This window comes from Breoghania sp. JC706, assembly GCF_037026715.1.
GTDB lineage: Bacteria > Pseudomonadota > Alphaproteobacteria > Rhizobiales > Stappiaceae > Breoghania.
The window spans coordinates 288,358-342,032 of record NZ_JBANCG010000008.1 but is presented as its reverse complement, the minus strand read 5'-3'; the positions used below and the strand labels follow the sequence as shown (position 1 = coordinate 342,032).

General features: G+C 65.2%; 60 protein-coding genes (1 of these 60 running past the window's edge). 23 read left to right on the top strand and 37 right to left on the bottom strand.

Annotated features, from left to right (window positions below):
- Positions 1-379: 379 nt before the first annotated feature.
- Positions 380-1,438 (top strand): tRNA dihydrouridine(20/20a) synthase DusA, encoded by a 1,059-nt coding sequence (gene dusA, locus V2L18_RS18445; protein ID WP_336179769.1) that lies wholly within the window; start codon positions 380-382, stop codon positions 1,436-1,438.
- A gap of 54 nt (positions 1,439-1,492) precedes the next feature.
- Positions 1,493-2,323: a sulfite exporter TauE/SafE family protein gene (locus V2L18_RS18440; protein ID WP_336179768.1), complete on the top strand. Its 831-nt coding sequence runs from the start codon at positions 1,493-1,495 to the stop codon at positions 2,321-2,323.
- A 25-nt stretch (positions 2,324-2,348) separates the two neighbouring features.
- On the opposite strand, the gene V2L18_RS18435 is transcribed toward V2L18_RS18440, so the two are convergent.
- From V2L18_RS18435 to V2L18_RS18420, 4 genes are all read right to left on the bottom strand, one after another.
- The gene (locus V2L18_RS18435) at positions 2,349-3,071 is read right to left on the bottom strand and encodes a TIGR02281 family clan AA aspartic protease (protein WP_336179767.1); all 723 of its coding nucleotides are present in this window, start codon (positions 3,069-3,071) and stop codon (positions 2,349-2,351) included.
- Positions 3,068-3,262 carry a DUF1289 domain-containing protein gene (locus tag V2L18_RS18430; protein WP_336179766.1) on the bottom strand — a complete coding sequence of 65 codons (195 nt, stop codon included), beginning with the start codon at positions 3,260-3,262 and terminating at the stop codon, positions 3,068-3,070. Before V2L18_RS18430 ends, V2L18_RS18435 begins: the two co-directional genes overlap by 4 nt.
- Positions 3,263-3,361: 99 nt before the next feature.
- Positions 3,362-4,528 (bottom strand): alpha/beta fold hydrolase, encoded by a 1,167-nt coding sequence (locus V2L18_RS18425; protein WP_336179765.1) that lies wholly within the window; start codon positions 4,526-4,528, stop codon positions 3,362-3,364.
- Between the two features lie 160 nt (positions 4,529-4,688).
- The gene (locus V2L18_RS18420; protein WP_336179764.1) at positions 4,689-5,522 is read right to left on the bottom strand and encodes an adenosylcobinamide-GDP ribazoletransferase; all 834 of its coding nucleotides are present in this window, start codon (positions 5,520-5,522) and stop codon (positions 4,689-4,691) included.
- Positions 5,523-5,670: 148 nt separating this feature from the next.
- On the opposite strand from V2L18_RS18420, the gene cobT reads away from it, so the two are divergent.
- The gene (gene cobT, locus V2L18_RS18415; RefSeq protein WP_336179763.1) at positions 5,671-6,696 is read left to right on the top strand and encodes a nicotinate-nucleotide--dimethylbenzimidazole phosphoribosyltransferase; all 1,026 of its coding nucleotides are present in this window, start codon (positions 5,671-5,673) and stop codon (positions 6,694-6,696) included.
- A gap of 65 nt (positions 6,697-6,761) precedes the next feature.
- Here the strand turns inward: cobT and V2L18_RS18410 are convergent, their stop codons facing one another.
- Complete coding sequence (locus tag V2L18_RS18410) at positions 6,762-8,291, bottom strand: HAMP domain-containing sensor histidine kinase (protein ID WP_336179787.1); 1,530 nt, start codon at positions 8,289-8,291, stop codon at positions 6,762-6,764.
- 274 nt (positions 8,292-8,565) lie between these two features.
- Here V2L18_RS18410 and V2L18_RS18405 point away from each other — a divergent pair, with 274 nt between their 5' ends.
- Together V2L18_RS18405 and V2L18_RS18400 are read left to right on the top strand one after the other, a co-directional pair.
- Positions 8,566-9,177 (top strand): glutathione S-transferase, encoded by a 612-nt coding sequence (locus V2L18_RS18405; RefSeq protein WP_336179762.1) that lies wholly within the window; start codon positions 8,566-8,568, stop codon positions 9,175-9,177.
- An 86-nt stretch (positions 9,178-9,263) separates the two neighbouring features.
- Positions 9,264-9,914: a uracil-DNA glycosylase family protein gene (locus V2L18_RS18400; protein WP_336179761.1), complete on the top strand. Its 651-nt coding sequence runs from the start codon at positions 9,264-9,266 to the stop codon at positions 9,912-9,914.
- Here the strand turns inward: V2L18_RS18400 and V2L18_RS18395 are convergent.
- The 7 genes from V2L18_RS18395 to V2L18_RS18365 form a co-directional block, all read right to left on the bottom strand.
- Entirely contained in the window at positions 9,911-10,741 is an 831-nt protein-coding gene (locus tag V2L18_RS18395) for an ABC transporter permease (RefSeq protein ID WP_336179760.1), read from the bottom strand. The genes V2L18_RS18400 and V2L18_RS18395 overlap by 4 nt on opposite strands.
- Positions 10,738-11,448, bottom strand: coding sequence for an ABC transporter permease (locus tag V2L18_RS18390; protein ID WP_336179759.1), 711 nt, complete (start codon positions 11,446-11,448; stop codon positions 10,738-10,740). The genes V2L18_RS18395 and V2L18_RS18390 overlap by 4 nt, the downstream gene beginning before the upstream one ends.
- Before the next feature lie 133 nt (positions 11,449-11,581).
- Positions 11,582-12,352, bottom strand: coding sequence for an ABC transporter substrate-binding protein (locus V2L18_RS18385; protein WP_336179758.1), 771 nt, complete (start codon positions 12,350-12,352; stop codon positions 11,582-11,584).
- Positions 12,353-12,587: 235 nt separating this feature from the next.
- Positions 12,588-13,895: a gephyrin-like molybdotransferase Glp gene (glp, locus tag V2L18_RS18380; protein WP_336179757.1), complete on the bottom strand. Its 1,308-nt coding sequence runs from the start codon at positions 13,893-13,895 to the stop codon at positions 12,588-12,590.
- Positions 13,882-14,406: a molybdopterin-guanine dinucleotide biosynthesis protein B gene (gene mobB / locus V2L18_RS18375; RefSeq protein WP_336179756.1), complete on the bottom strand. Its 525-nt coding sequence runs from the start codon at positions 14,404-14,406 to the stop codon at positions 13,882-13,884. The genes glp and mobB overlap by 14 nt, the downstream gene beginning before the upstream one ends.
- Positions 14,403-15,089 carry a molybdenum cofactor guanylyltransferase MobA gene (mobA, locus tag V2L18_RS18370; protein WP_336179755.1) on the bottom strand — a complete coding sequence of 229 codons (687 nt, stop codon included), beginning with the start codon at positions 15,087-15,089 and terminating at the stop codon, positions 14,403-14,405. The genes mobB and mobA overlap by 4 nt, the downstream gene beginning before the upstream one ends.
- A 284-nt stretch (positions 15,090-15,373) precedes the next feature.
- Positions 15,374-15,832 carry a BLUF domain-containing protein gene (locus V2L18_RS18365; RefSeq protein WP_336179754.1) on the bottom strand — a complete coding sequence of 153 codons (459 nt, stop codon included), beginning with the start codon at positions 15,830-15,832 and terminating at the stop codon, positions 15,374-15,376.
- 369 nt (positions 15,833-16,201) lie between these two features.
- Here V2L18_RS18365 and V2L18_RS18360 point away from each other — a divergent pair, with 369 nt between their 5' ends.
- The 4 genes from V2L18_RS18360 (at position 16,202) to V2L18_RS18345 (ending at position 19,293) form a co-directional block, all read left to right on the top strand.
- On the top strand, positions 16,202-17,467 hold the full coding sequence (locus tag V2L18_RS18360; RefSeq protein ID WP_336179753.1) for a DUF3419 family protein: 1,266 nt from the start codon (positions 16,202-16,204) through the stop codon (positions 17,465-17,467).
- Positions 17,468-17,553: 86 nt separating this feature from the next.
- Positions 17,554-18,177 carry a class I SAM-dependent methyltransferase gene (locus V2L18_RS18355; protein ID WP_336179752.1) on the top strand — a complete coding sequence of 208 codons (624 nt, stop codon included), beginning with the start codon at positions 17,554-17,556 and terminating at the stop codon, positions 18,175-18,177.
- A 104-nt stretch (positions 18,178-18,281) separates the two neighbouring features.
- Positions 18,282-18,668, top strand: coding sequence for a hypothetical protein (locus tag V2L18_RS18350; protein ID WP_336179751.1), 387 nt, complete (start codon positions 18,282-18,284; stop codon positions 18,666-18,668).
- Between the two features lie 232 nt (positions 18,669-18,900).
- Positions 18,901-19,293: a hypothetical protein gene (locus V2L18_RS18345; RefSeq protein WP_336179750.1), complete on the top strand. Its 393-nt coding sequence runs from the start codon at positions 18,901-18,903 to the stop codon at positions 19,291-19,293.
- Positions 19,294-19,318: 25 nt separating this feature from the next.
- Here V2L18_RS18345 and V2L18_RS18340 read toward each other — a convergent pair whose 3' ends face one another.
- The 5 genes from V2L18_RS18340 to purC all read right to left on the bottom strand — a co-directional run bounded on the left by V2L18_RS18340 (position 19,319) and on the right by purC (position 22,612).
- Positions 19,319-20,524 (bottom strand): hypothetical protein, encoded by a 1,206-nt coding sequence (locus V2L18_RS18340; RefSeq protein ID WP_336179749.1) that lies wholly within the window; start codon positions 20,522-20,524, stop codon positions 19,319-19,321.
- Positions 20,525-20,528: 4 nt separating this feature from the next.
- Positions 20,529-21,203, bottom strand: a complete 675-nt coding sequence (purQ, locus tag V2L18_RS18335; RefSeq protein ID WP_336179748.1) for a phosphoribosylformylglycinamidine synthase subunit PurQ — start codon at positions 21,201-21,203, stop codon at positions 20,529-20,531.
- A 24-nt stretch (positions 21,204-21,227) separates the two neighbouring features.
- Positions 21,228-21,380: a phosphoribosylformylglycinamidine synthase-associated small membrane protein gene (locus tag V2L18_RS18330; protein WP_336179747.1), complete on the bottom strand. Its 153-nt coding sequence runs from the start codon at positions 21,378-21,380 to the stop codon at positions 21,228-21,230.
- Between the two features lie 61 nt (positions 21,381-21,441).
- Complete coding sequence (gene purS / locus V2L18_RS18325; RefSeq protein WP_336179746.1) at positions 21,442-21,681, bottom strand: phosphoribosylformylglycinamidine synthase subunit PurS; 240 nt, start codon at positions 21,679-21,681, stop codon at positions 21,442-21,444.
- Between the two features lie 133 nt (positions 21,682-21,814).
- On the bottom strand, positions 21,815-22,612 hold the full coding sequence (gene purC / locus V2L18_RS18320; RefSeq protein WP_336179745.1) for a phosphoribosylaminoimidazolesuccinocarboxamide synthase: 798 nt from the start codon (positions 22,610-22,612) through the stop codon (positions 21,815-21,817).
- Between the two features lie 379 nt (positions 22,613-22,991).
- On the opposite strand from purC, the gene V2L18_RS18315 reads away from it, so the two are divergent.
- The 4 genes from V2L18_RS18315 to V2L18_RS18300 all read left to right on the top strand — a co-directional run bounded on the left by V2L18_RS18315 (position 22,992) and on the right by V2L18_RS18300 (position 25,859).
- Positions 22,992-23,315, top strand: coding sequence for a DUF1476 domain-containing protein (locus V2L18_RS18315; RefSeq protein WP_336179744.1), 324 nt, complete (start codon positions 22,992-22,994; stop codon positions 23,313-23,315).
- Positions 23,316-23,631: 316 nt separating this feature from the next.
- Positions 23,632-24,411: an aldolase/citrate lyase family protein gene (locus V2L18_RS18310; protein ID WP_336179743.1), complete on the top strand. Its 780-nt coding sequence runs from the start codon at positions 23,632-23,634 to the stop codon at positions 24,409-24,411.
- 241 nt (positions 24,412-24,652) lie between these two features.
- Positions 24,653-24,871: a hypothetical protein gene (locus tag V2L18_RS18305; RefSeq protein ID WP_336179742.1), complete on the top strand. Its 219-nt coding sequence runs from the start codon at positions 24,653-24,655 to the stop codon at positions 24,869-24,871.
- Between the two features lie 115 nt (positions 24,872-24,986).
- Positions 24,987-25,859: an aldo/keto reductase family oxidoreductase gene (locus tag V2L18_RS18300; protein WP_336179741.1), complete on the top strand. Its 873-nt coding sequence runs from the start codon at positions 24,987-24,989 to the stop codon at positions 25,857-25,859.
- A gap of 74 nt (positions 25,860-25,933) precedes the next feature.
- Here V2L18_RS18300 and V2L18_RS18295 read toward each other — a convergent pair whose 3' ends face one another.
- From V2L18_RS18295 to V2L18_RS18230, 14 genes are all read right to left on the bottom strand, one after another.
- Positions 25,934-26,923 carry a hypothetical protein gene (locus tag V2L18_RS18295; protein ID WP_336179740.1) on the bottom strand — a complete coding sequence of 330 codons (990 nt, stop codon included), beginning with the start codon at positions 26,921-26,923 and terminating at the stop codon, positions 25,934-25,936.
- Positions 26,924-27,515: 592 nt separating this feature from the next.
- Positions 27,516-28,070 carry an alpha/beta hydrolase gene (locus tag V2L18_RS18290; RefSeq protein ID WP_336179739.1) on the bottom strand — a complete coding sequence of 185 codons (555 nt, stop codon included), beginning with the start codon at positions 28,068-28,070 and terminating at the stop codon, positions 27,516-27,518.
- Positions 28,071-28,112: 42 nt separating this feature from the next.
- Positions 28,113-29,441, bottom strand: a complete 1,329-nt coding sequence (gene purB / locus V2L18_RS18285) for an adenylosuccinate lyase (RefSeq protein ID WP_336179738.1) — start codon at positions 29,439-29,441, stop codon at positions 28,113-28,115.
- Between the two features lie 63 nt (positions 29,442-29,504).
- The gene (locus V2L18_RS18280) at positions 29,505-30,086 is read right to left on the bottom strand and encodes a hypothetical protein (RefSeq protein WP_336179737.1); all 582 of its coding nucleotides are present in this window, start codon (positions 30,084-30,086) and stop codon (positions 29,505-29,507) included.
- 403 nt (positions 30,087-30,489) lie between these two features.
- Entirely contained in the window at positions 30,490-31,137 is a 648-nt protein-coding gene (locus tag V2L18_RS18275) for a hypothetical protein (RefSeq protein ID WP_336179736.1), read from the bottom strand.
- A gap of 73 nt (positions 31,138-31,210) precedes the next feature.
- Entirely contained in the window at positions 31,211-32,425 is a 1,215-nt protein-coding gene (locus tag V2L18_RS18270) for a crosslink repair DNA glycosylase YcaQ family protein (protein WP_336179735.1), read from the bottom strand.
- 64 nt (positions 32,426-32,489) lie between these two features.
- Positions 32,490-33,122 carry a LysE family translocator gene (locus tag V2L18_RS18265; RefSeq protein ID WP_336179734.1) on the bottom strand — a complete coding sequence of 211 codons (633 nt, stop codon included), beginning with the start codon at positions 33,120-33,122 and terminating at the stop codon, positions 32,490-32,492.
- Between the two features lie 196 nt (positions 33,123-33,318).
- Positions 33,319-33,774, bottom strand: coding sequence for a DUF2852 domain-containing protein (locus V2L18_RS18260; protein ID WP_336179733.1), 456 nt, complete (start codon positions 33,772-33,774; stop codon positions 33,319-33,321).
- A 493-nt stretch (positions 33,775-34,267) separates the two neighbouring features.
- Positions 34,268-34,525, bottom strand: coding sequence for a DUF1344 domain-containing protein (locus tag V2L18_RS18255; protein ID WP_336179732.1), 258 nt, complete (start codon positions 34,523-34,525; stop codon positions 34,268-34,270).
- Between the two features lie 274 nt (positions 34,526-34,799).
- Complete coding sequence (locus tag V2L18_RS18250) at positions 34,800-35,426, bottom strand: TetR/AcrR family transcriptional regulator (protein WP_336179731.1); 627 nt, start codon at positions 35,424-35,426, stop codon at positions 34,800-34,802.
- A gap of 305 nt (positions 35,427-35,731) precedes the next feature.
- Positions 35,732-36,496: a DUF2259 domain-containing protein gene (locus tag V2L18_RS18245; protein ID WP_336179730.1), complete on the bottom strand. Its 765-nt coding sequence runs from the start codon at positions 36,494-36,496 to the stop codon at positions 35,732-35,734.
- Positions 36,497-36,762: 266 nt separating this feature from the next.
- Positions 36,763-37,380 carry a methylated-DNA--[protein]-cysteine S-methyltransferase gene (locus tag V2L18_RS18240; RefSeq protein ID WP_336179786.1) on the bottom strand — a complete coding sequence of 206 codons (618 nt, stop codon included), beginning with the start codon at positions 37,378-37,380 and terminating at the stop codon, positions 36,763-36,765.
- Positions 37,381-37,545: 165 nt separating this feature from the next.
- The gene (gene rpe, locus V2L18_RS18235; RefSeq protein ID WP_336179729.1) at positions 37,546-38,229 is read right to left on the bottom strand and encodes a ribulose-phosphate 3-epimerase; all 684 of its coding nucleotides are present in this window, start codon (positions 38,227-38,229) and stop codon (positions 37,546-37,548) included.
- 74 nt (positions 38,230-38,303) lie between these two features.
- Positions 38,304-39,314 carry a sodium:proton symporter gene (locus tag V2L18_RS18230; RefSeq protein ID WP_336179728.1) on the bottom strand — a complete coding sequence of 337 codons (1,011 nt, stop codon included), beginning with the start codon at positions 39,312-39,314 and terminating at the stop codon, positions 38,304-38,306.
- A 74-nt stretch (positions 39,315-39,388) separates the two neighbouring features.
- On the opposite strand from V2L18_RS18230, the gene V2L18_RS18225 reads away from it, so the two are divergent.
- From V2L18_RS18225 to V2L18_RS18215, 3 genes are all read left to right on the top strand, one after another.
- Positions 39,389-40,657: an FAD-binding oxidoreductase gene (locus tag V2L18_RS18225; protein ID WP_336179727.1), complete on the top strand. Its 1,269-nt coding sequence runs from the start codon at positions 39,389-39,391 to the stop codon at positions 40,655-40,657.
- A gap of 100 nt (positions 40,658-40,757) precedes the next feature.
- Positions 40,758-41,033 carry a hypothetical protein gene (locus tag V2L18_RS18220; RefSeq protein WP_336179726.1) on the top strand — a complete coding sequence of 92 codons (276 nt, stop codon included), beginning with the start codon at positions 40,758-40,760 and terminating at the stop codon, positions 41,031-41,033.
- 83 nt (positions 41,034-41,116) lie between these two features.
- Positions 41,117-42,451 carry an acetamidase/formamidase family protein gene (locus tag V2L18_RS18215; protein ID WP_336179725.1) on the top strand — a complete coding sequence of 445 codons (1,335 nt, stop codon included), beginning with the start codon at positions 41,117-41,119 and terminating at the stop codon, positions 42,449-42,451.
- A 269-nt stretch (positions 42,452-42,720) separates the two neighbouring features.
- Here V2L18_RS18215 and arfB read toward each other — a convergent pair whose 3' ends face one another.
- A complete protein-coding gene (gene arfB, locus V2L18_RS18210) occupies positions 42,721-43,143 on the bottom strand; it encodes an alternative ribosome rescue aminoacyl-tRNA hydrolase ArfB (protein ID WP_336179724.1) in 423 nt (140 codons plus the stop codon).
- Between the two features lie 174 nt (positions 43,144-43,317).
- Between arfB and V2L18_RS18205 the strand changes: the two genes are divergently transcribed.
- A complete protein-coding gene (locus V2L18_RS18205) occupies positions 43,318-44,124 on the top strand; it encodes a nitroreductase family protein (RefSeq protein WP_336179723.1) in 807 nt (268 codons plus the stop codon).
- A gap of 9 nt (positions 44,125-44,133) precedes the next feature.
- Here V2L18_RS18205 and V2L18_RS18200 read toward each other — a convergent pair whose 3' ends face one another.
- The 5 genes from V2L18_RS18200 to V2L18_RS18180 all read right to left on the bottom strand — a co-directional run bounded on the left by V2L18_RS18200 (position 44,134) and on the right by V2L18_RS18180 (position 48,579).
- A complete protein-coding gene (locus V2L18_RS18200) occupies positions 44,134-44,433 on the bottom strand; it encodes a type II toxin-antitoxin system RelE/ParE family toxin (RefSeq protein ID WP_336179722.1) in 300 nt (99 codons plus the stop codon).
- The gene (locus tag V2L18_RS18195; protein ID WP_336179721.1) at positions 44,430-44,675 is read right to left on the bottom strand and encodes a type II toxin-antitoxin system ParD family antitoxin; all 246 of its coding nucleotides are present in this window, start codon (positions 44,673-44,675) and stop codon (positions 44,430-44,432) included. Before V2L18_RS18195 ends, V2L18_RS18200 begins: the two co-directional genes overlap by 4 nt.
- A 197-nt stretch (positions 44,676-44,872) precedes the next feature.
- Positions 44,873-46,396, bottom strand: a complete 1,524-nt coding sequence (locus V2L18_RS18190; protein WP_336179720.1) for an inorganic phosphate transporter — start codon at positions 46,394-46,396, stop codon at positions 44,873-44,875.
- A gap of 168 nt (positions 46,397-46,564) precedes the next feature.
- Positions 46,565-47,050 carry an NUDIX hydrolase gene (locus V2L18_RS18185; protein ID WP_336179719.1) on the bottom strand — a complete coding sequence of 162 codons (486 nt, stop codon included), beginning with the start codon at positions 47,048-47,050 and terminating at the stop codon, positions 46,565-46,567.
- Between the two features lie 251 nt (positions 47,051-47,301).
- A complete protein-coding gene (locus V2L18_RS18180) occupies positions 47,302-48,579 on the bottom strand; it encodes an Nramp family divalent metal transporter (protein ID WP_336179718.1) in 1,278 nt (425 codons plus the stop codon).
- An 815-nt stretch (positions 48,580-49,394) separates the two neighbouring features.
- Between V2L18_RS18180 and mntR the strand changes: the two genes are divergently transcribed.
- The 6 genes from mntR to V2L18_RS18150 form a co-directional block, all read left to right on the top strand.
- Positions 49,395-49,850: a manganese-binding transcriptional regulator MntR gene (mntR, locus tag V2L18_RS18175; RefSeq protein WP_336179717.1), complete on the top strand. Its 456-nt coding sequence runs from the start codon at positions 49,395-49,397 to the stop codon at positions 49,848-49,850.
- Positions 49,851-49,996: 146 nt separating this feature from the next.
- Positions 49,997-51,181, top strand: coding sequence for an iron-sulfur cluster carrier protein ApbC (apbC, locus tag V2L18_RS18170; protein WP_336179716.1), 1,185 nt, complete (start codon positions 49,997-49,999; stop codon positions 51,179-51,181).
- A 167-nt stretch (positions 51,182-51,348) separates the two neighbouring features.
- Positions 51,349-52,047 carry a DUF3306 domain-containing protein gene (locus tag V2L18_RS18165; protein WP_336179715.1) on the top strand — a complete coding sequence of 233 codons (699 nt, stop codon included), beginning with the start codon at positions 51,349-51,351 and terminating at the stop codon, positions 52,045-52,047.
- A complete protein-coding gene (locus tag V2L18_RS18160; RefSeq protein ID WP_336179714.1) occupies positions 52,040-52,693 on the top strand; it encodes a molecular chaperone TorD family protein in 654 nt (217 codons plus the stop codon). The genes V2L18_RS18165 and V2L18_RS18160 overlap by 8 nt, the downstream gene beginning before the upstream one ends.
- 406 nt (positions 52,694-53,099) lie before the next feature.
- Positions 53,100-53,297 carry a twin-arginine translocation signal domain-containing protein gene (locus V2L18_RS18155; protein ID WP_336179713.1) on the top strand — a complete coding sequence of 66 codons (198 nt, stop codon included), beginning with the start codon at positions 53,100-53,102 and terminating at the stop codon, positions 53,295-53,297.
- 291 nt (positions 53,298-53,588) lie between these two features.
- On the top strand, positions 53,589-53,675 hold the beginning of the coding sequence (locus V2L18_RS18150; protein WP_336179712.1) for a molybdopterin-dependent oxidoreductase. Its footprint extends 2,916 nt past the window's final position; only the first 87 of its 3,003 coding nucleotides appear in the window; its start codon is at positions 53,589-53,591; its stop codon lies beyond the right edge, outside the window.

Genomic DNA, 53,675 nt, shown 5'->3' with positions numbered 1-53,675 from the left:
AGCGAAACACAAGGATGAATTTTCCAAATAGTGCAATTGGATCTGAGTTTTCGACATTAATGAAAATATTGTTCGCTTCTGACGACATTTTGTGTCGCCTTGCGATATCTTTCGCTGCCTATATGCCTCTTTGTTGGGCGTGGCGAGGGATTGGGGTGGGCGGTAAAGGGAGCGGAAAGCGGGATGGCAGGGGTGCGCGTATCGGCGATGCCGCAGTTGTCGGAAAACACGGTCCGGGCCGAACGCCCGCACCTGGCAGGACGCACTGGCGCCGGCGCCAGCGCAGGGACAGTATGACACCTGTTGTACTTTTGGGGAAAATCGGTAGGAAGAGGGCCGACGCAGGGCCAGGACGGAAATCTATCGGAAGGCTTGAAACTTGGACGGGGAAAGAAAAACCCAGACGAGCGCATCCGGGCGTTTTGCCGTCGCGCCGATGATGGATTGGACCGACCGACATTGCCGTGTCTTCCACCGTCAACTCACGAAGCGTGCTCTTCTCTATACGGAGATGGTGACGAGCGCCGCCGTTGTGCACGGCGATCGTGAGCGGCTGCTCGGCTTTTGCGAAATCGAGAAACCGCTCGCCTGTCAGCTGGGCGGCTCGGAGCCCGACGAACTGGCGCGTGCCGCGCGCATCGTCGAGGATTGGGGCTATGACGAGGTCAACCTCAATGTCGGCTGCCCGTCGGATCGGGTGCAGTCCGGCCGTTTCGGCGCCTGCCTGATGCTGGAGCCCGATCTCGTTGCGGACTGCGTCGCGGCGATGAAGGCGGCCGTCTCCATCCCCGTGACCGTCAAGTGCCGCATCGGTGTCGACGAGCAGGACACGGAAGAAGCGCTCGACCGGCTGGCCGATGCGGTTCTCGCCGCAGGAACGGATGCGCTGTGGGTCCATGCCCGCAAGGCTTGGCTCAAGGGGCTCAGTCCGAAGGAAAACCGGGATATCCCGCCGCTCGACTACGCGCGCGTCTATCGGCTGAAGAAACGCCTGCCGCATGTCTGGATCGGCATCAACGGCGGCATCGACACGCTGGAGGCGGCCGAAGGTCATCTTGCGCATGTCGATGGCGTGATGCTCGGCCGCGCCGCCTATCACGATCCCGCGCTGTTGGCGCAAGTGGATGCCCGGATCTATGGCGAGCCGGGCGGCGCCCCGGATCGTCTCCGCGCGGTTGAAGCTCTTTTTCCCTATATCGAGCGCGAGCTTGCGCGCGGGACGCGCCTTTCCCAGATCACGCGACATATTCTCGGGCTGTTTCAAGGCGTTCCGGGCGCCCGTCGCTGGCGCCAGATGCTCTCGGGCGATGCGGTGAGAGCAGGGGCGGGGCTTGAGGTGATCCGTGCGGCCTGCGACAGAATCGACCGTGACGCTCTGGACAGAGCCGACGAGATGCGCGACAGACAGGATCGCGTGGCGGTGCAGGTCCCATCGTGACCCCTCGTGAGGGCGAGGCCGCTGCGTCCCGCAGAGAGTGTCGAAGGAATTCCCATGGATCTCACCGCTGACTGGGGCTATCTGGCAAGCCTCGTTCTGGCTCTGCTCGCCTCGGGGGCGATCGCAGGGTTTCTCGCAGGCGTCTTCGGAATTGGCGGCGGTGCTGTCCTCGTTCCGATCCTCTACCAGTTCCTGTCGCTTCTCGGCGTCGATCCCTCCGTGTGCATGCACGTCTCCGTCGCGACCTCGCTCGGCATTGTCGTGCCGACCTCCATCCGCTCCTTTCTGGCGCACAAGTCCCGCGGTGCGGTGGACCTCAAATTCCTGAAGGACTGGCTCATCCCCGTACCGATCGGAGCGATTGTGGCCACCTTCGTCGCCGCCTATGTTTCCGGTGCGGAACTGAAGGGAATCTTTGCCGTCATCGCGGTCATCATCGGCCTGCGCATGCTTTTCAACCGCGACAGCTGGCGGTTTGGAAACGATATTCCCGGTAATCCCGCCCGCGCCGTTTTCGGCTTCGTGATCGGCTTCTTCTCGACGCTGATGGGGGTGGGCGGCGGCGTCATGAACAACACCTTCATGACGCTCTTCGGCCGGCCGATCCATCAGGCCGTGGCGACGTCCTCCGGCGTCGGCATTCTGATCTCCATTCCCGCCGTCATCGGTCTGGTGTGGGCGGGCTGGGGCGAGCCGAACCTGCCGCCGTTCTCGCTCGGCTACATCAACCTGCTCGGCGTCATTCTGGTCATTCCGGTGACAATCTTCTGCGCGCCCTTCGGCGTCAGGGTCGCCCACGCGCTTTCCAAGCGGGCCATGGAAATCAGCTTCGGCATCTTCCTGCTGATCGTCGCCGCCCGCTTCGCCTGGAGCCTTTGGGGCTAAGCGGGCTGGTCCGGGCGGGAGAGGTTCAGGGCGTCAGGATCATCCTGCCCCCTTCAACCCGCCAGGACTTGAACCGGTCGAGCGCGTTCATGCCGAACAGGCTGGTGTCGAGTGCGCCCTCGCGGGCGACGAAGGCACGCAGATTGGTGAGCGTCGCGCCGGCGATCTCCACCCGCGAAAGGCGCACCGGCGCCACCTGGGCGCGGCCGTTGGCGGTGGAAACCTGTGCGCCGAACATCAGCCTGTCGAGATCGATACCGGCCGCGCGGGCGTCTTCGGCCGTCAGCGTCACCATGCTCGCCCCCGTGTCGACCAGAAAGCGCACGGGCGCGCCATCCACCTTTGCATCCACCACGTAGTGGCCCGAGCGGTCGCGCGCCAATGCCACCGTGCCGTCGCCGCGTTCCACGGCCATTCCCGGCACAAGCGATGCAAGCACGTCGCGGCCCATCGTTTCCAGCTCGTAGCGCATGGAATAGCCCGTTGCGAGAATGAGCCCAAGTCCGCCCCAGAAGATCACCGCGCTCAGCACCTCGCTCACGCGTGGACGGGCGAAGATGAGGCTCGCGCCAAGCACGAGGCCGATGATCGCGAGCTTGACGAAGGCCGGGCCTGAGCTGTCGAAATCGATGGCGCCCGGCTCCGGCCCCTCCCAGAAACCCAGATAGTAGACTGCCGCGCCGGCGATGATCAGCGCCAGCACGATCAGGGCAAGGTTGCGCAGCAGATGCCTTGGGGCGTTGCTCATCCGGGCGTTCCCTCAAGCTGGCTGAGACGAGCGGGAAGCCGCTGCATCACCGCTTCGCGCGCCTCCTGCGTAAGGCTGCCCCAGCGCGCGATCTCTTCCAGCGTGCGGCCGCAACCGCGGCAAAGCCCCGATCCCTCCTCGATGACGCAGATTTTGATGCAGGGGCTCTTGATCTGTGGGCGAGGGCTCATCGCTATCCGGGACTGTTGGCGCAAGGGATGACGCGAGGTGCGCGCCGAGCGGCACCATCGTTTGAAAATAAGGATGCGTGATGGCGAGACAAGGCGCGCCTATTGTCCCGACAACACCTGCACGGGCGCGCTCAGGATCGTCTTCGGCACGGTCAGCACCAGGTTTGTGCCCCGGCCGACGATATCGCCCAGCTTTCCGCCCGTGGCCGAGGGCGCGCCGGCGTTCTCGCCGAGCCGGGCGCGCAGGAGCGTCTCGCCGATCTCCGGTGCGATCCGGGCGATCTGCGCGAACTTGTCGTGATTGACCGCGTTTTCGCCGCTGATTTGCGTCAGATCGATGACGATGGCGCCGAGCGCGGCCAGTTCTTCGGTGTTCTCGTAACGGCCCACGCGCTGCTTTCCGCCAGCGAGAAGGCTTGAGGCCTTCAGCGCCTTGTCGTCCTTCGAGACGAGGATCAGGAACGGCTTCTTCGGCTTTCCTGTGCGTTTCAGCTGCTGCTTGAAGAGGTCGATGTCGATGTCTGGAGCGGCAAGCGCGACGAAGCCGAAACGGTCGGCAGGGATCGGGTTATTGGAAATGCTGATCTGGCGAAACGTCTCCGCCAGCAGGTAGGCGCCCATGGAATGTGCAAGGATGTTGATCCGCTTCACGCCGGTCGCGGCGATGTCGCGCAGGGTCTGTTCCAGGGCGTCGCGGGCGATCTGGGCGCTGTTCATGTCATAGACGTAATCGGTGACCGAGCCGCGCGACGCCCAGGTGAAGAGTATCGGGACCACCCGTGCGCGCGAATCGTGGGCGACCTGCGTGAAGCGATAAAGCGCCTCGGAAAAGCGCGTGTTGTAGCCGTGCACGAAGACGAAGGCCTCGCGGTCGGCCGGCTTGCGCTTTGCGAGTTCGCCTTCGAGGGCAGCCTTGAACGCCTGGCGGCCTTCCAGATAACCGGCGCTACGCAACGTGAAGTCCTTGGCCGGGTCTCCCGGCGGGACGGCGGGCCATTCGATCTTGCCGGGTTTGTGGGAAGGCGGAACGGAGACCGTGGCCACCGCGTAGTTGGTGCGGTTCGCACGCTCGCCGTTGAAATAGGTCGCCGGCTCGCTAGCCCGCTCCCGGGTCGTCGCGATCAGGATCGTGTGATTCTGCGCGCCGTGTTCGGGGGCATCCGAGGTCTTCAGGCTGCCGGGCCCCGGCCGGGTCGAGCAACTGGCCGCGACCATTGCGACGAGCACCACGGCGAAGGTGCGCCGCAGGGCTTCGGAAGGGGTCATCGAGCGTCGGCTGTGATTCATTCGCCTATCACACGAAAATCGGCCGGCCTGCGAGAGACCGCCTTGGAATTGTCGGCGCCGCACGGTGCGTTTCGGGCCATGATAACGGCCATTCTGCGACAACCCTGTTGCGAAAGCGTCACGGGCAGCGAAGAAACGGTCACGGCAGCATCAGATAGGCCGTCACGTAGCCGAGCCAGGCGGCCTGTTGGGCGGCGCCGATGACATCGCCCGTATGTCCGCCGATACGCGACCGGGCCAGCGCGCCGATGCCTAAAGCCCCGATGCCGGCTCCCGCGAGCGTGATCAGCCAGTGCGAAAAGCCGCCATTGAAGGTCAGGCCGACATTGAGCAGAACGGCGATGCCGGTGGCGAAACGGGCGGTCACGAGTGACGGCGCGCCGAAACGGTGGGAAAGTCCGCCGGGCCGGGCGGGTGACAGCAGCGCCCACGGCCACAGCGCGGCCGCGCGGCTGGTCGCCGCACCGCACAGGATCACCATCGCCGCCGCATCGAGCCCGTTGCGGACGACGATCGCCGACAGGCCGGCGGCAAGCGATAGCTGCAGCAGGATGAGCGCCAGTCCGCCGAAGGTGCCGATCCGACTGTCGGCCATGATCTCCAGCCGCCGCTCCCGGCCCGCGCCTCCGAAGAAACCGTCCGCCACATCGGCGAACCCGTCCTCGTGCAAGGCGCCCGTGGTCGCTGCGAGCGCCGCCAGCGTCAGGGCGGCGAGGAGCAGCGGGGGAAGGGCTGTCTGGCCGAGCAACAGAAGAACGACTGCAGCGGGAACTCCCAGGGCGAAACCCGCTAATGGCAGCAGGCGCACCGCGGTGGCGAGGTTCGGTGCGGCCGCCGGATCGTCGTCGGGGGCGAGTGGCGGTACGGGCACACGGGAAAAGAACCTGAGGCAGCAGCCCAGGTCCGCCAGCCACGAGCGCCTGACCGGGGTCTTCCCCGCGCCCGGCGCGTGCTCCTCTGCCCCGTGTGTCATGACACGCCTCCTGATGGCCGCCTGCCGCAGCGCCATGATTGCGGGGCGCTGCCGGCGATCCGAAACCCGACTTGTAATTGGTTATGTGCCGTTTATAGATCGCACCGGCTGCTGTCGCCAAACATTCCATGAGTCCCGGAGCCTTCCCATGCCGCAATCCCCAACAGGGCTGCCTTTCGACGATATTCGCAATCTCATTCCGGAGATGCTTGGCCCGGATACCGCTGCGGTGAAGGTCGTGCGTGAACGTGAGGCGCAGCTCACCAAGCCGCTCGGCTCGCTCGGCCGGATGGAGGAGATCGTGGAATGGCTGGCCGCCTGGCAGGGCGCGCAGCGGCCCAAGGTGACGCGGCCGCTGGTCGCCGTCTTCGCCGGCAATCACGGCGTCACCGCGCAGGGCATTTCGCCGTTCCCGCGCGAGGTCACGCACCAGATGGTCGCCAATTTCGCCGCCGGCGGCGCGGCCATCAACCAGCTCTGCATCGCCTATGATCTCGGCCTCAAGGTGTTCGAACTGGCGCTGGAACTGCCGACCGGCGACATCACGGTCGAGGATGCCATGGACGAGCAGACCTGCGCCGCGACCATGGCCTACGGCATGGAGGCGGTTGCCGGCGGCATCGACCTGCTGGCCATCGGCGAAATGGGCATCGGCAACACCACCATCGCCGCCGCCATCATGCACGGCCTGTTTGGCGGCGAGGCGGCGGACTGGGTCGGCCCCGGCACGGGGCTGGATGCGGCGGGTGTCGCCCACAAGGCCAAGGTCATCGCCAAGGCCGTGGCGCGCAACAAGGGTGCGCTGAAGGATCCGCTGGAGGTGCTGCGCCGGCTCGGCGGGCGCGAGATCGCGGCCATGGCGGGCGCCATCCTCGCCGGCCGCCTGCAGCGCGTGCCGGTGATCGTCGATGGCTACGTGGCGACGTCGGCCGCCGCCATTCTCTACAAGATGGACCCGAGCGCGCTCGATCACTGCCTCTTTGGCCATGTCTCCGCAGAGCCCGCCCACCGTCGCGCACTGGAGATCATGGGCAAGCGCCCGCTGCTCGATCTCGGCATGCGGTTGGGCGAGGCGACCGGCGCGGCCATGGCCATGGGTATCGTCAAGGCCGCCGCCCAGGCGCATGACGGCATGGCGACCTTCGCCGATGCCGGCGTGAGCGTGAGCGAGTAGGGGGCAGCTTTCTGCCGGGATGGCCGCATCGGCGGTCCCGGCGTCCTTTCAGCGCCGGCGCTGCTTTACGAAGCCTTTTTCATCGATGGCCGATGCGTAGGCTCCAGAGCCGGCATCTCCTCCATGACGCGCGAGCGCGGGAAGGTGACGATGGCTTCCGTGCCCTCGCGCAGCCGGGAACGCAGTTCCAGCTTGCCGCCGTGCATGTTCATGAGCGCCTGAACGATCGGCAGGCCGAGGCCGGTGCCCTGTTCCGCGCTCTTGATCGCCAGCGAACCCTGTCCGAAGGCCTGAAGCACCAGCGGGATCTCGTCTTCTGGAATGCCGGGGCCGTTGTCGCGCACGCTGACATACTGCCCGCCGCCTGCCGTCCACCCCGCCTTCACCGAAATCTCGCCGCCCGACGGCGTGAACTTCACGGCGTTGGAGATCAGGTTCAGAACCACCTGCCGGATGGCGCGCTCGTCCGCCCACAGCTTCGGCAACCCCTCCTGGAACTGCTCGGAGATCGTCAGCCCCTTGTTCTTGGCCCTGAGCTTCATCAGGTGGATGCAGTCCTCCACCAGCAGCGGCAGCGTGATCGCCTCCTCGTTCAGCTCGTAGCGCCCCGCCTCGATGCGCGACAGATCCAGGATCTCGTTGATGAGGTTCAAGAGGTGGTGGCCGGAGGAATGGATGTCACCCGCATATTCCTTGTAGGTCTTGTTCTCCAGCGGGCCCAGCACCTCGTTCTTCAGCACCTCAGAGAAGCCGAGAATGGCGTTGAGCGGCGTTCTGAGCTCATGGCTCATCGTGGCCAGGAAGCGCGATTTGGCGAGGTTTGCCTCCTCCGCGCGCCTCCGGCTGTCGTCGCTCACCGCCTTGGCCTGTTCCAGCTCGACGATCAGTTCGTCCTTCTGGGCGCGGTACTCCAGCATCATCACGTTGGAGGAGAACATGCGGTGGCCGAGAATGGCGAAGAACACCTGCGCGCCGAGCCCCATGGCCGTCATCGCGTAGTAGATCGGCTCCTGATGCTGCAGGAAGACGTAGGCCATGGCGGCCGTCACCGGCAGCGTCGCCGCAAACAGCGCGCCGGGTATGTTCGACGACAACATGGTCATCATGGCGATGATGACGAGCACGATGGCGAACTGGAAGACCTCGAAATTCTCGATGGTGCGGTCCGCCTGCAGCAGCATGATCGCCGCCCAGGCGAAGCCCTGCAGGAAGTCGCCCATGATGAAGTTGCGCCGCCAGCGCTTCAGGTCGATGCCCTGCATCGGCGACTTCTCGAAGCGGTGCGCCATCGACAGCAGCAGCAGGTGGGCGAGGTTCACCGCCACGGCCCAGGTGATGATGGTGGTCGCGCCGATCCAGAAATAGCAGATGCTGGCGATGATCAGCGTGAAGGCGGGAAGCGCGAAGGTCGCCGAGATCCGCGTCTTGGCGTAGATGAGGGTCAGCTCGTAATCGAAGTCGGGCCGCATGCCGGATCCGTTGCCCAGTTGCTCGCGCACGGAGCGCACGGTACGCGAAACGGCGCGGCGGCGACCGGCGCGCTGGCTGTTCAGCGCGGTCTTGTCGGCGGTCGATGCGGTGCTGTCGGCTTGCATGGGCACGCGTGCGGGACTCGGGGTTTGCGGCGCCGAAACCCTGTCGCCGCCGCCGTCTGGAGGGGCGGCAGCGCCGGGCAGGGCTGGCTGTGACTTAACAGATTGTCGCCATAATTCCTTAAGAACAGATTCAACGGAGTGGTTAATCGGCAACCAATTTTGCCGTTCTTGGTAAACGGGTGACCTTGTGCACGGGAGGCTGCGCAAGGGGTTGCGGCAGTTCTCGCGGCATGCTCGACTGCGCCGCAAACGACGATTTGGGAGGGGCTCGAGAATGAAACTCTATGATGGTGGTCGCGCGCCGAACCCGCGCCGTGTCCGGGTGTTTCTGGCGGAAAAGGGCATCGACGTGCCGCTTGAGCAGGTCGATATCGGCAAGCTGGAACAGAAGAGCGAGGGCTTCACCAGCCTCAATCCCTATCAGCGCGTGCCGGTCCTGGAACTCGATGACGGCACGGTGATTTCCGAGACCGTCGCAATTTGCCGCTACTTTGAGGAAACGCATCCCGAACCGCCGTTGATGGGGATCAACGCGATCGACAAGGCGGTCGTGGAGATGTGGCAGCGGCGCATGGAATTCAATCTTCTGTTTCCCGTGGCGGCGGTCTTCCGCCATCTGCATCCGGCGATGAAGGAGATGGAAGTGCCGCAGGTCGCGGCCTGGGGCGAGGCCAACCGGCCGAAGGCGATCGAGCAGATGCGGTTTCTCGATGGCGAGCTCGCACACCGTGCCTATATCGCCGGCGAGCGGTTCACCATCGCCGATATCACCGCGATGATCGCGCTCGATTTCTGCAAGCCGGCCGGCATCGGTATCCCCGAGGATCTGCCGAACCTCGCCCGCTGGCGCGCCGCCGTAAAGGCACGCCCGAGCGCGGCCGCCTGAGTGCCGCCGGGCCGTTGGTTCCCGGGAAAGTGCTGTTTTCCCGGGATACTGTTTGGCAGGGCCGCCCGCGCGCCTATCTTTGAGCCATGAACGATAACCCGTCCGAGCTCGGTCCGCTTCTGTCGCGGATCCGCGCTTGCCGAATCTGTGTCGAGGAACCGCTGACCCGCCCGCTTCCGCACGCGCCGCGCCCCGTCGTGCGCGCAAGTCGGTCGGCGCGGTTGTGCATCTGCGGACAGGCGCCGGGCACCCGTGTTCACGCCACCGGCATTCCCTTCAACGATCCTTCCGGAGATCGTCTGCGCGAATGGCTGGGCATCGACCGGGACACGTTCTACGACGAAAACCGCCTGGCGATCGTGCCCATGGGGTTCTGCTTTCCCGGACAGGATGCCAAGGGCGGGGACCTGCCGCCCCGGCGCGAATGCGCGGCCAACTGGCACGACCGGCTTTTCGCGGCGATGCCGCAGATCGAGCTGGTGCTGGCAATCGGCCAGTATGCGCAGGCTTATCATCTGGGCGCGGGCCGCAGGCGCACCCTGTCCGCAACTGTTGCCGACTGGCGCACGATCCTGGCCGAGGAGCGTCGCCCGCGCATTCTGCCGCTGCCGCATCCCTCCTGGCGCAACAATGCCTGGCTGCGGCGCAATCCGTGGTTCGAGACGGAGCTTCTGCCGGAACTGCGGGCGCAGGTCGCGCGCCTGATCGGGGAGGGCGGAGACGGGCGTATGCGTTAGCGCCGCAGGTGGCGCGTGAGGCGGGCTTCCATCCGGTCCCACAGCCGGCGCAGGCCTTCCACCACAATGATGTAGAGCATTGCCGCCCACAGGTAAGCCTGAAAGTCGTAGGTGCGCGAATAGATCCGCCGCGTCTCGCCCATCAGGTCGAAGACGGTGACGATGGAGACGATGGCCGAGCCCTTCAACATGAGAACGACTTCATTGCCGTAGGGCCTCAGCGCCGTGATCAGCGCCTGCGGCAGCACGATGCGGAAGAAGATCACCCAGCGCTTGAGCCCGAGCGTCTCGCCGGCCTCGATCTGGCCCTTGGGCACGTTGCGGATCGCGCCGGCGAGGATCTCTGCCTGATAGGCGGAGGTGTTGAGCGTGAAGGTCAGCAGCGCGCAGCCCCAGGCATCGCGCAGCAGCCACCACGCTCCGATATCCTGGAGGAACGGCCGGAACGAACCGGCGCCGTAGTAGAACAGGAAGACCTGCGCCAGCAGCGGCGTACCACGGAAGAAGTAGACATAGGCATAGGCGATGCGGCCGATGATCCTGTTGCCGGAAAGCCGCCCCAGTGCGACCGGCAGCGAGACAAGCGCGCCAAGCGCCACCGAGAGCGCCACCAGTTCGATCGTGACGATCAGCCCGTCGATGAACTTGTATCCGTATTTCGCCATGAACTCCGCATCGAAGGAGGTGGCGAGATAGGCCGCCAGGCCTAGTCCGGCGAGGATCCAGAAGGCCATGAACGCATAGCCGGCGATCCGCGTGAACGTCCAGGGGCGGGCCGACTTGGCGGGGACGGGCGGGGCCTCGGCCGCGGCGCTTCCAAGGCTCATCGCGTCTCTCCCTTGCGCGCCCAGGCATCGATGCGGGCAAGGCCGACGGACGAGACGATCGACAGTGCCAGGTAGATCAGGCACGCGAGCCCGAAGAACAGGAACGCCTCCTTGGAGACGCGCGCGGCGACGCCCGACATGCGCAACAGGTCGGACAGCCCGATCACCGACACGAGCGCGGTGTCCTTCAAAAGCACCAGCCACAGGTTGGAAAGGCCGGGCAGGGCGAGCCGGATGAGCTGTGGCAGGATGACGAGCCGCATGGTCTGGTACTGCGACAGCCCCAGCGCATAACCGCCTTCGTACTGGCCCTGGGAAATGCCGCGAAAGGCGGAGAGGAACACTTCGCTGGAATAGGACGAGAACACCACGCCGAGCGCCACCATTCCCGCCAGGAAGCTGTTGATCTCGATGTAGACGCCCTCCGCGAAGAGCCCGATGAACGCCTGAAGGCCGATCTGCACCCCGTAATAGACGAGGAACAGCGTCATCAGCTCCGGCAGACCGCGAAAGATCGTGGTGTAGATGTCTGCGGCGCGGTGAAGGTTGGCATCGTCGGAATTCTTGGCGAGTGCCAGCAGGAAGCCCTGCAGAAGACCGAGCGGCAATGTCGCCAGCGCCAACGCGATGGTCAGCAATGTGCCGGCGGCGATTTCGTCGCCCCACCCCTCGTTGCCGAAGGAAAGCAGCGTCAGGACGTGGTCCATATGTCGGCCTGGGCTTTACGTCTTGCGGATATGCTTATGCCGGCGGAAGGCGTGGCCCGCCGGCACAAACGGTGAGCCCGGCACGGGGTGCGGCGAGGCCGTCCCGTGCCGGTTGACAGAAGGCCGCCTGCGATCAGTCGCCGTAGACGTCGAAATCGAAGTACTTGTCGTTGATCTTCTTGTAGGTGCCATTCGCCCGGATGGCCGCGATCGCCGTGTTGAACTTCTCGCGCAGCGCGTCGTCGCCCTTGCGAAGCGCGATGCCGATGCCCTCGCCGTAGATGGCGGGATCCGGCTTCACGGTACCGAGGATCTTGCAGCAGGCGCCGTCTTCGCTCTTCACCCAGTCGCTCAGCACCACCACGTCGTCGACGACGGCGTCGAGGCGGCCGTTGGAGATATCGAGCTTGTATTCATCGGCGGTCGGATAGACCTTGACGTCCGCGTCCGGATACTTTTCCTCCGCGAAGTTCGCGTGCGTCGTGGCCGACTGCGCGCCGATGGTCTTGCCGGCGAGATCTTCCGCCGTCACGCCCTTGATGTCGGAATCCTTCGGCACGGCGATGGCCGGCGGCGTGTTGTAGTACTTGTTGGTGAAGTCGACCTTCTTCTTGCGCTCGTCGGTGATCGACATGGAGGCGATGATGGCGTCGAACTTGTTGGCCTCAAGCGCGGGGATCAGCCCGTCCCAGTCCTGGGTGACGAACTCGCACTCAACCTTCATCTCGTCGCACAGCGCCTTTGCGATGTCGATGTCGAAGCCCACCAGCTGGCCGTCCGGCGTCAGGTTGTTGAACGGAGGATAGGCGCCTTCGGTGCCGATACGGACTGTTTCGGCGTTGGCCGCAGCAATTGCGGCGATGGTCAGCGCAGCTGCTGTGGCGGCGCGGATGATGAAACGCATGGTGTTCCTCTGGGTACAGGTTTGTTGCCTTGCCACGGCAAAATCGCCGCGACCGAACGTCGGCACGCCAAAATTGCGTACCGCTGTCTGCCCGCATCATCCCATCAAAAATTCAGCCGGCGCAACCTTCTTGGCACCGGGAAGGTGTCGCAGGCGCATGTTTTTTCAGCGCAGGCCATGAATTGGGCAGTGATACGCCAGGCGCAGAAATGCCATGGCGGTCGGTACCGTCGGGCTACTTGCCCGGCAACCCAAGCTCGGTGAAGGGAATGAAGTTGACCAGCTCGCCCTTCTCCACCCTGGTCGTCTCCTCGGCGATCTCGATCAGTCCGTCTGCCTCGCGCAGGCCCGTGATGAGACCCGAGCCGTCGCGCTCGAACTTGTCGACGCAGAGCCGGCCGTGCGCGTCGTGGGTCAGCCAGCCGCGCGAGAACTCGCGCCGGTCCGGCTTCTTCTTCTTGATCTCGAAGGCAGCCGGGATCTGGTAGCGGACCGGCTCCGGCCACGGCGCGCCCGACATGGCGATGAGCACGGGGCGGACATAGAGCAGGAAGCACACCATTGCGGCGACCGGATTGCCCGGCAGGCCCAGCATGGTGCAATCGCCGATCTGGCCGAAATTCATCGGCCGTCCCGGCTTGATGGCGAGCTGCCAGAGGTGCCGAGTGCCCAGCGCATCGAGGGCCGCGACGAGGTGATCCTCCTCGCCCTTGCTGGCCCCGCCGGTGGTCAGGATGGCGTTGTGCGTCTCCGCCGCTTGCTGGATCTTCGCGCGGACGAGATCGGGCTTGTCTTTGAGAACGCCGAGATCCTCCGCCTCCACGTCCACGCAGTGCAGTAGGGCATGCAGGAGGTAGTGGTTGGAATCGTAGACTTGGCCCGGTTCGATCGGGTTGCCCGGGCGCACGATTTCGTCGCCGGTGGAAAAGATCGCAACCTTCAGCCGGCGCGTGACGGTGACCTCCGCTTGCCCGACGGAGGCGATGGCCGCGATTTCCTGCGGCCGCAGACGGCCGCCGGCAGGGATCAGTTCCGCTCCTTCGGCAACGTCTTCGCCGGCCCGGCGTATGTTGGCGCCCTTTTTCAGGCCCGGTGGAATGATGACGAAGGGTTTGCCGTCCTGCTCATGCGCCTCGCAGTCCTCCTGCATGGCGACGGTATCGGCGCCTTCCGGTATGACGGCACCAGTGAAGATGCGCGCGGCGCGGCCGGGCAGCAGCGGCGCTTCGGCGGGATGTCCGGCGGGAATGCGCTGGTCGACGGGAAAGAAACCGCCGGTTGCCTCGTAGGAGGATTGAGCGAAGGCGTAGCCGTCCATGGCCGAATTGTCGGTGAGCGGCACGTTGCGCGGCGAGAGCACCGGCTTTGCCAGGATCCGGCCCGCGGCCTTTTCCAGCGGCACCGTCTCGGGCGTCACGATTGTCTTCACCCGCTCGCGCAGGATCTCGATGGCTTCGTCGTGACGTAGCCGTTCGCGGTCATTCTGGAAACGGTCGTCCACGAGCTTGCGCAGTTCGGGGGGGAGGGGTTTATTCTGCGGCATCGCGTTTCGGCATTTGACAGTAGTCGATGATGAAATCGGCGATCGCGGGGATGTCGTTCAGGTCGAGCACCGGCACGCTTTCGCCCTCGATGGCATGATCCGCGGCGATCGCCACGATGGCGGGATCGCCTGAAGTGAGCGGCTTCGTCTTGGAGGCATTGGCGCGGCGCGCCTCGATCTTGGCGTGCGCCTCGCTCTTGTAGCCTTCCACCAGCACCAGGTCGCAGGGTGTAATTCGGTTCAGCACGGCGTCGAGAGGCGGCTCGTCATCGCCCCTGAGTTCATGCATCAAGACCCAGCGGTACCCGGAAACCAACGCCACCTCGATGGCACCCGCCTGCCGGTGACGATAACTGTCCGCGCCCTCCCGGTCGATGTCGAATTCGTGGTGGGCGTGCTTGATGGTGGAGATCCGGTAGCCGCGTCCGGTCAGTTCGGCCACCAGTCGCTCCACCAGCGTTGTCTTGCCGGAGTTTTTCCATCCGGTGATGCCGAATACGGTTTGCGTCATGCGCTGGCCTCGGTCTTGGCGGTGTCGTGAAGGGACGCCCCGGTCGGCTGTCCGGCTCCGGCGAGCATGCGCTCCGCCTCCGCCAGATCTTCCGGCGTGTTGATGTTGAAGAACGGATCGTGCCCCTCGCGCGGCGGGAAGTCGACGGAAAGGTTGTGGTGCCGCTCGACCCAGACGAGCACCTTGCGGTTGTCGGGATCGGCGAGCCATCCTTCCAGATCGTTCGCCAAGGCTATCGGCCAGAGGCCGAAGACGGAATGCCTCTTTCCGCCGCATGCCGCGATTGCCACGCCGGTTTCCTCGCCAAGGCTCGCGCGCAGGCGGGCGACGAGATCATCGGGAAAAAACGGCGTGTCGGCCGCCGCACTCGCCACGTGTGTCGCCTCCGGCACGTTCTCTTCCGCCCAGCGCATGCCGGCGAGCACGCCGGCGAGCGGTCCGACGAAACCGTTCACCGGGTCGGCGGCGATCGGCAGGCCGAAGCCGGCGAACCGGCCCGGATCGCCGTTGGCGTTGAGCATGAGCGTGCCGACCTGGGGCCGCAGGCTCTCGATCATGTGGGCGAGCAGGACCTTGCCGCCCAACGGCAGCAACGGCTTGTCGCAGCCGCCCATGCGGCGCGCCAGCCCGCCGGCCAGGATACATCCGACGACGGTCGGATCGCCCTGTGCCATGTCATTCATGCAGTCACTCCTTGAAAATAGCCGAGCGCGCCCTCGTCGGGAAGGCTGTGGCCGGGAGAGGGCCCTCGCGCCGATATTCGTTTCTCGGCGCGTGCTCAAGGTTCGCCCGGCGCGGCGTATAAGCTGATTTGCGGCGCGGCGAAACCGTATTGAGGACCCCGTATGTGGCCATTTCCCGACTTCGGTCGCGGGCAGGGCAGGACGGCCCCGCGAGGGGGAGCCGTGCATCATCATACAGAAGCTGGCCGTACGGCGTCACGGGTGTGGGGCAAAAGATCCCGATATCAGATCTGCAGCAGCCTGTTGGTGAGTTGCGCCTCGGCGAGATCGCCCGCGATATATGCCATCAGCGCGAGGATGTCGGTGCCCGTCGCCGTCTCCGGCCGCGGCACGATCATGGAAAGCTCGGCTGGAAGCTCGCGGCCGTGGTCCATCCGAAGGTCGGCGAAATAGAGCCAGCTGTCATGGAACAGGCGGTATTCGACGGCCTTGCGTGACAACACTTCCAGATGTTCGTGGCGCGGATCCTCGGCCGCGCACCGCAACGAGGCGTTGGCGCGTTCGGCCTGCCCCTCGATCAGCTGAAAGACGTGGGTGTCGGTGAGAAGGAGTGCGCCCGTCACGCCGTTCAGCGTGTTCATGCGGCGAAGCCGCTTGATGGTGTGCGCGATTTCCGCCTCGATGTCGCCGGCGAGAACCTGCGGTTTGATTCGGCTGCGGTAGCAGATCTGGTAGAGGCTCATGGCATCCTCCCTGCCGTAACGGCCTTCGAAAGAAAAGGTTCCGCGCCGGTGTCCCGCCCCGCGCCCAGGCGGCGGTGCAAAGAGCCTCCGCCGGCCGACTTCCATCATCGGACGGCCGGGTAAAATTGAAGTAAATTGTATTGTTATCGGTACGATTACATAGCGAGCCGGCTAAAAGACGCGCTGCTCGCCGATCAAGTCTCCTGTCCTCAATGGTCACGTCGCGGAGCGCGAACGCGCGGCTGCGTGGCAGGCGGCGTTCGGGTTTCGCGGTGCCTGCGTCACCAAACTGTCGCCGATCCTGCGTAAGCCTCGCCGGAAATTCGCGCGCCGGTCCCAGAGCGGGCGCCCATTTCCGGAGACTGGCTGATGGCCGACAAAGCTTTGAGTGACTCTTCCCGCCGCCTGAAGGAAGCCGTGCACAGGTCCGCCGCCGGCACCCGCGAGGGCTTCCTGGAGCGCATGTTCACCTTCGTCTTCAAGGGGCTCGTCTATCCCCAGATCTGGGAGGATCCGGAGGTGGACATGGCGGCGCTGAAGCTCACGCCCGAGAGCCGCATGGTCACGATCGCATCCGGCGGCTGTAACGTCATGAGCTACCTGACCGCCGACCCGGCCCAGATCGTCGCCGTCGATCTCAACCGGGCCCACGTGGCGCTGACCCGGCTGAAGCTTGCGGCCATCGCGCACCTGCCTAATCACGATACGTTCTACCGCTTCTTCGGGGAGGCTGACGAGAAGGCCAACATCGCCGCCTATCGGCGCTTCGTGAAAGACAAGCTCGATGCCGACACGCGCGCCTACTGGGAAGGGCGCAGCCTGTCGGGCTGGGGGCGTCGCCGCATCACGCTGTTTTCGCGCGATCTCTATTATCACGGATTGCTCGGCTACTTCATCGGCGCGGGTCACCTCGTGGCAAGGCTCTACGGCATCGATCCCAAGGACATTCTGCGCACCCGTTCGCTCGACGAGCAGCGCACCTTCTTCGATACCGCGCTCGCACCGATCTTCGACAAGCGCCTGGTGCGCTGGGCGACCTCCAAGAAGGCCTCGCTCTACGGCCTCGGCATTCCGCCAGCCCAGTACGAGGCACTGGCGTCCGCCGGTGGCGGCGACATGGCGAGCGTCTTGCGCCAGCGGCTTGAAAAGCTCGCCTGCGACTTCCCCATGTCGGAAAACTATTTCGCCTGGCAGGCTTTCGCCCGCGGTTATGCGCCGATGAAAGGCGCGGGCAGCGAGAGCACCGGCCCGGCCGGTCCGCTGCCGCCCTATCTCAAGCGCGAGCATTTCGACGATATCCGCGCTCGCACCGACCGCGTTCAGGTCGTCAACCGCTCCTTCACCGAACATCTGGCGGGCGAGGACGATGCCAGCCTTGACGCCTACGTGCTGCTCGATGCGCAGGACTGGATGACTGACGGTCAGCTCAATGCGCTGTGGAGCGAGATCACGCGCACCGCGCGTCCCGGCGCGCGGGTGATCTTCCGCACGGCGGCCGAGCCGACCCTGTTGCCCGGCCGCGTCGCTGACGAGACGCTGTCGCGCTGGACCTACCAGAGCGAGGAGAGCCGCGCGCTCAACGCGCGCGACCGGTCCTCCATCTATGGCGGCTTCCACCTCTACACGCTCAACTGACGTCCACAGTCTCAACAGATCGGGAGGGCGGGCGCACCGCCCGCATCGCCATGTCCGACATTGCCGCCCCCCACAACGGGGACCTGATGGATCGGGTTTACCGTTACCAGCGTCACATCTACGACCTGACCCGCAAGTATTACCTTCTGGGGCGCGACCATCTGATCGACGCCCTGTGCCCTCCGGCGCGCGGCCATGTGCTGGAGGTCGGCTGCGGCACGGGGCGCAATCTCATTGCCGCCGCTCGCGCCTATCCGCGCGCGCGCTTCTACGGTCTGGACATCTCCGCCGAAATGCTGGCGACGGCGCGCGCCAATATCGAGCGGGCGGGCCTGAGCGACCGCATCACGCTGGCGCGCGGGGATGCGGCGGACTTCGATCCGGCCGCTCTTTTCGGCCGCGCCACCTTCGATCGGGTATTCTTTTCCTACTCGCTCTCCATGGTTCCGCCATGGCGAACGGCGCTGGAATGCGCGACCGCAGCGCTTGCGCCGGGCGGTCGGCTGCACGTGGTCGACTTTGGCCAGCAGGAACGCCTGCCGCGCCTCTTCCGAACGATGCTGTTCGTGTGGCTGAGGAGCTTCCACGTCACGCCGAGACCGGATCTCTTCCAGACGCTTTGCGACATTGCGGAAGCTGAAGGTGCGGCAGTGCGCACGACGCCGCTTTATCGCGGCTATGCGTGGTACGGCGAGATACGCGCGCTTTGAGGCCGCGGTCCGGCAGCGACCATTCGTCCCGGCGAAATAACGCAGCGTCCCTCGCCATTCTCATGCAGAATGCTTCCCGTCGTATCCGAGAAATGGGGGGCAATATGAAACTGGCTTTGAGACTTCTCACGGCGGTCGCGGTTCTCCTCTGCGCGGCGGCATTCAACATGCCCGCACTCGCCCAGGGGCGGCTGCTGGAGGTTTACGTCGCCTATCTGGGGCCGGACGATCATTACAATTCGCGTGGCGAGCGGTTATCCGAACCGTGGCAGGTGATCCGGCAGGACCGGGCGAATTTTCATCGTTTCGGCATTCGTGACCGCGGCGACGAGGGCGACCGCTTCTTTGCCTCCGCCGCCAATCGCGCGCGCATGGAGCGCATGGTGCTGAACGGCTACATCGAGGGCAATGCCGGCTGGCGCGTGGTCAACGACAATTGCTGGATTCGCGTGGAGGTCTACGAGAATTCCGTCCGTATCGAAGTGAAGTGATACGGGCGCCTGTCTCGTTCTGACATCGTCCGAAAGTGCGAAAACATGTCGATGTCGCCGGTGGGCCCGGCGGCGGCGGTGCCGTGCGCGCCAGAGATATTGAAGAGCGACGGCGTCCGATTGCCGTTCCGTTAGCGAAAAGACTTGAGGTGCGGCAAGGGCCGGGTGATAAATTGAGGCAAAAGACATAAAGCCTGCGTATATTCACCTAATCTTACAGGAAAATACCTGCATGACACGTTTTCTTCTGCCTGCCATGACCGCCGCGTTCGTCTGTGTTTCCTCACAGGGGAGCTTTGCGCTTCCGTCGCTTTCATCGGCGACGCCGCAGGTGAGCGCCTCTGTGACGCTCGTTGCCGGCAAGCGGCGCCAGCTCACGCAGGCCGAGGTCCGCAAGGCTTATGTCGGGCATACGGCCACATCCAGTTCGCACAAGACCACCTACAAGGCGGATGGAACCTGGACGAACAGGCATGGGCAAAAGGGCCGCTACTCCATCACGAAAAGCGGATTGCTGGTGATGACCGGCGATATCAACCTGCGCCTCAAGATCTTCCAGGACGGCAAGGGCTACTATCACCAGAACGCCCGCACGGGCGAGGGCGGCCACTACTCGGTGCGTTGACGCAAAGGGTGCGTTGGGGAGGGGGCTATCCCCCTTCCACCGGCGCCCCGAAGGCGACGACGGCGGCGCAGGTGAGCGCGAGGAGGCCGTAACCGGCTGCGTGCCAAGGCTCGTGCCGTCTCACCGCGCTGAAACAGGCGATCAGGCACTGCAGCGCGTAAAAGAGCGCAAAGCAGCGCGAGGCCAGCGTGATCAGGGAATAGATGTCGGTTTCCCAGGTGATGATCGCGGCGATGACGGCGATCAGCGGGTAGGCGTAGTTGACGCGCACCCGGCCTCCGGTGACGTCGTGCACCAGGCCGCCTGCACCAAGCGTATCGGCGATCGCCGCGCTCGACTGGCTCGCAAGCGCCCCGATCATGATGAGCGCCGGCAGAACGAGAGACACCGGCGCCAGCATGTCGACGATGGCCGCGATGCCCCCACCGGTGACGTCGTTGCCCAGAAGCGGGATCATCGCGAGGAAGAAGGCGAGATAGATGATGCCGGCCAAAATCTGCGCCTGCTTCATGGTGGTCGCGCGCATTTCCGTGTCGTAGGCATTGCCGAGGAAGCGCGACGTCTCGAACCCCTGCACGACGATCAGCAGGCCGAGGAAGACAGGCACGTTCTTCGTCTCGAAATGGCCGGGAATGGTGGAGACCGTGCCGGTGGCCAGTTCGCCGAGGCCAAAGACGGCAAGCCCCGCGATGAGGCCTGCGATGATCGCGAGCTTCAGCGAGACGGTATAGACCTCCACCCGCTCAACCGCCGAGAAGCCGCGGGTGAACCCGACCACTCCGATGAGTGCGAGACAGATGGTGACGACGATCTTCACCGCCGTCTCATCCACGATGCCGAAGGGCTTCAGCGCGAAGGAGGCGAAAAGGACGAGATAGTAGGTTACGGAGACGAAGTAGGCGAAGGCGAGGACGAGATGCGACAGCCGTTCCAGCGAGGAAAGCCCGAGCGGCGCGGTGTGATCCTCGAAAATCGGTTCGACGTGGCGGATGTTGTGACGGATCGCACTGCCGATCAGGTAGGCGAGGATCAGGAGCCCGGCCATCGGCAAGATGGCCCAGGCGCCGGAGAGATCGCGCAGGATCGGCACCGTGACCAGAAAGCCGGAGCCGATGATGGAGGCGAGCGGGGTTGCGATGGCGCGCCAGCGATCGCTGCCGATCACCCGGGGCAGGGCCAGGAAGGTGCCCGTTACGAGGGTGACGGCGATCGCCGCTGCGCCGATGAGCATGGGCTCAGGCGGTTTCCAGCGCCTGTATCAGGCTTTCGAAAAGCCTGCGGCCGTCGGTGCCGCCCTGGATCGGTTCGACCAGATTCTCCGGATGCGGCATCATGCCGAGCACGTTGCCGGCGGCGTTGACGATGCCGGCGATGTCGTTGATCGAGCCGTTCGGATTGGTGCCGTCCGCATAGCGGAAGACCACCCGGCCCTCGTCCTCCAGCCGCGCCAGCGTGTCGGCGTCGGCGAAGTAGTTGCCGTCGTGGTGGGCGACGGGGCAGCGCCAGACCTGACCGGCCTCAAAGGCGCTGGAGAACGGCGTCTGGGTGTTGACGGTCTGGAGCTTGACTTCCTTGCACACGAACTTCAGGTCGGCATTGCGCATCAGGGCGCCCGGCAAAAGGCCCGTCTCGGTCAGGATCTGGAAGCCGTTGCACACGCCCAGCACCAGCCGGCCGCGCTCCGCCATCTTCGCGACCTCCGCCATCACCGGCGAGCGTCCGGCAATGGCGCCGCAGCGCAGGTAGTCGCCGTAGGAGAAGCCTCCTGGCAGCACCACCAGGTCGACATCGGGCAGTTCGGTGTCCTGATGCCAGACGGTGGCGGGCTTTTCGCCGGTGACGAGCTCCAGCGCGTGCAGCATGTCGCGGTCGCGATTGGAACCGGGGAAGACGACGACGGCTGATTTCATGGGTCTATACTCTAGCCAGGGGCTCTAGATCAGAAAGAAGACGGCAAGGGCCGCCAGAACGGCAGGAAACAACATGAAAAGGAGCGCCTTGCCGATCAGGAAGCGGATGATGCGGCCCGTGTCCTCGGCTTGTCGCCGGGCCGGCGCACCCGCACCTTCTTCCGGATTGTCGGTCATGGGATCTCACGCTCCCGCAGGCATCCACCTTACACCGCTTCGCGGCGAAAACGAACGTGCCTCAGGCAAGCTCGATCGCGTAATTCTCGATGACGGTGTTGGCGAGCAGCTTCTCGCACATCGCTTCGAGATCGGCCTTCGCCTTGTCCTTGTCGGCACCTTCCAGTTCGATGTCGAACACCTTGCCCTGACGTACGCCCCCCACGCCGCCGAAGCCGAGCGCGCCGAGTGCGCCTTCGATTGCCTTGCCCTGGGGGTCGAGAACGCCGTTTTTCAGCGTGACGGTGACGCGTGCCTTCATGGTTCGTCCTGATGCGGTCGGTCGGCCAAAAGAAAACGCCCGTGCCGGTTGTCGAGCACGGGCGTTCGGGAATTACATCAAAGCGGCGCGACTTGCAAAGCCGCAGCCTCGCAAAGCGCTCACGTCACGAGCCTCACTTCACGAGAACGGGGCCCGAACCGTGCGGGCGTTCGTTCTCGATCAGGATGCCGAGACGGCGCGCAACTTCCTGGTAGGCCTCAACAAGGCCGCCCATGTCGCGGCGGAACCGGTCCTTGTCCATCTTGTCGTTGGTCTTGATGTCCCAAAGACGGCACGAATCGGGGGAGATCTCGTCGGCGACGACGATGCGCATCATCTCGCCCTCCCACATCCGGCCGCACTCCATCTTGAAGTCGACAAGGCGGATGCCGGCGCCCAGGAACAGGCCGGAGAGGAAGTCGTTGACGCGGATGGCCAGCGCCATGATGTCGTCGATCTCCTGCGGCGTGGCCCAGCCGAAGGCGGTGATGTGCTCTTCGGAGACCATCGGATCGTCGAGCTCGTCGTTCTTGTAGTAGAACTCGATGATCGAGCGGGGCAGCTGCATGCCCTCTTCAAGGCCGAGACGCTTGGCGAGAGAACCGGCGGCGACGTTGCGCACGACGATTTCCAGCGGAATGATCTCGACTTCGCGGATAAGCTGCTCGCGCATGTTCAGCCGGCGGATGAAGTGGGTCGGCACGCCGATCGCGTTGAGGTTGGTGAACACGAACTCGGAAATGCGGTTGTTGAGCACGCCCTTGCCGTCAATGACTTCGTGTTTCTTGGCGTTGAACGCCGTCGCATCGTCCTTGAAATGCTGGATGAGCGTGCCGGGCTCCGGTCCCTCGTAGAGGATCTTTGCCTTGCCTTCATAGATGCGCCGGCGGCGATTCATGGGTACGTACCGTGGTTTGTTGAGGAAATCCATTTGCGATGGATACTCCGTTCTCCGCCTCGATCGCGCCTTTATGAGGGCGTGCGACAGCGGAATCGTGACGTTTCTCCCGCGAGCGAGGCAGGAACCTACCCGAATTGGGTGCAAAGCACAATCGGCTGCAATGCCTTGTTTGCAGGCGGTCCGGGACGCTGATCTTCGTGCGGGGCAAAGGCTGGGGACACTGTCCCATTAGCCGAACGGTTGAAGCCCGGCGACATTGATTTGGTGCCTGCGGAAATATATGCAAGAGCCGACGATGCAAGGCGTTGTTTCCGTGGCTGTAAAGAGCCATATTTACGTAACAGGATGCCGCCGCAGGGATGCATCCGCCGGCAAAGGCTCGCGGCCGGTCTCAGGGCAGGAGAAGACCATGAGCACGTTCGACAAGCGCGAGGACGCTTTCGAGAAACGATACGTCCACGATGAGGAGATGCAGTTCAAGGCCATGGCGCGGCGCAACCGGCTGCTGGGGCAATGGGCTGCCGAGAAGCTCGGTCTGGCCGGCGACGAGGCGGTCGAATACGCCAAGGCCGTGGTGCGCGCCGATTTCGAGGAGCCGGGGGAGGAAGATGTTTTCCGCAAGATCCGCGGTGACTTCGATGCCGCCGGCGTGGAGCAGTCCGACCACCAGATCCGCCGCACCATGGAAGAACTGATGGCCGAGGCGATCACGCAGGTGAAAACCGAAGGATGATGCCTCCTGCGCAAGGTCGACCTGTCAGATTCGACTGGGCAGGTCCGGCCGCGCAGGTTCTTCCGGGCATGTTTGGAAAGAGGCCGTTTCTCCCTGAGGAGGAGCGGCCTTTTCTTTTGCGCTTTCAACCAGCAAAGCGGGCCTTGACGATCAAAACGGTTGCAGCCGCGTGTGATATGACCAAACTCGGGTGCGGGATGTAAGATGAAATGGCGTCGCGCGATGGTGTTGCCGAGAGAGTGGCGCCTGGGCGCGCCTGAGCGTGCTGGCCGGTCGGAACCGGCCCGGGCAACGACGGTGTTGGAGAGAAACGAACATGATTGAGCCTGCGATGACGCTTGCAAACCGGCTGCGCGCCGGCGAGACGATCGTGACCGCATGGTCGACGCTTCCGGGCACCGCGCTGCCGCAGGAACTGGTGCGCGCCGGCTATCCGGCCGTCACGCTCGACATGCAGCACGGCCGACACGACTACGCGTCCGTGCGCGACGCGATCTCGGCGATCCTGCAGGCCGGCGGCCATCCCGTCGCGCGCATCCCCGTGGGCGAATTCGCGACCGCCAGCCGTCTGCTCGACGCCGGCGCCGAGGCGATCATCGCGCCGATGATCGGTTCGCCCGCCGATGCCGAGGCGTTTGTCTCCTATATCAAGTACCCGCCGGCCGGCACCCGCAGTTGGGGCCCTTCGCGCGCGATGGAACTGCATGGCGTGACCGAAGCCCAGGCTTATCTCATGAGCGCCGATGCGGAGACCATCGGCTTCGGCATGATCGAGACACGCTCGGCGCTGGACGCGGTGCACGAAATCGTCGCAGTTGACGGGCTGGACGGCGTCTTCGTCGGCCCCGCCGATCTCTCCATCGCGCTTTCCGACGGCGCGCGCTGCGCACCGGGCAGCCGCGAGGTGCAGGAAGCCGCGGCAAGGATCGCCGCGGCGGCGCGCGATGCCGGCAAGCTGGCCGGCATCTACTGCAACACGCTGGAGGATGCGAAAGGCGCGCGCGAGATGGGATTCTCCTTCATTTCCTGGGCAAGCGACGGCGCCATCATCCGTGCCGGCGTCTCCGCGCTGCTCGCCCCGTTCCTGGCGCAATAGGGCGCGGCCGATACCGTCCTTCCTCTGCGGCAAGTTGTCCGCAATGGAGATTGACAAATTTCAATGAGTGAATACGAGCGCTGGCGAATGCTGCGTTCGGTCGGCTGAAGCGGTCGATCCCGTCCTCCGCCACGGCGGATTTTCCGGGCGGGCCGCTTCCTGCCGAGCCGAACGGGACCTCGGAGCATTCCGTTTGCGCCAAGCGCTGCGAGGATGTTCCCGGCAGGAGGAGCATCGGACCATGTGGAAGCTCGCCGCAATCATCTTCATCATCGCAGCCCCCACGCTTGCCGGCATCGGCATGCTCGTGCCGCTGACGGTCTTCGGCGTCGGCCAGATCGACACCAACGCCATGTTGATCGCGACCGCCGCCGGCGCCGTCGTGGCTCTACCGGTCAGCATCTGGGTCGCCAAGCGCATCAACGATCTTTTCAAGCCGCGCCATGGCCATCCGGCCTGACGCGGCGACGCCGGCGCCGATTATCCGGCATTTGGCGCGCGGCGTGGGCGCCTGAGGTATTTCCTCCTGATGCAACCGCCATAGATATGAGGCGGTCCGCATCAGGAGAGTTTCCATGACCAATATCGAGAATGCCGGCACCTTCACCCTCGGCGACCGCGCGGTGAAGCGGATCGGCTACGGCGCCATGCAGCTTGCCGGGCCCGGCGTCTTCGGCCCACCGAAGGATCGCGCTGCGGCCGTCGCCGTCCTGCGCGAGGCTGTGGAACAGGGCGTCGACCACATCGACACCAGCGATTTCTACGGTCCCCATGTCACCAACGAGATCATTCGCGAGGCGCTCCACCCCTACCCGGATGATCTCGTCATCGTCACCAAGATCGGCGCGCGGCGCGGGTCGAAGGGCGAGTGGTTGCCCGCGTTTTCCGCCGAGGAGCTGACGAGCGCGGTCCACGACAACCTGCGCAATCTCGGCCTCGACGTGATGGAGGTGGTGAACCTGCGCCTCATGTTCGATCCGCACAAGCCGGCAGAAGGCCCGATCGAGGAGCCGCTGACGGCGCTTGCCGAACTCCAGCGTCAGGGCCTCGTCAGGCATATCGGGCTCAGTCACGCCACCTCCCGCCAGGTGGCCGATGCCCGCAAGATTTGTGACATCGTCTGCGTGCAGAACATGTACAACATCGCCAATCGCAATGACGATGCGCTGATCGACGATCTGGCGGCGGAGGGGATCCCCTACGTGCCGTATTTCCCGCTCGGCGGCTTCACGCCGTTGCAGTCGGAAACGCTGAACGACATCGCGAAGCGGCTTGAGGCGACGCCCATGCAGGTCGCGCTCGCCTGGCTGCTGCGCCGTTCGCCCAACATCCTGCTGATCCCCGGCACGTCATCTCTCGGTCACCTGAGGGAAAACCTCGCGGCGGCCGAACTCGACCTGCCGGAAGACGCGATCCGGGAGCTCGACGGCATCGGCAAGGCCGCTTGACGAAAACGCGATCCGCGAGGGCCGGGCTCTCGCGGATCGCTGGCATGAAGGGGGCATCTTGCGGCAAACGCCGCTCAGCGCGCCTTATCGGGCCCGGTCTTCGCATCGACCATCGCGGACTTGATGAACGCGATCGAAGCCTCCAGCTTCTCCGCCTCCCACGCATTCAGCGTCACGGGCAATTGCTTCACGATGCCCTCGCGGCCGAGAACGCAGGGCATGCTCAGCGCCACGTCGCCGTCGTGCCCGTACTGCCCGCGCAGGGTCGCGCAGGCAGGATAGACGCTGCGCTCGTCGAGCAGCACGGCTTTCGCCATCGTCACGGCCGCCTGGGCGACACCGGCATTGGTCCAGCCTTTGCCGTTGAACACCTCGTAGGCCGCGCTGATGATCTTGGCCTTGACGACCTCGGGATCCTGGATGTCCTCGCGCGCCGTGAAATAGCGGTCGAGTTCGGCGAACGGAATGCCGGCGACGTTGACGTGGCTGAGTGCGGGAAACGCCGTGCTGCCGTGCTCGCCCATCATGTAGCCGGTGACCGACTTCGGATCGACGTCATAGGTGTCGGCGATGAGCTTCCTGAGCCGCGCACTGTCCAGCATCGTGCCCGTGCCGAACACGTGGCCCTTGGGGTATCCGAACTCGTTTTCCGCGATGTAGACCATCGTATCGAGCGGATTGGTGATCAGGATGACGATGGCGTCGGTGGTGTGCTTCGTGATCCCCGCCATAACCTGGCGGATGACCTCACAATTCGTTTTCGTCAGCAGCGTGCGGTCCGGCTCGCCTTTCGGATTTGACGGGTCCGGGATGACGCTGGGCCCGGCCGCGACGATGATCACGTCGGCTTCCGCGCACTGCTCGTATCCGCCCGACGTCACGTCCACATTGTTCATGTAGGTGAGCGCGGTCGCCTGCGCCTGGTCGAGCGCCTCGCCGTAGGCGACGTTTTCCAGAATGTCGATCACACCGATTTCGGCAAAGAGCCCGATCTTCATGGCATCCGCGAGCACATAGGAGCCGACATGGCCGGCACCAACGACGACGAGTTTGTTCTTGTGCATGGTGTTCTCTTTGCAAATTCAGTGGGGACGGCGCCGGAAATCGGGAGGCGGCGCGGGTCCTGAATGTTTGGTAGACCCGGGCGGGACGGGCTTCAAGAGGGGCGAGCCAGGGAAAGGCGAGCGCGGGCGCTGAGGCCCGAAGAGAAGGAGGGCCGACCGAGGTCTCGATTGGTTCGCCGATTGCCTCACATCGCGCCGGTTGCCCATCCTTCGAGACGGCCGCTTCGCGACCTCCTCAGGATGACGTTATCGTTTTGTTATTTCTGAAGAAAACATCCGCACATACAGCGTCATCCTGAGAGCTCGGTCCGAAAACGGTAACGGGACACGCGCTTTCAACCTCTCACGCTCATGTCTCTCCGCCGTCATTGCCCGGCGAAGTCCGGGCAATCCACCTCCAGCCGCAGCATCCGGGGCGCGCGCTGGATCACCTGGACTTCGCCGGGTGATGACGATGGAGGGGTATGAAGGCGCGTAGAATCCGAGGCGAAGAACCGGTTACCATTTTCGGGCCAGCCTCTGAGGAGGCCGCGTAAGCGGGCGTCTCGAAGGATGGGCAGCTGGTGCGACGCCCGGAAGGCTCCGGCCCTCGCTACCCCAGTCGCGACATGAACTTGGCGAACGACAGCAGTCCCTCCGGCCACGGGCCCTGGCCGCTGTCGGCATTGATGTGGCCGGCATCGCCCGCATCCTGAAACTGCGAACCCCAGGCATGCGCGATCGTCTCCGCCTTGGCCCACGGCGAATAAGGGTCCGTACGGCTCGCCACCAGAACGCTCGCAAACGGCAGGACCTCGCGCGGAATGGGCGCGAAGCCCGGAACCGGCGCCGGTATGCGGCTCACATCCTCGACGTCCGGCATGGCGACGAGATAGGCGCCCGCCACCTTGCCCGCGTCGAACTCCGGCGCCGCATGGGCCACCGTGACGACGCCCAGCGAATGGGCGACGATCACCACCGGCTTTTCCGCCACATTCACCGCCCGCACCAGCCGTTCGATCCACTGCGCCTTGTGCGGCCTATCCCAATCGCCGAGCTCGACACGTCGGGCGGTCGAAAGCTTCGCCTCCCAGCGCGTCTGCCAGTGGTCGGGCCCGGAATTTCCAAGGCCCGGAACGATGAGGATATCGGCTTCAGCGGTTTTCATGGGCAGATCGTCTTGTCGTGGCCGTTGTCTCTTGGGGAGGGCTCACACCTCGCCGAACACCCGCTTGAAGATCGTGTCCACATGCTTGGTGTGATAGGCGATGTCGAAGCGCTCGCGGATTTCTTCCTCCGACAGATAGGACCTGACGTCCTTGTCCGCCAGAAGCTCTTCCAGGAAGTCGACGGTCGCAGAGCCGGAGACGTGGTAGCTGTCCCACACCTTCATGGCGTTGCGCTGGACGAGACGGTAGGCGTCCTCGCGCGAGCAGCCGGCCTGGGTCAGCGCCAGCAGGATGCGCTGCGAATGAACGAGCCCGCCGAGCCGGTCCATGTTGCCCTTCATGCGTTCGGGATAGACCAGCAGCTTGTCGATGACGCCGGTCAGCCGCACCAGCGCGAAGTCGAGCGTCACGGTGGCGTCCGGCCCGATCATGCGCTCCACGGAGGAATGCGATATATCTCGCTCGTGCCACAGCGCCACGTTCTCCATCGCCGGGAAGGCGTAGGAGCGCACCATGCGGGCAAGGCCGGTGAGGTTTTCGGTGAGCACGGGGTTGCGCTTGTGCGGCATGGCCGAGGAGCCCTTCTGGCCGGGCGAGAAATATTCCTCCGCCTCCAGAACCTCGGTGCGCTGCAGGTGACGGATCTCGATGGCGAGCCGTTCCACCGACGAGGCGATGACGCCGAGGGTCGCGAAGAACATCGCGTGGCGGTCGCGCGGAATGATCTGCGTGGAGACCGGCTCCACCGACAGCCCCATCGCCTCCGCCACATGCTCTTCGACACGCGGATCGATGTTGGCGAAGGTGCCGACGGCGCCCGAGATCGCGCAGGTCGCGATGTCCTTGCGGGCGGCGACGAGCCGCTCGCGGTTGCGGGCGAATTCCGCATAGGCCTCGGCGAGCTTCAGCCCGAAGGTGACGGGCTCGGCGTGGATGCCGTGCGAGCGGCCGACGGTGACCGTGTCCTTGTGCTCCATCGCCCGGCGCTTCAGCGCCTCCAGCAGCTTGTCGAGATCGCCGATCAGCAGGTCGGCGGCACGCGCGAGCTGCACGGCGAGGCAGGTGTCGAGCACATCCGAAGACGTCATGCCCTGATGGACGAAGCGCGCCTCCGGCCCGACGATTTCGGCCAGATGCGTCAGGAAGGCGATGACGTCGTGCTTGGTCACGCGCTCGATCTCGTCGATGCGCTCCACGTCGAAGGTGGCGTTCTTGGCCTTGTCCCAGATGGTCTTCGCGGCTTCCTTCGGGATCACGCACAGTTCGGCCAGCGCATCGGCGGCGTGCGCCTCGATCTCGAACCAGATGCGGAATTTTGCTTCCGGCGACCAGATGGAGGTCATCTCGGAGCGGGAATAGCGCGGGATCATCGGCGCGGGCCTCATTTTCAGGAAGGGGAGGGTCGCGCGCCGTCTAGCAGGAAACGGGGGGGATCACAATTGCCCGCGTGCCCCTTTGCCGCCGCTCCGGCGATCGCCGCGCGGTATCGGCCCATCCTGCGGACGCCAGCCGCGCCGCCCGTCGGTGCGCGAAAACATGAGGCCCGCCACGAAAAGCAGCGGAATGCCGGCCGGAAACAGCAGCGGCAGCCCGGTCACGGCGAAGATGTAGACGGCCTGTGCGCCGGTGAACAGCGTCTGCCAGACCCAGTCGCGGGTAAACGGGTCAGCATGCCAGGTCGCATAATAACGGTTGAAATGCAGATAGAACAGGAAACCGGTGAAGCCGACCGTGCCAAGCGTCAGCGAGACCACCATGGCTGCGAACCGTGCCGTCTTCTGCGGCCGCCGCAGCACGAGCATGACCGCGGTTGGAAAGGCCGTCACCGCGCCGATGACGCCGCCGGCAAAGAAGATCGCGAGGATCGTCGCCATCCGGCCATCGAGCGGCCGGTCGTCGCCGACGAGCCTTGAGAATGCGATCAGCGTCACCGCCGCGCCCCAGCCGAGCGCCATCATTCCAAGCCGTGCCAGCAGCCGGACAAGCGGCGTGCGCGGCTTGCGCCGGCTGGCCATACGACGATCGGGGCGGCGCCGTTCGACAGGTGCCGCGATGGGGGAGGCCGGTTGGACGGTCATACCGGCAGAATTAACACAGGAAAGATTGGGAAAGCGTTGCGTCAGGAGTGGAGGGGCATTCCCTTCTTCCCGGCGCACTCTCCGGTGCCATCCCGGGCGCACTGCGGCACGTCAGGGCTGCGGTGCAGACCCGGGACCTCGCGCGGCAGGCTCCGAGGGAAGATCCCGGATCTGCGAAGCGGCACTTCGCGCCGCGTCGCGTCCGGGATGACGCCGGAGGGTTTGGCGGACCGGATGCGAATTGCTGCAACGCGCGCGCGGTGCCCATGGAAACGGGATCCGGCGCGAATCCGTGGAACCGGCGCGATCCGTTCCCCCAACATTTCGCGGTCCCGCTCTATTACTCCATCAGTTTGCAGTCGAAATACTTCTCCGTCTTCATGCCGAAGAGGTTCTTCCTGTCCGTGCAGTCCGTCGAGACCTTGCGCGCGGCGACGAACCGGAGCCCCTTCACCTTGTCGCCCATGACGGCGGCGAGGCTCTCGCGGGCGCGCTCCGTCCAGACCTCGCCCTGGCCGTCCGGCGGCAGGACGACCACCGTGTCGGGCGCGAATTCCGCGACCCAGGTGAAGGTCTTGATGCGGACGATCGTCGAATATTGGGTCTTGACCAGCGGAAGCTTCGTGGTGAGCGCGTAGCGGCCGGTGCCTTCCATCGGACTGGTTGTGAAAGTCATGCGAACGCCGTTCACGCCGGCGACCGGTAACGTGTGCTCGAATGATATTTTCGTCGTAGGCACCATGTTGAATTCGTATTCGTCCTTGGCACAGCTGCCGAAGTCTCCCTCGGGGCTGACCGGACAGGAGACATGTCGGAAAATTTGCTTTGAGTTGGACATCTTGCCGCCTTGTCCGGCAAAGAAGCTGACGAGGTACGTGTTGCCGGGCTTGAGCCGGTAGGCGTTGCCGCTGTCGGCGAATTCGGTGACAGGCGTGGAGCCGCAGGAGCTGAGCACGAGAGAGACGACAAGCAGGACGAGGAAGCGCATAAGGAAACTCACATGGCGAGAAAAGACGTTGCCTCGACCTCATGGAGCGGGCGTTTTTGCGTCCAACGTTTCCTCATGTTGCGCACGTGTTTCCGCTCTCCCGCGCAAACGCCAATCGCTCCGCCCCCGTGAAGGCCCGGATGCGGTCGAGTTCGGCTTCAAGCTTCGCCGTCCGCCCGGCCGACTTTCGCACCCCCGGTTCCCACCAAAGCCCCGAAACCCGAAGCTCGCTCTCCTTGCGGTGGTGCTTCATGTCGATGCGGCCGATGAGCCGGTCGCCCTCCATCAGCGGGAAGACGTAGTAGCCATATTCGCGTTTCGGTTCGGGCACGAAAATCTCAATGCGGTAGCGAAAGCCGAACAGGCGTTCGGTGCGGGCCCTGTCGCGGATCAGCGGGTCGAACGGGCTCAGAACGCGCAGCCGCGAGGGCGCTTCCGGTGCGGCGGCAATCGCCTCCGCTATGTCGGGTCGCGCAAAGGCCGAACGCGTGGTGCGGTCGGCGTTCTCCACGTCCACATCGAAGAGCGCGCCAGCCGCAAGGCTATCCGCGCACCAGGCCTTGGCGTCCTCCAGCGTCACCAGATCCCAGAAGGCGGCGATTTCGGCGGGCGTCGCGAAGCCGAGCCGTTCCATGGCCGATGAACAGGCCCATTCCACGAAGTCTCCTTGGGAGACCTCCCGCTCGAAATGCTCGCGCGGTATCGCCCGCTCGGTCAGATCATAGACCTTCTGGAACCCCTCGCGCCGCACGATGGCGAGAGCTCCCGTGCGCCACAGATATTCCAGCGCCGTCTTGGTCGGATGCCACTCCCACCAGCCCTCGTTCGACTTTTTCGGGCCCGTGTCATTGCCGAGCTCGCGCGCCATGGTCGGGCCGTTGTCGCGGATGTGGGCCAGCACCTCGCCGATCATGTGCGCGAATTCCTCGCGCTGCCAGTTCGTGAAGCGCTCCAGAAGCCGGTCCCGATTGCGCGCAAACCGGTGCTTCCAGTAGGGGAAGAACCGCGCCGGGATCACCGAGGCGTCGTGCGTCCAGTTCTCGAACAGCACGCGGTCGCGCTCGTGCAGCCGCTTGAGGTCGGTCTGCCGGTAGCCTTGCGTGCGTGCGAAAAGGATGTGGTGGTGCGCACGCTCCACGGTCTGGATGCTGTCGAGCTGCACGAAACCGAGCTTCTCGATGAGCGCGTATAGTTCGTTGGGCGAAAGCCGGCTGCGCGGAGGGATCGACAGGCCTTGCGCATCGATGAGCAGACGGCGGGCGTCGCGATTCTGGATCAGCAGTGTCATGGCGTCACTATGCCAACGAAGGAGAGCGCGCGCAGCCCGTTTTGCCTCGCAAAGGCGGATGGCGTCACGGTCTGGAGGCGAGCAGGCGGATGCCGGCATAGCCGAAGACGAGGGCCAGCGATCCCTCGATCCACCGCCGCGCCCGCTGGTAGGCGGTCACCATCGGTTTGGTGGAAAAGACCAGCGCATAGCCGACGAAGATGACGACGGAGAGAAGGGCGCAGCCCGCGAGAATCGCCGGCAGCGTGTAGGCGGGAGCGCCGGGACGAAGACCGAGCGACATGATCGCGATCCAGCCCAGCACCGCCTTCGGGTTGGTCAGGTGCAACAGCAGGCCGCGGCGATAGAGACGGGTGCGGCTTGACGGTCTGGCCGGCGCGATAGGCCCGGCCGGGCGTGCGCTTAGCGCTGCGCGCGCCGATTTCCAGGCGAGATGGATCAGATAGAGGCCGCCCGCGATCTTGATGACGAAGAGCGCCCCGGCAAAGGTGGTCAGCACGGCGGAAAGCCACGTCGCGGCCAGAAGCGCCCACGTCTGGCTGCCGGTGACGATGCCGAGCGCCAGCGCCACCGCCGGGCCGCGCCCCTCGTTCATCGCGGTGCCCATGATGGCCATGTTGGAGGGGCCGGGGCTCGCGACCGCAATGACATAGGCCGCATAGACCAGAAGAAGCGGGTGCAGAATATCCGTGCTCACGTGGCGCGCCTCCCTGGCAGGGCCTCCGGTGCCCCTTGGGCTCCTTCGCCGCAACTGTCGGAAAGAAACGTCTCGGCTGCAAGCATGTTTGCGCGTCGGGCCTCACGTTATCGTCGTGAACCGCGCCGGGCGGGCAAACGAAAACGCCCGCCGGGTGGGGCGGGCGCTTCGTTGGTGTCGCGGGGAAGCGACGGGGTCAGGCTTCCGGACGTTCCTCGGGCCGGTCAGTGCCGGAGGTCGTGTCCTTGCCGCGGCGCTCGGCCATGAACTGGTCGAACTCCTGACGGTCCTTGGACATGCGCAGCCGCTCCAGGAAATCGTGGAAGGCGTCCTGCTCTTCCTCAAGCCGCCTGAGCGTCTCCGCCTTGTATTCGTCAAAGGCGGCGTTGCCGGAGGACGGCGAGCGCTCCCACCAGTCGCGGCCGCCCATGCGCGAGCGCATGCGGTCCATCTTTTCATGCATGCGCTGCATCTTGCGTTCAAAGCGGTCGGAACCGCGTGCGTGACATCCCATGCGTCCACTCCAGAGCAAGTAAGCCAGGACAGCCAGTCCCAGCGGCCAGAAAACGATGAAGCCGATGATCATGACGGCGATCCACGCGGGCCGTCCCATTTCATCGAGCTTGTTCGTGACAGAGGCTGCTGCCGTCATGATTGACCTCGTGTGAATGTGAATAACATTAACATGGTTGCATGCAACGGCGCTGTCAAGAGAGGCGCGGACGGATTTTCCGCACGCGTTCGCGGGCCGTTTCCGGCCATGCGTTCTGGCGTGTTCAGGGGGCTGTTTTCTGCTCGATTTGGCCGCTCTGACCATGCGCATCTCGAGATGCGCTTGCGCGAAGTATCGCGACGTTCGTTACCGGACACGCGTTTCGAGGCTCGGAAAAGGAGGACGAGAGGCCATGGGGCCGGATCGCATCAGGGGAGCGGAAAACGTTCGCTGGCCCATCCGGTCGGTCGGCGGCCTGCAGGCCATGGCCGCGGCGAAGGCGGCGAGGCGATTTGGTTCGCGGGCGGGGAAGGGCGGCGGCCGGTGCCGCGGAGGATCAGCACTATGTCGGCCACCGCCCATTCCGCCGGTCTCTCTCAGGTCCGGCGGGTGCCGTGGGGGCGGAGTGTCGGATCCTCCCCCAGGCGGGAGGTCACTTGCGGATTTCGACGTTGCTGGCGGTGCGCTTGCCGGCCTTCACGTCGTAGGTGACGGCCACCTTTTCGCCCGCCTTCAGGCCGGGGTTCTTCCAGCCTTCGGGAAGGCGATACTTCGCGCCGTCCTTGAGCGTGAGCGTCATGCTCTTGTGGTTGAACGATTTCACCGTGCCGGTCGTGGTCTGGGCTGCGAAGGCAGCGGTGGCGGAGGCAAGCAGAGCGACGGCTGTAGCGGAAACAACGATACGACGCATGATTGCTATTCCCTGCGAAGAGGCTCGTGCTGATGTGATGCGAGCCAGTCGAACGAATGGTCCGGGATCGCTCCGTCCCGGTCGCCTTGAAAGGCGCCGCGGAGGGATCCCCCTTTCGCGAGAGGGACTTTCGTCGCCTCCACAACCTCTTTCAAATTAACAAAAAATAATCCGTTCTGCCCCCAGGCCGCCTTCAAAATGACGCCATGCCGGCCCTGTGCCGGACGCTTTGGCGCGTCTGCGCCGGGCGTCGCAACGCGCCCGTTCCGGTCGCCTATTCGGCTTTCGGCTTGAGGCCTTGCAGGTAGATCAGCAAGCCCGCCTCCAGCAGGTCTTCCGGCGACATGGGCAGTTTCCGCCGTCCCTCGTCGGAACGTCCGAACAGCGACGCGATGCCGTGGGTGAAGGCCCAGATGTGGAAGCTCACCATGGAGGCCGGCGGGCGGCCCTTGGCCGGAAGGTCGGCGACCAGCGTTTCGGAGGCCCGCCGCAGCACGGCGTAGGCCCGCTCCGCCGCCTCGCGAAGCTCCGGCGTCGCGCCGTGCGGCAGGCCGGATTCGAACATCGTCGTATAATAGGCGGGCTCCGCCTTGGCGAAGGCCAGATAGGCGCGTCCGACCCGCTCGAACGCCGTGCGCGGATCCGGTGCGCCGTCCGCCCACGCCGTCTCCAGGGCTTCGGCGAAAAGCTCGAAGCCGCGCAGCGCCACATCGACGAGCAGCTCGTCGCGATCGCGGAAATGGCGGTAGGGGGCTGCTGGACTGACGCCGGCCGAGCGTGCGGCCTCCGCCACGGTGAAGCCGGACGGCCCTTTTTCGGCAATGAGATCAAGCGCCGCCCGAAGGAGCGCCTCCCTCAGATTGCCATGATGATACCCGCGTCCGCTTCGTTTCCAGCTCATGTGAACGGGCTTTACATGATGGGTGCCGATTTTGCGAGGGGAAAGAAGGGGACGGGGAGGGAAGGGAAGGGAGGAAGGAGAAAGAGCGGCTTCGCCGCGCTTGTTGCGCTGGATTCCGGATCAGCGCTCGGCTCCGCCTCGCTTGTCCGGAATGAGGGTGTGTGTGGAGAGCTTCAAGCTAGCCACAAACGCCCTCATTCCGGGCGGTCTGCGGCGAACGCCGCATGGCCAGACCCGGAAGCCAGCGCGACAAGGGCGGCGAAGCCGCTCTATTTATCTGCCCTTCCTTCGTCCCGCCCACGCCGTCACTGCGTGTTCGGGTTCTTCTCGAAGGTCGTCGACAGCGCGAGAAAACGACGGTCCAGCCCCTCGAAGCCGAACTGGTAGACGGAGAGCAGCACCACCATCACCGGCCCCTTGCCCGGACGGGGAAAGACGATGATGTCCGACAGTCCGTAATGGAGCGGGCAGCCGCGCGAGGCGGGAATTTCGGTGTCCTCGTGCAGGATGCGCAAGGGGGCTCCCGTCGCCCCTTCCAGAACGAGTGCGTAGCCATGGGTATCGCTCGTCAGCGTCGCGCAGTCGGCCTTGGGCATGGCGATCTCGGTCAGCCGGAGCCGCGCCGTGCCCAGGCCCAGCCTGTCGCCGTCGTCCTTCAGCGTGAACGGCAGGAAACGGGCCGCATCGCGCGCATCCGCCGCCCTGTCGGAGACAAGCGTCTTGCCCTCCACCCCGATGTTGAGCCGCCAGAGAAACGGGTCGATCCGCTTGCGCGCGGCCTTGCGTGCCGCATCGACGCTCGCCCCGTCCGTGCGGAGCAACTCGCGCGCGGGCGTGCCGCGTACCCAGCTGTCGGTTGCGGTTTCCAGCACGAACACGTCGGAATAGGGAAAGCCGGAGCCGTCCTGCCGGCCGTATTGCTCGAATGCGAAATGCGATCCGTCCGGTGAAAAGCCGATGATCGCCCGCTGCGCCGCATCGGCGGCCAGCGCGCCGGTGACGGCGCAAACGCATGCAAGCCCGTTCACGATGACAGCGGCAAGCCGGTTTTGCAGATAGCGCGTGCGCATGGGGTGTTTCCTCGTCGCTCGCTCGGATCGAAATCGCCGCACCGCTCCACATCGGAAATGCCTTGCGCATCGGAGGCGATGGCCAGCCCCGGCGGCAGCAGGCTGCGCGGCGGAATGCGGATAGGTGAAAACAGAAAAGCCGCCCGCTTTCAAGGCGCGCCAGAATCTCCTGGGCGGCCGGCCGTTTCGGCTCTTGTCTCCCGTCACGGACCCCTGCCGTTCGCCCCGGGCTGTTCGGCTTCTGCGGCGCCGTCTGGCAAAAGCGTCTAGAATCCAAACCCCATCTGCCGCGTTTCTTCCGGCTCGACGCCTTCCAGAGCCAGCAGATACTGTTTGGTGACCACGCCGCCGGGCGCCGAAAACCCGCCCATGCGGCCACCGGCGGCCAGAACCCGGTGGCAGGGGATGATCACGGGGATCGGGTTGGCGCCCATCGCCCGCCCCACGGCCTGCGCCGCTCCCGGCGTGCCCAGCATCTCCGCCAGGCCGCCATAGGTCGTGGTCTCGCCCCAGCCGATCCGGCACAGCGCCGCGTAAAGCGTGCGGCGGCTTTGCGAAACGCCGGAAAGGTCGAGCGGCACACCGGTAAAATCCTCCCGCTCGCCGGCGAAGTAGCGTTTCAGCTTCGCCAGCGCGTCCATGACGAAGCCTGGCGCATCCGGAGGTGGGGCGGCCATTGGCTGACGTGATGGCGTGCTGGGTTGTGTACCCGGCGCTGAGCCCGCACTCCCGCCAAACCCGGAACCGCCAAACCCGGAACCGCCAGACCCGGAACCGCCAGACCCGGCATCGCCTGACCCGGCATCGCCAAACCCTGCGGCTCTTTCGGGCAGCCGCAGCCGCGTCAGTCCGTTCGCGCTCCAGCCGAGCCGGCCGCGCCCCATTGGCGTGTCGAATTCGCACCAGTTCGTCGTCTCGCCTGCCGCAAGCATGGCGCGCTGCCTTTCCCGCCTTCAGCCCCGGTATTGCGTGTACAAAACGTGAACGAAGTGTAACGCGAAACGAGGCTTCGCGACAAGCTTTCCGACGCTGTTCAACGAGACGCCGCCTCAGGCGCGCGCGGCGTCGGCTGTTGCGCGAATGGCCTTGATGTGGCGCTCGTAGAATTGCGGCTGCTCGGGCGAGCCGCCCTTGAAGACGGCCGACCCCGCCACCAGCACGTTGGCCCCCACCGCGGCCACCAGCGGCGCCGTTTCGGCCGTCACCCCACCGTCCACCTCGATATCGATCGGCCGGTTGCCGACCATGTCGCGGATGCGGGCGATCTTGTCGATCACGGCGGGGATGAACTTCTGCCCCCCGAAACCCGGATTGACGCTCATGACGAGGATGAGGTCGAGCCGGTCGAGGACATATTCCAGAACGTTCTCCGGCGTGCCGGGATTGAGCGAGACACCCGCCTTCTTGCCAAGATTGCGGATCGCCTGCAGCGAGCGGTCGAGATGGGCGCCCGCTTCGGCGTGCACGGTGATGATGTCGGAGCCGGCCTTTGCGAAGGCCTCCAGATACGCATCGCAGGGCGAGATCATCAGGTGCGTGTCGAAGATCTTGTCCGTGTGCGGGCGCATGGCGGCGATGACGTCGGGCCCGAAGGTGATGTTGGGCACGAAATGGCCGTCCATGACGTCGAGATGGATCCAGTCGGCGCCGGCGCCGTCCACGGCTTTGATTTCGTCGCGAAGGCACGAGAAGTCGGAGGCGAGCATCGAGGGGGCGATCAGTGTCGAGGTCATGGGCGTTTGCCTTGTCGAACGAGCGGGAACCATTGCCCGCTAGCATGGCAGGGCGCGTGCGGCAATGACAGAAGTCAGCGATCCGTCGCCGCCGGTGCGCCATCTGCCGCCGCCATCCGGCGCGCCAGCGGCTTCAGGATCATCGGCAGCATGTAGATCGGGAACTGGCCGAGCGCGAAATAGAGCCACGTGAGGTCCGGCACGGAAGCGCCCATCGCCGCCACCATCAGCCCCATGTTGCGGTTGCCCGCGGCCAGCGCGATGGTGAAGGCGTCCGCCCGCCCGATCCCGCGCAGGCCGAGGTAGGTCACCGCAATCTGCGCGAAGGCGACCGCGAATGTCAGCGCCGTGATCGCGACGATGAGCATCGGATCGCTCATGAACCGCGCCACCACCCCGTCCATCGCCGCGATGATGAAGGCGAAGAGCAGGATCACGTTGACGCCGTCGATCTCGCTCCTGGCCGCCTCGATGCGCTCCCGCCCGGCCAGCCGCCGGACCGCCCAGGCAACCGCGATGGAACCGGCGAGCAGCCCGCCGAGGTTCATCGCCAGCCTCAGCGGATCGAGAGGCAACGCATCGGCGAGCAGAAAACCGGCGACGAAGGGGGCGGCAAGCGGCGTCAACAGCACGCAGGCGACCATGACGGTCAGGCTCAGCGCTCCGTCGAGCCCCATCAGGAAGGCGAAGGCCGGGGCCGACATGACGGGCGGCGCTGCGGTCACGATGAAGAGCGCCAGCATCATTTGCGGCGAAAGGGTTTCCAGGTGAAAGGCATGCGCGACGAGGCCCGCCCCAAGCGGAATCGCCGCCATCATCCAGGCGACGGCCGCCACGATCAGCATCGGCCGGGACAGCCGCCGCGCCACGGCCGCCGGCTCCACTCGGAGGAAGGCCAGCACCAGCAGTGCGAAGATCGCGTGTGGAATCCAGGGCCTGAGCGTTGCGGAAAAGGCCGGCAGCATCAGTCCTGCCACCGCACTTGCCGCTGCCGCACGCGCGCCGTGCCGGCCGAGAAAGTTCAGCGCCGCGCGCGGTGCGGCGAGAGCCCTTCGGGCGGTCGTGGCGATGCGGCGAAAATTCATCGGGTATGTTCCGTAACCGGTTGATCTTGCTCTTGGGCGGCGTTTGCGCACACTATCGGAAAATCTCCTGGGGCATGACGGGATTCTCAATGGTGCAGAAGGTCGATGCGCTTGTGCTCGGCGCCGGCATTGTCGGCGTGTCGGCGGCGCTGCACCTCAGGAAACGCGGCTGGAGTGTCGCGCTGATCGACCGTCGTCAGCCGGGCGAGGAGACCTCGCACGGCAATGCCGGAGTGATCGAGCGCGACGGTTTCGTGCCCATCACCTTCCCCGATTCGCTGGCAAAGCTCATCCGTTATGCGCTCAACCGAGCGCCGGAGGCCCATTATCACCCGGCCGTCATCCGTGCGGCGCTGCCCTGGCTGATGCAGTTGCGCGCCCATTCCGGCCCGGTCGCCATCGACCGTTTCGCCCGCGCGGTGGATCAGCTGGAGCGTCATGCGGTGGAGGAACATCGCGCCTTCGCGCGCGCGGCCCATGCGGGGCGCTACTTCCGCTCCACCGGCTGGCTGCGGCTCTACCGTTCGCCGCTGAGCTTCGCGGCAACGGACACGGAAATGCACTACGCCCGCATCTTCGGCGCCCGCTACGAGGTGCTGGAGCCGGGCGCCGTGCGCGAACTGGAACCGCACCTCAGGCCCGTCTTCCACAAGGCCGTGCACTGGCTGGATACCGAATCCGTCTCAAGCCCCGGCGCGGTCACCAAGGCCTACGCGGAGCATTTCGTGGAAGGTGGCGGCCGGTTCCTGATCGGCGACGCCACGAGCCTCGAGCCGAAAGCCGGCGGCTGGGTGGTGACGACCAGCGAGGGCCGGTTCTGGGCCGAGCGGGCCGTCGTCGCGCTGGGGCCGTGGTCGCCGGACGTGCTGAAGCCGCTGGGCTACGATTTCCCGATGCTGGTCAAGCGCGGCTATCACATCCACTACCGCGCGCTCGGCGGAGCCTCTCTCTCGCGCCCCGTCGTCGATGTCGATAACGGCTATGTGATCACGCCGATGGAGCGCGGTGTACGGCTGACCACCGGCATCGAGTTCGCCGATCGCGACGCCCCGCCCACGCCCGTCCAGATCGCGCGCACGCGGCCAATCGCCCGCACGCTGTTTCCCATCGATTTCGAGGTCGACAGCGCACCGTGGGTCGGCTCAAGGCCCTGCTTTGCCGACAGCCTGCCGATCATCGGCCGCGCGCCGCGCCACGAAAATCTCTGGCTCGATTTCGGTCACGGCCATATCGGGTTCACGACCGGGCCCATTTCCGGCCGCCTCATCGCGGAAATGATGACGGGCATGCCGCCGCTCGTCGATCCGGCGCCCTATTCCGCGAGCCGCTTTCTGGACGTGTGAAGCCCCGGCCGGCCGGAAGGATCATTTCCGATCCTGCCCCGATCGTGTCCGATAATTGTTTGATATATAAATCATATGATGTCGTGAGTGGAGATTCGCCATGTCTGAGACGAACCTGACCTCGCCTGTCGCTCCCCGCCGCATCCAGTTGCGCGCCGGTCTGGTGGAGCGTGCCGCGACGCCCTTTCTCGACATTCCCGCTCCCGCAAATGCAAGCGCCGCTGCCCTGCGCGCCGGTATCGCCGAGGCGTATCCTGATCTGGCGGAGGTGCTAGGCGGGTGCCTGCTCATTGCCGGCGACCGCGTGCTCGGAGAGGACGAAACGGTTCCCTCCGACGCTCCTCTTGCGCTGGTGCCGCCGATGCGTGGTGGATGAAAGCGGCGCCAGGCCTGTGTCGATGTGAACGAACGCCGCCGGTTCGCGGCGGCATCCCGGTTGAACCCACGATGGAGAACAAGATGGCAGCAGTCGAACGCGACGTTCCCGCAGCAGCAGCGCCTGCGCGGCGCAGCGTGATGGTGGACACCTTCACCAACGGCATTCTCGATCCCGACCAGCCGATGCTGGGCCCGGTCCAGGACGGCGGCACCATCATCGCGAACACCGCACCCGGCTGCTGGGGGCCGATGATCACCCCGCGCCTGCGCGGCGGTCACGAGGTCACCCGTCCGGTGGCGGTGGAGGGCGCCGAGCCGGGCGATGCCATCGCGCTCCGTATCCGCGACATCACCGTGACCTCGCTCGCCACCGCGTCGGGCCACGACACCTCGCCGGAGGGCTATTTTCTGGGCGACCCTTACGTCGCCGCCCGTTGCCCCACCTGCGACAAGCTCTGGCCGGAAACCCATGTCGAGGGCATCGGCCAGAAGGCGGTCATCTGCGATACCTGCGGTAACCCTGTGACGCCCTTCCAGTTCGAGCACGGCTACACGGTCGCCTTCGATGACACCCGCGCCGTCGGCCTGACCCTGCCGAAGAAGGCGGCCGACGAGATCGCCCATGAGGCTCCGCACTACGCGGCACTGCCGGACAATTCGGCCCAGCACCCGATCCTCACCTTCGCGCCCTCCGACATGGCCGGCGTGATGATCCGCATGCGGCCCTTCCTCGGCCAGCTCGGCTCCACGCCGTCCAAGGCCATTCCCGACAGCCACAACGCCGGCGATTTCGGCTCCGCCCTCATTGGCGCACCGCACCCCTACGCGCTGACGGCAGAGGAACTGGCCCAGCACCGGACCGACGGCCATATGGACATCGACGCCGTGCGCGCCGGTTCCATCCTCGTCGTCCCGGTCAAGACGGCTGGCGGCGGCATCTATATCGGCGACATGCACGCCGCCCAGGGCGACGGCGAGATCGCCGGCCACACGATGGACGTCGCCGGCTCCGTCACCATGCAGGTGGAAGTGGTGAAGGGCCGCCCGCTCGAGGGCCCGGTGCTGTTCCCGCTGGTGGAGGATCTGCCGCCGCTCGCAAAACCGTTCTCGGAGGCGGAAAAGGCGAAGGCGAGGGGCCTGGCAAAGCGCTGGGGCGTTGATGAGGTTGAGGAAAGCGCGCCGATCTCGGTCATCGGCACCGGCCCGGACCTCAACGCCGCCACAACCTGCGGTCTCAACCGCGCGGCCCGTCTTCTCGACATGACGGTTGCGGAGGTGATGAACCGCGCAACGATCAACGGCGCCATCGAGATTGGCCGCGAACCGGGCGTTGTGCAGGTGACCTTCCTCGCACCGATGTCGAAGCTCGAAGCCGCCGGCCTGGCGGCCTTCGCGAAGGAACAGTACGGCGCCTGAGGGCTGCTGAACGATGCGGTGCCGCCGTCCGGCGGCATCGCCCTTGTTTTTCTCCCCCCGATAATGCGCGACCGCGCGCTTCTCGGTCGGGACCTGTGCCTGGATCGTCGGATCCCTGCCTTTTCAGCCAATCTCTCGAGTGTCATCCCGGACGCGATGCGGCACGCCAGTGACGCGTCGCAGATCCGGGATCAACTCTCGGTGCCTGCCGCTCGAGGTCCCCGGTCTGCACAGCAGCACTGACGTGCCCCGAGCTGCGGAGAGCCCCCTCAATCCGTCCCGATCTTGCCTGATCTGAGCTTCTTCACCGTTCCGCGCTTCGATTTCGCGTCGAGCCGGCGCTTTTTCGAGGCCTTGGTCGGCTTGGTCTTGACCCGGTAGGCCTGCCGCTCGCTGGCCTTGCGCAACAGTTCCACGAGCCGTTCGAGCGCGTCCTCGCGGTTCTGTTCCTGCGTGCGGAACCGCATGGCCTGGATGACGATGACGCCGTCCTTGGTGAGCCTTGAGCCGGCAAGCCCCTCCGCCTTGCGCTTGACGTAGTCGGGAAGCGAGGGCGAATGGCGGATGTCGAAGCGCAGTTGCACAGCGCTCGACACCTTGTTGACGTTCTGCCCGCCCGGTCCGGCGGAGCGGATGAACACCTCCTCGATCTCGCTTTCGTCGATGGCGATGGTGTCGGTGATCGCGATCATGGCTCGACCGGTTGGATGTGCGCGCGGCGGCGGTTGAAACGGATGGCGGGCCCGGATGTTGTCATTGTGCCGCTACGGCAAGACTGCCATTCTCGCGAGACAAGGGCTGTCTTTGAACAACCGACAAGCCGGAACATGCCACCGGCGAAATAGCCCATCGGGAGGAAAAACACCATGACGATCGGGAACGCGGAACGCGAGAGCGACGTGGAGCCGCCGGAGGAGGGCGATGTCGACCTGCCCAAGATCGGTTCGAGGGCGCGCTACGATCCGCTGATGGCGGTGATGAAGAACCGCGTCACCGCGCGTGTCTTCGATCCGGCCTTCACGGTGCCCGACGAGCACTATGACCTGATCCTCGAGGCCGCGCGCCATGCGCCCTCGGGGGCCAATTCGCAGCCGTGGCATTTCATCGTCGTGCGCGATCCCGAAATCAAGCGCCGGATCGCCGACTATTTCGTCGATGAGCAGCGCGCGCGTGCCAAGATGAAGATGAAGTTTCCCACGCCCGATTACCGGGGGCTGGCCACCGCGCCCGGCTTCATCGTGGTCGTGTCCGATTTCCGGTGGGTGCAGGCGTTTCCCGTGCTGAAGGACGACGACAGCGACCTCAACCGCATGTACCGGGAAAACGCCGAGCGCATCCTGCTGCAGTCGGTCGCCGCCGCCACCATGTCGGCCCATCTGGCGGCCGCGAGCCTCGGCTACGCGGTGTGGTGGGTGACCGCCATCGGCCAGGAAAACGCGCAAGCCGCGATGCGGCCGCTTCTCGGCATTCCCGACGAGCTCTCCGTCCTCGACATCTTCGCCTTCGGCCCGCCGGCCCGCCCGCCCTACAAGCGCTGGAAAAAGCCGCTTGAGGACATCTCCAACGTCGACCGTTTCGATCCCGCCCATTTCATGAGCGACGACGAGATGGAGGACTGGATCCGCAACAAGCGTCACAAGGTGATGTTCAAGGACGCTGGCAAGGTGGATTGAGAGGGGGGACTACGCCGGGAAATCGGGGGTATCGATGTCCCGAGATCCGTGCAGAACGCGCAGTATGGCAATCCCGAAGGACCATTCCTTGTAGAAAATCACATGGGGCGGCCGCGGCATGCTTCTGACCCCGGCCGCGAGCTCTGGGCGGGGGCGCCCCACGCCGGGTGTCTCGCTCAAAAGCGAAAAGAATGCATAAAGTTGCTCAATGTAAGCGAGTGTCTGCGTTTCGCCCCACGCCTCAAGGGAGTAGCGGGCGATTTCCTCCAGATCCTCTTCCGCCTCCGCAGTGAGCCGGAAACGGTTCACGAGGTCCGCTTACGGGTCTTTGCCCGTGCCATGATGTCTGCGGGCTGCGCGGTCCCCAGCCGTCCGGCTTCAAGCGATGTCAGGCCCTTGTGGATCTCCCGGCGCAGACTCTCCAGCTTCAGCGAGTGCTCTTCGTGCATCCGCAGCGCGTCGCGCACGACCTCGCTGGCATTGTTGTAGGGACCCTCGGCGATCTGCCGCGCGACGTAGTCTTCCAGTTTTTTCCCAAGGGAGAAATTCATCGCGGCTTCTCCAGTGACAACTGTCAATAGATAGCAACAGTTGTCACGAAATGCCAGAGCATGTCCCAATCAGATTGAACCAATCCGATCGATAAGGATATGCTCAAACTATTGATCTGGGGCGATTTCTTGTCGTTCAGACGGAACCGTCTGAACGGAAAGCGCTTCAGGCTGGCCGGCGGCGCTCGCCTTTCCCCTCACCGGATCAGCAGCGTCACCCAGTAGATGCCAGCCGAAAGAGCGGCGGCCACCGGTACCGTCACCACCCAGGCGGCGACGATCGTGGTGAAATGGGCGCGGCGTACCAGCTTGCGCCGTTGCAGTTCCTCGTGCGGGGCGAGGCTTTCGTCCCAGGGATCGGCCCCGCCCTTGCGCTGCTTGCGCACGTAGGCCCGCCGGCGCTTGGAATGGGCGGTGTAGTATTCGCGGAAGAAGCCGACGCCGAACACCGCGCCCACCGCGATATGGGTGGAGGAGACCGGCAGGCCGAGCGCGGAGGCGATGATCACCGTGAGGGCTGCGGAAAGTGCCACGCAATAGGCGCGCAGCGGGTTCATCTTGGTGATCTGCTGGCCGACCATGCGGATGAGACGCGGCCCATAGAGAAACAGGCCCAGCGAAATGCCGACCGCGCCGATCAGCATGATCCAGACGGGAATGTTCACCTTGGAACTGAACTCGCCGAATTCCACGGTGTGGACGATTGCCGCCAGCGGACCGACGGCGTTGGCCACGTCGTTGGCGCCGTGGGCGAAGGAGAGCAGGGCGGCGGAGCAGATCAGCGGCAGGTGGAAGAGCTTGCGCAGCGACTGGTTGCGGTTCTCCATGCCTTCCGACTGGTAATAGACCCAGGGCTTCGTGGCGATGAAGGTCAGCGCGAAGACCGCGATGCCCAGGATCGTGATCTCCATCGCATCCGGGTGCCAGACCTTTTTCAGTCCCTTCATCACCAGATAGCAGGCGAAGGCGGCGGCCATCACCGCCATAAGCAGTGGCACCCAGCGCCGGGCGGCGGCGATCTTGTCGTCCTGGTAGACGATGTTGATCTTGATGAGGGCAAGCAGCGCGGCTGCGACGACGCCGCCCAGAAACGGCGAAATCACCCAGCTTGCGGTGATGGCGCCGACGGTCGCCCAGTTGACGGCGGAAAACCCCGCCGCTGCGATGCCGGCACCCATCACCCCGCCGACCACCGAATGCGTGGTGGAGACCGGCGCGCCGATCCAGGTGGCCACATGTACCCACATGGCGGAGGAGAGCAGCGCGGCCATCATCGCCCAGATGAAGGTGTCGCTGTCGGGCACAAGGGCTGGATCGACGATGCCCTTGGAGATGGTGGAGACGACGTCGCCGCCGGCCACCAGCGCGCCCGCCGTTTCGAAGGTGGCGGCGATGACCAGGGCGCCCATCAGGGTCAGCGCGCGCGCGCCGACGGCGGGGCCCACGTTGTTGGCGACATCGTTGGCGCCGATGGTGAGCGCCATGTAGCCGCCGAGCACCGCCGCGACCACGATGATCAGCGTCGTGGAGGAGACGCCCATCGTCAGCCCGGCATAAAGGCCGGCAAAGACGAGGAAGACCAGCGCCAGACCGGGCGCGGCCAGCCGCGCGGCGATCGACCGTCCGGCCTTTTCCATCGTCATGAACTTGTTGAGGTCTTTGTCGAGCGACGATTTCCTGATCGCCGCGCGCCTCTGCGGGGCCGTGTTGTTCACGGTCATCCTGGTCCGCCTGTTTTCAAGCACCGGCATCGCGCATGCCGGCATGTGTCCGCCTGCCTCCGGCGGGTCGGCCCGCCCCTGTTCGCCACGGTCATAGGCGGATGAAGGTTTTATGACAACGTGTCGATGTTACGGAGGTGCACGATTCAACGGGCAACGGCGTCGCACTCAGAGGGTATTGTGGGCCTCAAGTCCCAGAAGAAGCGCGGCAAGCTGCGGTTCCTCCACCAGATCCGCGGCTTCCTTGGGCGACATCCAGCGCCGCTCGCGTTCCTTCTTTTCCGGCCAGGTTTTCAGCTCGTCCTTCACCTTCATCGGAAACACGCCGACTCGGCACAGCACGTTGTGCCTCTCGTCCAGCCGCTTGATGTAGTCGTAATGGCCGATTTCGTCGCGCTCGATCTTGCCGCGCACGCCGGCCTCCTCATAGGCCTCCAGCAGGGCGAGCTTGTGCGGCGCGGTGCTCTTCTTCGGCCAGCCCTTCGGGATGATCCAGCGCCGCGTGTCGCGGCTGGTGACGAGCAGCACCTCCAGCGCGCCCTTGCTGGTTCGGAAGGGCAGGGCCGCATATTGCCGCTTGCGCTTCAACTCGGGTGCGACTTCCAGCGTCGCCGGGCGGATGACGGCCGACACGACCTTCAGAAAAGAGTTCATGTGCAGTCTGTGTTGTCTTTCTTGGCCGGGAGGAGACTTTCGGGATGCGCACGCAAGACGCGGGTGCGGACGAAAGACTTCTTTTGTGCGAATTCGGCAAGGCGACCCGGCACGCGAAAACCACGCGTCCGGGATGCGACGTCCCGCCGGAAAATTCGAATCATCGAAAGCTAGAATGCAATTATGACAGAAGTGCAGGCTTCTGTATTCGCACGTAGACGTGGTGCGGCGCCGGTCAGGAAAGGCTGACCTCAGGCGAGCCCGGGAATGGGAATGCCGAATGTCTGTGCCAGCAGCACGCCGTTGAGCGACAGCACCAGCAGAGTGCCCAGAATGGCGATAGCCTGCGTCAGGCGCGAGTTGCGGAACTCGCCCATCACGTCGCGCCGGCCCGTGGCGATCACCAGCGCGATCATCGGGATCGGCAGCACCAGCGACAGGATCACCTGGCTGATCACCAGCGCCTGTGTGGCATCGACGCCCATGGCGATGACGATGAAGGCCGGCACCATGGTGACGAGCCGGCGCAGCCAGATCGGAATGCGGAAGCCGATGAAGCCCTGCATGATCATCTGTCCCGCCATCGTGCCGACGACGGAACTGGAGACGCCGGAGGCGATCAGCGAGACCAGGAACACCGCGGCCGCCGCGACGCCCAGCAGCGGCGTCAGCGTGTGATAGGCGGTCTCGATCTCCGCCACGTCGGAATGGCCGAGATGGAAGGCGGCCGCCGCCATGATCACCATCGCCATGTTGACGAGCCCGGCGATCGCCAGGGCGACGATCACCTCGCGGTTGGAATAATTGACGAGCTTGCGCTTCTGCTCGGTGTCGACAGGGCCCGCGCGGTGCTGGGTCAGGCCGGAATGCAGGTAGAGCGCATGCGGCATCACGGTGGCGCCGACGATGCCGACGGCGATGGTCAGCGCGAAGGCGTCGGGGATCTGGAAGCCGGTCATGCCGGCGGCCGCCCCGCCCCAGTCAACCGGTGCGATGAACAGCTCCACCACGTAGCAGGCGCCGATCAGCGTCACCAGCGCGCCGATGATCAGTTCCATCGTGCGAAAGCCCGAGCGTTCGAACAGCAGGATCGCGTAGGTGACCACCGCCGTCACGGCCATGCCCCAGATGAGCGGCATGCCGAGGAGAAGGGCAAGCCCGATCGCACCGCCCAGGAATTCGGCGAGGTCCGTCGCCATGGCCGCGATCTCGCTCGCCACCCACATGAACCAGACGACGGGACGGGGAAACTCGTCGCGGCAGAATTCGGCGAGATTGCTGCCCGTGGCAATGCCGAGCTTGGCGGAAAGCGCCTGGAACAGCATGGCGATCAGGTTGGCGGCGAGCACCACCCACAACAGCGCGTAGCCGTAACGCGCGCCGGCCTGGATGTTGGTGGCGAAGTTGCCGGGATCCATGTAGGCGATCGAGGCGATGACGGCAGGGCCGGTGAACAGCAGCATCGATCCGCGGGTGCGACCCGCAAGCGCGTCACGAATGGCGACGGTCGTACGTGTCGAAAGGTTCATCCGCTCAACCTGCGAAGGGTTGCTCATGCCACAGCCTCTAATTGTCGTCCGCACCGCCCAGGGAACGGCGCACCGTCAGAACGGCACGGCCTCGTCGCCTCCGGGCGTTGCGAGAAAACAGACCCGGTTCTAACTCGTCCCGATCTTCCATCCTCGATTCCCCGGCCCCAATTCCCTGGCCCCGATCTCCCGGCGCCCGCACGTGCCGGCCCCGCAAGCCGCCCATCCCCGAAACCGCCGCTCCTCAAGGTTGCCGTTCCTCGAGACTGCTCGGCCATGAAGCCAGAGCGACCAGTGCTCCCGGGTATCGCCGGGCGGAGCGGATGAGATTTGCGGCGGGCCAACCCGCCAGGGGAACGTCGCGGCCGGATTGGAACCAAGTTTAAGATTGTTCCAATATAGCCTGTGCTATGTTAGTTTGCAAAGACAATTATTCGTAAAATTCCGGTGGCCGGTGGGGTCGCAGCCCGTTGCGGGCCGAGGCGGCATGATGTGGGGGCCTTTGGGAAAACAAGGCAAGTATCCGCTGCGAAAAGGATTTGTGCCGCGTACCGGATGCCGGGGCCAGATGGCGAGGAATGGGGGATGATGGTGCAAGCGGATGGGCTGCGGTCTGGCGCAGTCGGTCCCATGGCGCTAAAGCTGTCCCCGTTCCGGATCGGTCGCACCCGCCAAAGGCGGGGAACCCGGAAGAGGTTCGCGGTCGGTTCGCGGAAATCCCGGTGACGGTCCCGAAAGGAGGCTTGGGAAGCGCGCTCCTGTAGGGGGCGCGGGTCGCGGTGGGGGCGGAAAGCGCAAAGAAAAGGATGCTCGGCATGCGGGCTGGCAAGGGGGCGAAGGCTCCCGAACACACACTCATCGACGAGGAGGCGCACCGGGCCGGCTTCTGCAAGGTGCGCGCCGCGCGCCGCACCGAACTGGCGGAAGACTATATCGAGCTGATCGACGATCTGCTGACCCATCAGGGCGAGGCGCGTCAGGTCGATATCGCCGCCCGTCTCGGCGTCACGCAGCCCACCGTCGCCAAGATGCTCCGCCGTCTTGCCGAGGACGGCCTTCTGGAATCGCGTCGCTATCGCGGCGTCTTTCTCACCGAGGCCGGTCGTACCATGGCGCGCGAGAGCCGCAGCCGGCATGACGTCGTGGAGCGCTTCCTGCTGGCGCTCGGTGTAAGTCCCGATACCGCTCATCAGGACGCCGAAGGCATCGAGCATCACGTTTCCGCCGAAACGCTCGACGCGATGCGCCGCTTCGCGCAGGACCGCGATTGAGCCGTTTCGCACAACGCGCGCGATCGCGGCGCGTCGTTCCGGCGCACTGGCGGCGCGATTGACCCGGCGCGTCGGGCGGCTAGTTTAGCGGGCGGAGAGAAAACCGCCGTCATCGCACGCGACACGAGCAAATGGGGTATCCGCCTATGGCCGAAGTGACCAGGGAAGCCGTTCTTGACCGGCTTGCCAAGGTAAAGGGACCGGATCTGGAGGGGGACATCGTCTCGCTCGGGCTGGTTTCCGACATTTTCATCTCAGATGGCCGCGTCATCTTTTCGATCACGGTGCCTGCGGAGCGGGCACAGGAACTGGAACCGTTGCGCCAGGCGGCGGAGAAGATCGTCTCCGAGATCCCGGGCGTGGGCAAGGTCATGGTCGCGCTGACGGCCGAGAGGAAGCCGGGAAGCCCGGCGCCGCAGCCCGCAGCCGCACCCGTGCGTCCTGCGCCTTCGGCCGCCCAGGCCGGGTCCGTGCCGCCGCCCATGGCCGCAAAGGGCGCTTCCAACGGCAATTCCGAAAAGCCCGGCATTCCGGGCATCGGTGCGATCATCGCGGTCGCGTCGGGCAAGGGCGGCGTCGGCAAGTCGACCACGTCCGTCAATCTCGCGCTGGCGCTGCAGGCGAACGGCCTGAAGGTGGGCGTGCTCGATGCTGATATCTACGGCCCCTCGATGCCGCGCCTGCTGCATGTCGCTGGCCGGCCCGAGCCCGTCGAGGGTCGCATCCTCAAGCCGATGGAAGGCTACGGCCTCAAGGTCATGTCCATGGGCTTTCTCGTGGAGGAAGACACCCCGATGATCTGGCGCGGGCCGATGGTCATGTCGGCGCTCACCCAGATGCTGCGCGAGGTCGCCTGGGGCGAACTCGACGTGCTCGTCGTCGACATGCCTCCCGGAACGGGTGATGCGCAGCTCACCATGGCGCAGCAGGTGCCGTTGGCCGGTGCCGTCATCGTCTCCACCCCGCAGGACCTTGCGCTGATCGACGCCCGCAAGGGGCTCAACATGTTCCGCCGGGTGGACGTGCCGGTTCTCGGCATCGTGGAGAACATGAGCTACTTCCTGTGCCCCCATTGCGGCGAGCGCTCCGACATCTTCGGCCATGGCGGCGCCCGGGCGGAAGCCGAGAAGCTCGGCGTTCCCTTCCTCGGCGAGATCCCGCTTCACATGGACATCCGCGAGAAGTCGGATGCGGGCACGCCCGTCGTGGTGTCCGATCCCGACGGCACCCATGCGGCGCTCTACAGGGATGTCGCCTCCCGCGTCTGGGCGGAGGTAACGCGCCAGCGCGATGGCGGCGAACAGGCCGCACCGTCGATCGTCTTCGACTGATCGCCCTTTCGCCCGATACCCGAATGCCCTTGCGGCAACCCACGATCGGCGGCACACTGTCGCCGATCGGAGGCGTGCGCCGCCATCGGGCATGACGGGACCATCCCGTATCCAACCTGAATGCCGCGCGATTGTCCCCGGTCGGCGCACGTCGAGCGACGGGCGCAATGAGCGAAGGGATGGCGATGAGCGTCGAGGGAGAGGGCGTTCTGTCGCGTTGGTCCCGGCTGAAGCGTGGCGAGAAGACCGCGTCGGAGATCGAGCGCGAGAGGGCAGGAGACGAGGAGGCCGGCGCGAACGGCGATGACGGGCTCGTGCCCGCAGCCGCGATGGCGCCGCCGCAGGATCGCTCCGGCGAAGAGGCTGCCGGCGATGACGGCGATCCCGAGCGCATGCTGACGGAAGAAGACCTGCCCGACATCGACAGCCTGACGTCCGGTTCCGATTTCACCGTCTTCCTGCAGAAGAACGTGCCTGCGCATCTGCACAAGCTCGCCATGCGCAAGCTGTGGCGCTCCGATCCGGTGCTCGCAAATCTCGACGGCCTCAACGACTACGACACCGACTATTCCCTCAAGGAGGTCTGGGACATAGCCGCCCAGTCCGCCGAGGATCTGGCGCGCGGGGCAAAGCGGCTCACCGCGTCCGACATGCGTGCCCGCGAAACCGGCGCTCGCCGCAAGGCCGAGGCGGAGCGACGCGCCCAGCCTTCCGCACCGGCCGCGCCGGACCGGATCGCCGATGCTGGCTCGGAAGCGAGGCGCGACGAGCGGCCTCGCCTTGGGCAGGGGGAGGCGGAAGCGCAGGCGGATGCGGTGCCGCGCACGGATGCGAGTGCGCCAGGGGGAGGAAAATCGGATGGCTGAACGCGCCTTTCGTGCCTATCGCGCCGCTCCCCGGGTGGAGCAACTGACCGCGGAGATTGATCTGCCGGCGGAGGAGATCGGCCGGGCGGAGACCTACCGGCTGCTGTCGATGCTTTTTGCGGCGCCGCTCACCGCCGATCTTTTCGCCCGTCTGGAGCGGTGCGAACCCGACGACACGGCCATCGGGCGTATGCTCGGTCAGCTCGGAGCCTGCGCGCGCAATGTCGGTCAGCCCGGCGTCGTGGCCGATTATTCTGCCCTTTTCATCGGCGCACCCGCGCCCCGGCTCATGCCCTATGCCTCCTATTATCGCGACGGCCATCTCTTCGGTCACACGCTGGCGGACCTGAGGGCGGATCTCGCGGACATGGGCGTCGATTCCATGCCGTCGGCGAGTGAGCCGGAGGACCATCTGGCGACGCTGTGCGAAGTCATGGCCGGCCTCATCCTCGGCCATTTCGGTGCGCCTGCGCCGATCGCCGATCAGAAGGCCTTTTGCGAGCGCTATCTGCTCTCCTGGACCGACCGTTTCTTCGACGATCTGGACGACGCGGATGAAGCGAAACGCTTTTTTGCCGCCGTCGGCGGCCTCGGTCGCGTCTTTCTCCGCACGGAACGCGAAGCGTTTCGCATGCTGGGGTCATGATGCTGGTCAAATAACGTAGAGTATGATAATTTAAATATGTAAAAACCTGCGTATTTGGCTCATGAAAATCATGTGTTTGCGCGGGAAATAACAATAATAGATTTGAGTTTGTTGCGTTGCACAAGTCTGCGTGTCGGGCGTCTGTGTTTTGCGCAGGTTTGATTGCGAAGATGTCCGGTTTCGGCCGGTTTGCTTTTGTTTCTACCGGATTTGGCGGGAAGGTCGCGAAGACGACTGTTGTCATGCCAGACGGATCCGCATCGGCGGAAGCCCCCTTCCGGATCCGCGGTCTCGCAGAGGCCCTGGGCGGGTCTGCATCCGTGGAGGCAAAGGCATAAGGCGGCGGGGAGGCTGCGTTTTCCTGTTTCCACCGCCGCTGTCAGAGGGTGAGGAGAGGACAAGAGAAATGGGCGAACGGCAACGGCGCGAGAGCGTCGACAGGCGAAGTTTCCTCAGATTGGCGACACTGGGCAGCGGCGCGGCCGCGGTCGCGCTCGTCGTTGACGGCGAGACGGCGGCGGAGGCTGCCGAGGCGTCCCAGACCGGCAGCGGCTACGCCGAAAGTCCGCACATCAGGGCGTATTACGACTCCGCGCGGATGTAGCCGGCGCGCAAGCGGCGTTCGCGTTCCGGCGGCTCCGTGCCGATCGCTCGGGCGGGGCACGCGGCGCGCAATGTCTGCGGTCCTGTTGGCGGGGCTTTTCGTTGGAAGTCCGCCGGAGGCCTCGGGGCCGCTCTGCGCAAGCCATTCAATTTCTTAGAGTCGCTGAATGTCCGCAAGTTGCTGAATGTCCTCAAGTCAAGGCGTTCGGTCGCCTTCGCGCCGATCGGCCCGGCCGGGTCGCAAGGAAGGGCCGCGAAAGCCTCCGTCGTCTCAAGCCAAGGGGTGGGAACGATGCTGAGAAAGAAATCCGATCAGGGCCAGGGTATTGAGCCGGGGCGGGCCTCCGGTGCGCAGGCGCGCATGGCGCGGGTGCTGGGC

Bases quoted from the DNA above. Each gene is read 5' to 3' on its own strand.
- V2L18_RS18440 (WP_336179768.1), top strand. From the start codon at position 1,493: ATGGATCTCACCGCTGACTGGGGCTATCTGGCAAGCCTCGTTCTGGCT.
- V2L18_RS18435 (WP_336179767.1), bottom strand. From the start codon at position 3,071: ATGAGCAACGCCCCAAGGCATCTGCTGCGCAACCTTGCCCTGATCGTG.
- V2L18_RS18430 (WP_336179766.1), bottom strand. From the start codon at position 3,262: ATGAGCCCTCGCCCACAGATCAAGAGCCCCTGCATCAAAATCTGCGTC.
- V2L18_RS18425 (WP_336179765.1), bottom strand. From the start codon at position 4,528: ATGACCCCTTCCGAAGCCCTGCGGCGCACCTTCGCCGTGGTGCTCGTC.
- V2L18_RS18420 (WP_336179764.1), bottom strand. From the start codon at position 5,522: ATGACACACGGGGCAGAGGAGCACGCGCCGGGCGCGGGGAAGACCCCG.
- cobT (WP_336179763.1), top strand. From the start codon at position 5,671: ATGCCGCAATCCCCAACAGGGCTGCCTTTCGACGATATTCGCAATCTC.
- V2L18_RS18410 (WP_336179787.1), bottom strand. From the start codon at position 8,291: ATGCAAGCCGACAGCACCGCATCGACCGCCGACAAGACCGCGCTGAAC.
- V2L18_RS18405 (WP_336179762.1), top strand. From the start codon at position 8,566: ATGAAACTCTATGATGGTGGTCGCGCGCCGAACCCGCGCCGTGTCCGG.
- V2L18_RS18400 (WP_336179761.1), top strand. From the start codon at position 9,264: ATGAACGATAACCCGTCCGAGCTCGGTCCGCTTCTGTCGCGGATCCGC.
- V2L18_RS18395 (WP_336179760.1), bottom strand. From the start codon at position 10,741: ATGAGCCTTGGAAGCGCCGCGGCCGAGGCCCCGCCCGTCCCCGCCAAG.
- V2L18_RS18390 (WP_336179759.1), bottom strand. From the start codon at position 11,448: ATGGACCACGTCCTGACGCTGCTTTCCTTCGGCAACGAGGGGTGGGGC.
- V2L18_RS18385 (WP_336179758.1), bottom strand. From the start codon at position 12,352: ATGCGTTTCATCATCCGCGCCGCCACAGCAGCTGCGCTGACCATCGCC.
- glp (WP_336179757.1), bottom strand. From the start codon at position 13,895: ATGCCGCAGAATAAACCCCTCCCCCCCGAACTGCGCAAGCTCGTGGAC.
- mobB (WP_336179756.1), bottom strand. From the start codon at position 14,406: ATGACGCAAACCGTATTCGGCATCACCGGATGGAAAAACTCCGGCAAG.
- mobA (WP_336179755.1), bottom strand. From the start codon at position 15,089: ATGAATGACATGGCACAGGGCGATCCGACCGTCGTCGGATGTATCCTG.
- V2L18_RS18365 (WP_336179754.1), bottom strand. From the start codon at position 15,832: ATGAGCCTCTACCAGATCTGCTACCGCAGCCGAATCAAACCGCAGGTT.
- V2L18_RS18360 (WP_336179753.1), top strand. From the start codon at position 16,202: ATGGCCGACAAAGCTTTGAGTGACTCTTCCCGCCGCCTGAAGGAAGCC.
- V2L18_RS18355 (WP_336179752.1), top strand. From the start codon at position 17,554: ATGGATCGGGTTTACCGTTACCAGCGTCACATCTACGACCTGACCCGC.
- V2L18_RS18350 (WP_336179751.1), top strand. From the start codon at position 18,282: ATGAAACTGGCTTTGAGACTTCTCACGGCGGTCGCGGTTCTCCTCTGC.
- V2L18_RS18345 (WP_336179750.1), top strand. From the start codon at position 18,901: ATGACACGTTTTCTTCTGCCTGCCATGACCGCCGCGTTCGTCTGTGTT.
- V2L18_RS18340 (WP_336179749.1), bottom strand. From the start codon at position 20,524: ATGCTCATCGGCGCAGCGGCGATCGCCGTCACCCTCGTAACGGGCACC.
- purQ (WP_336179748.1), bottom strand. From the start codon at position 21,203: ATGAAATCAGCCGTCGTCGTCTTCCCCGGTTCCAATCGCGACCGCGAC.
- V2L18_RS18330 (WP_336179747.1), bottom strand. From the start codon at position 21,380: ATGACCGACAATCCGGAAGAAGGTGCGGGTGCGCCGGCCCGGCGACAA.
- purS (WP_336179746.1), bottom strand. From the start codon at position 21,681: ATGAAGGCACGCGTCACCGTCACGCTGAAAAACGGCGTTCTCGACCCC.
- purC (WP_336179745.1), bottom strand. From the start codon at position 22,612: ATGGATTTCCTCAACAAACCACGGTACGTACCCATGAATCGCCGCCGG.
- V2L18_RS18315 (WP_336179744.1), top strand. From the start codon at position 22,992: ATGAGCACGTTCGACAAGCGCGAGGACGCTTTCGAGAAACGATACGTC.
- V2L18_RS18310 (WP_336179743.1), top strand. From the start codon at position 23,632: ATGATTGAGCCTGCGATGACGCTTGCAAACCGGCTGCGCGCCGGCGAG.
- V2L18_RS18305 (WP_336179742.1), top strand. From the start codon at position 24,653: ATGTGGAAGCTCGCCGCAATCATCTTCATCATCGCAGCCCCCACGCTT.
- V2L18_RS18300 (WP_336179741.1), top strand. From the start codon at position 24,987: ATGACCAATATCGAGAATGCCGGCACCTTCACCCTCGGCGACCGCGCG.
- V2L18_RS18295 (WP_336179740.1), bottom strand. From the start codon at position 26,923: ATGCACAAGAACAAACTCGTCGTCGTTGGTGCCGGCCATGTCGGCTCC.
- V2L18_RS18290 (WP_336179739.1), bottom strand. From the start codon at position 28,070: ATGAAAACCGCTGAAGCCGATATCCTCATCGTTCCGGGCCTTGGAAAT.
- purB (WP_336179738.1), bottom strand. From the start codon at position 29,441: ATGATCCCGCGCTATTCCCGCTCCGAGATGACCTCCATCTGGTCGCCG.
- V2L18_RS18280 (WP_336179737.1), bottom strand. From the start codon at position 30,086: ATGGCCAGCCGGCGCAAGCCGCGCACGCCGCTTGTCCGGCTGCTGGCA.
- V2L18_RS18275 (WP_336179736.1), bottom strand. From the start codon at position 31,137: ATGCGCTTCCTCGTCCTGCTTGTCGTCTCTCTCGTGCTCAGCTCCTGC.
- V2L18_RS18270 (WP_336179735.1), bottom strand. From the start codon at position 32,425: ATGACACTGCTGATCCAGAATCGCGACGCCCGCCGTCTGCTCATCGAT.
- V2L18_RS18260 (WP_336179733.1), bottom strand. From the start codon at position 33,774: ATGACGGCAGCAGCCTCTGTCACGAACAAGCTCGATGAAATGGGACGG.
- V2L18_RS18255 (WP_336179732.1), bottom strand. From the start codon at position 34,525: ATGCGTCGTATCGTTGTTTCCGCTACAGCCGTCGCTCTGCTTGCCTCC.
- V2L18_RS18250 (WP_336179731.1), bottom strand. From the start codon at position 35,426: ATGAGCTGGAAACGAAGCGGACGCGGGTATCATCATGGCAATCTGAGG.
- V2L18_RS18245 (WP_336179730.1), bottom strand. From the start codon at position 36,496: ATGCGCACGCGCTATCTGCAAAACCGGCTTGCCGCTGTCATCGTGAAC.
- V2L18_RS18240 (WP_336179786.1), bottom strand. From the start codon at position 37,380: ATGGGGCGCGGCCGGCTCGGCTGGAGCGCGAACGGACTGACGCGGCTG.
- rpe (WP_336179729.1), bottom strand. From the start codon at position 38,229: ATGACCTCGACACTGATCGCCCCCTCGATGCTCGCCTCCGACTTCTCG.
- V2L18_RS18230 (WP_336179728.1), bottom strand. From the start codon at position 39,314: ATGAATTTTCGCCGCATCGCCACGACCGCCCGAAGGGCTCTCGCCGCA.
- V2L18_RS18225 (WP_336179727.1), top strand. From the start codon at position 39,389: ATGACGGGATTCTCAATGGTGCAGAAGGTCGATGCGCTTGTGCTCGGC.
- V2L18_RS18220 (WP_336179726.1), top strand. From the start codon at position 40,758: ATGTCTGAGACGAACCTGACCTCGCCTGTCGCTCCCCGCCGCATCCAG.
- V2L18_RS18215 (WP_336179725.1), top strand. From the start codon at position 41,117: ATGGCAGCAGTCGAACGCGACGTTCCCGCAGCAGCAGCGCCTGCGCGG.
- arfB (WP_336179724.1), bottom strand. From the start codon at position 43,143: ATGATCGCGATCACCGACACCATCGCCATCGACGAAAGCGAGATCGAG.
- V2L18_RS18205 (WP_336179723.1), top strand. From the start codon at position 43,318: ATGACGATCGGGAACGCGGAACGCGAGAGCGACGTGGAGCCGCCGGAG.
- V2L18_RS18195 (WP_336179721.1), bottom strand. From the start codon at position 44,675: ATGAATTTCTCCCTTGGGAAAAAACTGGAAGACTACGTCGCGCGGCAG.
- V2L18_RS18190 (WP_336179720.1), bottom strand. From the start codon at position 46,396: ATGACCGTGAACAACACGGCCCCGCAGAGGCGCGCGGCGATCAGGAAA.
- V2L18_RS18185 (WP_336179719.1), bottom strand. From the start codon at position 47,050: ATGAACTCTTTTCTGAAGGTCGTGTCGGCCGTCATCCGCCCGGCGACG.
- V2L18_RS18180 (WP_336179718.1), bottom strand. From the start codon at position 48,579: ATGAACCTTTCGACACGTACGACCGTCGCCATTCGTGACGCGCTTGCG.
- mntR (WP_336179717.1), top strand. From the start codon at position 49,395: ATGCGGGCTGGCAAGGGGGCGAAGGCTCCCGAACACACACTCATCGAC.
- apbC (WP_336179716.1), top strand. From the start codon at position 49,997: ATGGCCGAAGTGACCAGGGAAGCCGTTCTTGACCGGCTTGCCAAGGTA.
- V2L18_RS18165 (WP_336179715.1), top strand. From the start codon at position 51,349: ATGAGCGAAGGGATGGCGATGAGCGTCGAGGGAGAGGGCGTTCTGTCG.
- V2L18_RS18160 (WP_336179714.1), top strand. From the start codon at position 52,040: ATGGCTGAACGCGCCTTTCGTGCCTATCGCGCCGCTCCCCGGGTGGAG.
- V2L18_RS18155 (WP_336179713.1), top strand. From the start codon at position 53,100: ATGGGCGAACGGCAACGGCGCGAGAGCGTCGACAGGCGAAGTTTCCTC.